The organism is Flavobacterium sp. NRK F10 (assembly GCF_024054235.1).
In the GTDB taxonomy this organism is placed as follows: Bacteria; Bacteroidota; Bacteroidia; order Flavobacteriales; family Flavobacteriaceae; genus Flavobacterium; species Flavobacterium sediminis.
The window spans coordinates 1,237,627-1,295,297 of sequence record NZ_JAMXLC010000001.1 but is presented as its reverse complement, the minus strand read 5'-3'; the positions used below and the strand labels follow the sequence as shown (position 1 = coordinate 1,295,297).

General features: G+C 36.1%; 41 protein-coding genes and 1 tRNA gene (1 of these 42 running past the window's edge). 16 read left to right on the top strand and 26 right to left on the bottom strand.

The features are described from left to right. Nucleotides 1-2,497, top strand: partial view of an InlB B-repeat-containing protein gene (locus NHF50_RS05905; RefSeq protein WP_252775360.1) — the 3' portion only. It extends 1,568 nt beyond the left edge of the window; only the last 2,497 of its 4,065 coding nucleotides appear in the window; its start codon lies beyond the left edge, outside the window; it ends in the stop codon at nucleotides 2,495-2,497. A 165-nt stretch (nucleotides 2,498-2,662) separates the two neighbouring features. Further along, nucleotides 2,663-4,054, top strand: coding sequence for a dipeptidase (locus NHF50_RS05900; protein ID WP_252775359.1), 1,392 nt, complete (start codon nucleotides 2,663-2,665; stop codon nucleotides 4,052-4,054). Nucleotides 4,055-4,079: 25 nt separating this feature from the next. Here the strand turns inward: NHF50_RS05900 and NHF50_RS05895 are convergent, their stop codons facing one another. Genes NHF50_RS05895 through NHF50_RS05885 form a run of 3 tightly spaced genes read right to left on the bottom strand, consistent with a single transcriptional unit; the run spans nucleotide 4,080 to nucleotide 7,284 of the window. After that, nucleotides 4,080-4,943, bottom strand: a complete 864-nt coding sequence (locus NHF50_RS05895; RefSeq protein WP_252775358.1) for a cupin-like domain-containing protein — start codon at nucleotides 4,941-4,943, stop codon at nucleotides 4,080-4,082. Nucleotides 4,944-4,993: 50 nt separating this feature from the next. Continuing rightward, complete coding sequence (locus NHF50_RS05890) at nucleotides 4,994-6,340, bottom strand: HTTM domain-containing protein (RefSeq protein WP_252775357.1); 1,347 nt, start codon at nucleotides 6,338-6,340, stop codon at nucleotides 4,994-4,996. 5 nt (nucleotides 6,341-6,345) lie between these two features. Further along, the gene (locus NHF50_RS05885; RefSeq protein ID WP_252775356.1) at nucleotides 6,346-7,284 is read right to left on the bottom strand and encodes a bifunctional riboflavin kinase/FAD synthetase; all 939 of its coding nucleotides are present in this window, start codon (nucleotides 7,282-7,284) and stop codon (nucleotides 6,346-6,348) included. 165 nt (nucleotides 7,285-7,449) lie between these two features. Here NHF50_RS05885 and NHF50_RS05880 point away from each other — a divergent pair, with 165 nt between their 5' ends. Both NHF50_RS05880 and NHF50_RS05875 read left to right on the top strand, forming a co-directional pair. Next, a complete protein-coding gene (locus NHF50_RS05880; protein WP_252775355.1) occupies nucleotides 7,450-10,143 on the top strand; it encodes a reprolysin-like metallopeptidase in 2,694 nt (897 codons plus the stop codon). Nucleotides 10,144-10,242: 99 nt separating this feature from the next. Continuing rightward, a complete protein-coding gene (locus NHF50_RS05875) occupies nucleotides 10,243-13,023 on the top strand; it encodes a reprolysin-like metallopeptidase (RefSeq protein WP_252775354.1) in 2,781 nt (926 codons plus the stop codon). 45 nt (nucleotides 13,024-13,068) lie between these two features. Here NHF50_RS05875 and pth read toward each other — a convergent pair whose 3' ends face one another. Further along, the gene (gene pth, locus NHF50_RS05870; protein ID WP_146193378.1) at nucleotides 13,069-13,635 is read right to left on the bottom strand and encodes an aminoacyl-tRNA hydrolase; all 567 of its coding nucleotides are present in this window, start codon (nucleotides 13,633-13,635) and stop codon (nucleotides 13,069-13,071) included. Between the two features lie 90 nt (nucleotides 13,636-13,725). Then, a tRNA-Leu gene (locus NHF50_RS05865) sits at nucleotides 13,726-13,805 on the bottom strand. Between the two features lie 153 nt (nucleotides 13,806-13,958). Here NHF50_RS05865 and NHF50_RS05860 point away from each other — a divergent pair. Both NHF50_RS05860 and NHF50_RS05855 read left to right on the top strand, forming a co-directional pair. Continuing rightward, nucleotides 13,959-14,900 (top strand): ribose-phosphate pyrophosphokinase, encoded by a 942-nt coding sequence (locus tag NHF50_RS05860; protein ID WP_109568809.1) that lies wholly within the window; start codon nucleotides 13,959-13,961, stop codon nucleotides 14,898-14,900. Nucleotides 14,901-14,929: 29 nt separating this feature from the next. Next, nucleotides 14,930-15,541 (top strand): 50S ribosomal protein L25/general stress protein Ctc, encoded by a 612-nt coding sequence (locus NHF50_RS05855; RefSeq protein WP_109568808.1) that lies wholly within the window; start codon nucleotides 14,930-14,932, stop codon nucleotides 15,539-15,541. A 55-nt stretch (nucleotides 15,542-15,596) separates the two neighbouring features. On the opposite strand, the gene NHF50_RS05850 is transcribed toward NHF50_RS05855, so the two are convergent. After that, on the bottom strand, nucleotides 15,597-16,022 hold the full coding sequence (locus tag NHF50_RS05850; RefSeq protein ID WP_252775353.1) for a hypothetical protein: 426 nt from the start codon (nucleotides 16,020-16,022) through the stop codon (nucleotides 15,597-15,599). A gap of 48 nt (nucleotides 16,023-16,070) precedes the next feature. Between NHF50_RS05850 and NHF50_RS05845 the strand changes: the two genes are divergently transcribed. Then, nucleotides 16,071-16,865, top strand: coding sequence for a DNA/RNA non-specific endonuclease (locus NHF50_RS05845; protein WP_252775352.1), 795 nt, complete (start codon nucleotides 16,071-16,073; stop codon nucleotides 16,863-16,865). A gap of 8 nt (nucleotides 16,866-16,873) precedes the next feature. On the opposite strand, the gene rodA is transcribed toward NHF50_RS05845, so the two are convergent. The 5 genes from rodA to purH form a co-directional block, all read right to left on the bottom strand. Next, nucleotides 16,874-18,133: a rod shape-determining protein RodA gene (gene rodA / locus NHF50_RS05840; RefSeq protein WP_109568806.1), complete on the bottom strand. Its 1,260-nt coding sequence runs from the start codon at nucleotides 18,131-18,133 to the stop codon at nucleotides 16,874-16,876. Then, the gene (gene mrdA, locus NHF50_RS05835) at nucleotides 18,133-20,064 is read right to left on the bottom strand and encodes a penicillin-binding protein 2 (protein ID WP_252775351.1); all 1,932 of its coding nucleotides are present in this window, start codon (nucleotides 20,062-20,064) and stop codon (nucleotides 18,133-18,135) included. The genes rodA and mrdA overlap by 1 nt, the downstream gene beginning before the upstream one ends. 505 nt (nucleotides 20,065-20,569) lie before the next feature. Continuing rightward, nucleotides 20,570-21,397: a rod shape-determining protein MreC gene (mreC, locus tag NHF50_RS05825; protein WP_109568804.1), complete on the bottom strand. Its 828-nt coding sequence runs from the start codon at nucleotides 21,395-21,397 to the stop codon at nucleotides 20,570-20,572. Between the two features lie 10 nt (nucleotides 21,398-21,407). Next, nucleotides 21,408-22,436, bottom strand: coding sequence for a rod shape-determining protein (locus tag NHF50_RS05820; protein WP_109568803.1), 1,029 nt, complete (start codon nucleotides 22,434-22,436; stop codon nucleotides 21,408-21,410). A 57-nt stretch (nucleotides 22,437-22,493) separates the two neighbouring features. Beyond that, entirely contained in the window at nucleotides 22,494-24,020 is a 1,527-nt protein-coding gene (gene purH / locus NHF50_RS05815) for a bifunctional phosphoribosylaminoimidazolecarboxamide formyltransferase/IMP cyclohydrolase (RefSeq protein WP_252775349.1), read from the bottom strand. A 129-nt stretch (nucleotides 24,021-24,149) separates the two neighbouring features. Between purH and NHF50_RS05810 the strand changes: the two genes are divergently transcribed. Further along, on the top strand, nucleotides 24,150-25,400 hold the full coding sequence (locus NHF50_RS05810; protein ID WP_109568801.1) for an ABC transporter permease: 1,251 nt from the start codon (nucleotides 24,150-24,152) through the stop codon (nucleotides 25,398-25,400). 78 nt (nucleotides 25,401-25,478) lie between these two features. On the opposite strand, the gene NHF50_RS05805 is transcribed toward NHF50_RS05810, so the two are convergent. The 11 genes from NHF50_RS05805 to NHF50_RS05755 all read right to left on the bottom strand — a co-directional run bounded on the left by NHF50_RS05805 (nucleotide 25,479) and on the right by NHF50_RS05755 (nucleotide 39,483). After that, entirely contained in the window at nucleotides 25,479-27,578 is a 2,100-nt protein-coding gene (locus NHF50_RS05805; protein ID WP_252775348.1) for a prolyl oligopeptidase family protein, read from the bottom strand. Nucleotides 27,579-27,675: 97 nt separating this feature from the next. Further along, nucleotides 27,676-28,149 (bottom strand): DUF4625 domain-containing protein, encoded by a 474-nt coding sequence (locus NHF50_RS05800; protein WP_109568800.1) that lies wholly within the window; start codon nucleotides 28,147-28,149, stop codon nucleotides 27,676-27,678. 65 nt (nucleotides 28,150-28,214) lie between these two features. Further along, the gene (locus NHF50_RS05795) at nucleotides 28,215-28,976 is read right to left on the bottom strand and encodes a DUF4625 domain-containing protein (protein WP_109568799.1); all 762 of its coding nucleotides are present in this window, start codon (nucleotides 28,974-28,976) and stop codon (nucleotides 28,215-28,217) included. A gap of 396 nt (nucleotides 28,977-29,372) precedes the next feature. Next, entirely contained in the window at nucleotides 29,373-31,742 is a 2,370-nt protein-coding gene (locus NHF50_RS05790; RefSeq protein WP_252775347.1) for a TonB-dependent receptor, read from the bottom strand. Nucleotides 31,743-31,808: 66 nt separating this feature from the next. Beyond that, entirely contained in the window at nucleotides 31,809-32,123 is a 315-nt protein-coding gene (locus tag NHF50_RS05785; RefSeq protein WP_252775346.1) for a hypothetical protein, read from the bottom strand. A 50-nt stretch (nucleotides 32,124-32,173) separates the two neighbouring features. Beyond that, on the bottom strand, nucleotides 32,174-34,375 hold the full coding sequence (locus tag NHF50_RS05780; protein WP_252775345.1) for a TonB-dependent receptor: 2,202 nt from the start codon (nucleotides 34,373-34,375) through the stop codon (nucleotides 32,174-32,176). 94 nt (nucleotides 34,376-34,469) lie between these two features. Continuing rightward, the gene (locus NHF50_RS05775) at nucleotides 34,470-34,814 is read right to left on the bottom strand and encodes a hypothetical protein (RefSeq protein WP_252775344.1); all 345 of its coding nucleotides are present in this window, start codon (nucleotides 34,812-34,814) and stop codon (nucleotides 34,470-34,472) included. Between the two features lie 18 nt (nucleotides 34,815-34,832). Beyond that, the gene (locus NHF50_RS05770) at nucleotides 34,833-35,822 is read right to left on the bottom strand and encodes an aspartate-semialdehyde dehydrogenase (protein ID WP_252775343.1); all 990 of its coding nucleotides are present in this window, start codon (nucleotides 35,820-35,822) and stop codon (nucleotides 34,833-34,835) included. A 153-nt stretch (nucleotides 35,823-35,975) separates the two neighbouring features. Continuing rightward, nucleotides 35,976-36,380, bottom strand: a complete 405-nt coding sequence (gene mscL, locus NHF50_RS05765; protein WP_252775342.1) for a large conductance mechanosensitive channel protein MscL — start codon at nucleotides 36,378-36,380, stop codon at nucleotides 35,976-35,978. A gap of 58 nt (nucleotides 36,381-36,438) precedes the next feature. Next, nucleotides 36,439-38,880 (bottom strand): bifunctional UDP-N-acetylmuramoyl-tripeptide:D-alanyl-D-alanine ligase/alanine racemase, encoded by a 2,442-nt coding sequence (locus tag NHF50_RS05760; protein WP_252775341.1) that lies wholly within the window; start codon nucleotides 38,878-38,880, stop codon nucleotides 36,439-36,441. 3 nt (nucleotides 38,881-38,883) lie between these two features. Next, nucleotides 38,884-39,483, bottom strand: coding sequence for a thymidine kinase (locus NHF50_RS05755; protein ID WP_109568792.1), 600 nt, complete (start codon nucleotides 39,481-39,483; stop codon nucleotides 38,884-38,886). 102 nt (nucleotides 39,484-39,585) lie between these two features. Here NHF50_RS05755 and NHF50_RS05750 point away from each other — a divergent pair, with 102 nt between their 5' ends. Next, a complete protein-coding gene (locus NHF50_RS05750) occupies nucleotides 39,586-40,557 on the top strand; it encodes a hypothetical protein (protein ID WP_252775340.1) in 972 nt (323 codons plus the stop codon). 93 nt (nucleotides 40,558-40,650) lie between these two features. Beyond that, nucleotides 40,651-41,322 carry a 16S rRNA (cytidine(1402)-2'-O)-methyltransferase gene (gene rsmI, locus NHF50_RS05745; protein ID WP_252775339.1) on the top strand — a complete coding sequence of 224 codons (672 nt, stop codon included), beginning with the start codon at nucleotides 40,651-40,653 and terminating at the stop codon, nucleotides 41,320-41,322. 4 nt (nucleotides 41,323-41,326) lie between these two features. Here the strand turns inward: rsmI and NHF50_RS05740 are convergent, their stop codons facing one another. Continuing rightward, nucleotides 41,327-41,899, bottom strand: a complete 573-nt coding sequence (locus NHF50_RS05740; protein ID WP_252775338.1) for a hypothetical protein — start codon at nucleotides 41,897-41,899, stop codon at nucleotides 41,327-41,329. Further along, entirely contained in the window at nucleotides 41,883-42,416 is a 534-nt protein-coding gene (locus tag NHF50_RS05735; RefSeq protein WP_252775337.1) for a hypothetical protein, read from the bottom strand. The genes NHF50_RS05740 and NHF50_RS05735 overlap by 17 nt, the downstream gene beginning before the upstream one ends. Nucleotides 42,417-42,517: 101 nt before the next feature. Between NHF50_RS05735 and NHF50_RS05730 the strand changes: the two genes are divergently transcribed. Continuing rightward, the gene (locus NHF50_RS05730; protein ID WP_252775336.1) at nucleotides 42,518-42,943 is read left to right on the top strand and encodes an OsmC family protein; all 426 of its coding nucleotides are present in this window, start codon (nucleotides 42,518-42,520) and stop codon (nucleotides 42,941-42,943) included. Nucleotides 42,944-42,990: 47 nt separating this feature from the next. Here the strand turns inward: NHF50_RS05730 and ade are convergent, their stop codons facing one another. Then, nucleotides 42,991-44,613, bottom strand: coding sequence for an adenine deaminase (gene ade / locus NHF50_RS05725; RefSeq protein WP_252775335.1), 1,623 nt, complete (start codon nucleotides 44,611-44,613; stop codon nucleotides 42,991-42,993). A gap of 149 nt (nucleotides 44,614-44,762) precedes the next feature. Between ade and recJ the strand changes: the two genes are divergently transcribed. Beyond that, complete coding sequence (recJ, locus tag NHF50_RS05720; RefSeq protein WP_252775334.1) at nucleotides 44,763-46,460, top strand: single-stranded-DNA-specific exonuclease RecJ; 1,698 nt, start codon at nucleotides 44,763-44,765, stop codon at nucleotides 46,458-46,460. Beyond that, nucleotides 46,450-47,712 (top strand): MFS transporter, encoded by a 1,263-nt coding sequence (locus NHF50_RS05715; RefSeq protein WP_252775333.1) that lies wholly within the window; start codon nucleotides 46,450-46,452, stop codon nucleotides 47,710-47,712. Before recJ ends, NHF50_RS05715 begins: the two co-directional genes overlap by 11 nt. Here the strand turns inward: NHF50_RS05715 and NHF50_RS05710 are convergent. Further along, a complete protein-coding gene (locus NHF50_RS05710; protein WP_252775332.1) occupies nucleotides 47,709-48,455 on the bottom strand; it encodes a UDP-2,3-diacylglucosamine diphosphatase in 747 nt (248 codons plus the stop codon). The two genes, NHF50_RS05715 and NHF50_RS05710, sit on opposite strands and share 4 nt — an antisense overlap. 163 nt (nucleotides 48,456-48,618) lie before the next feature. Between NHF50_RS05710 and NHF50_RS05705 the strand changes: the two genes are divergently transcribed. The 3 genes from NHF50_RS05705 (at nucleotide 48,619) to NHF50_RS05695 (ending at nucleotide 57,554) form a co-directional block, all read left to right on the top strand. Beyond that, the gene (locus tag NHF50_RS05705) at nucleotides 48,619-54,666 is read left to right on the top strand and encodes a fibronectin type III domain-containing protein (RefSeq protein WP_252775331.1); all 6,048 of its coding nucleotides are present in this window, start codon (nucleotides 48,619-48,621) and stop codon (nucleotides 54,664-54,666) included. Nucleotides 54,667-54,728: 62 nt separating this feature from the next. After that, nucleotides 54,729-55,664, top strand: a complete 936-nt coding sequence (locus NHF50_RS05700) for a type IX secretion system membrane protein PorP/SprF (protein ID WP_109568783.1) — start codon at nucleotides 54,729-54,731, stop codon at nucleotides 55,662-55,664. A gap of 18 nt (nucleotides 55,665-55,682) precedes the next feature. Further along, nucleotides 55,683-57,554: an OmpA family protein gene (locus tag NHF50_RS05695; RefSeq protein WP_252775330.1), complete on the top strand. Its 1,872-nt coding sequence runs from the start codon at nucleotides 55,683-55,685 to the stop codon at nucleotides 57,552-57,554. Nucleotides 57,555-57,671: the final 117 nt, after the last annotated feature.

The window sequence follows — 57,671 nt, the reverse complement described above, 5'->3', positions numbered from 1 at the left end:
AGACAGTCAGCCTTGCGATACAAGTGCTGCATTTACATTAATTACAAATGATAGAACTTCTTGTGAAGGAAGCACGATTACAGATTTGATAATATATGATATTCATGATGAACAAACAGGCTCTGGCGGGTTTATAACTTTGTATAATGGTACCGCAGCGACAGTTGATATGACCAATTATAGTATTTGGAGAACCAGTAACTATAATGACGGAAATGAGATAGATTATGCTGTTTTAACAGGTACAATTGCACCGGGGGCTTTAGGAATATTAAAAGTCTCTGTGGGTAGTTGCGGGCCAGCATCAACAAATGGTACTATCAATAACGGCTTTAATGAGGACGACGGAATTCAATTAAGAAATGCGGACGGAAGTGTTGTAATTGATGATGTGCATACATACGCTACAGCGCCTGGATATTACATGGTTAGAAATACAGGAGCATTAAGTGCAAGAACTTCTTTTGTTGCTGCAGATTGGAGTACTACACCTTTAGTGGCTGGCGAATGTTATCCTAGCGCAGGATTGGTTCTTCCGGATGCTAACGGGAATAGCCCTTCGGTAACTCTTAATCCGGTAGATGTTAATTCTAGCTGCTCATCTACTTCGGCAACGCTAACTGTTTCAGGAACCGAAGGAGTAGCCGGAGGTTTTGGTTTAACATATCAGTGGTATGTAAATGTGCCAGGGAACACAGGTTGGTCAGCAGTTAGTAATGGCGGTGTTTATAACGGAGCGACTTCAACGACTTTAAATATTTCATCAACAAGTGGTTTAAATGGCTATCAATATTATTGTCAAATCAGAGAAGATGCAGTTACATGTTTTACTGCTACTGATGCGGCAATCATAAAAGAAGGCGCTACTGTATGGGATGGAACAACTTGGTCAAACGGCGTGCCCGATTTAACGAAAGCAGCGACTATTAACGGAAACTATGATACAGCTGTAAACGGAAGTTTTGAATGTTGTAGTTTAGTCATAAATACAGGTTTTGCTTTGGATATTCAGGCAGCTGATTATGTTTTGATTGAAAACAATCTGGTAGTTGATGGTACTTTAACAGTACATAATGACGGTTCTTTGGTACAGATAAATGATGCAGGAGTAAATACCGGAGACATTACTTATGAAAGAACAACAACGGGCAATACATTTGACTACGTTTACTGGTCTTCACCTGTTGATGGCGCTAATGCACCATCAGGTTATGTGTATACTTGGGCTACTACAGTTGCCAACACAAACGGAGGAGAAGGAAATTGGGTTGCAGCCGGAGGATCTTCAATGGCAGCCGGAGTAGGTTATATTATGAGAGACGTATTCAGTAGAACTTTTACAGGTGTTGCTCGAAATGGTATTGTTACACCAACAATTCAAAGAGGAACGTATGAAGGGGCTGATTATGCGGGAACTAACGGAACGACAATTACTCGTTTTGACGATAACTGGAACTTAGTCGGTAATCCGTATCCGTCAGCGATCAGCGCAGAAGATTTCTTATTGGCAAACACAAATATCGAAGGAGCTGTTCGTGTTTGGACACATTCAACATCGCCTTCAACAGCTATTAATAACCCTTTTTACGGAACGTTTGTAGCCAACTATACTCCGAACGATTATATTACTTTTAACGGGACAGGTACAGTAAGTGGTCCGGCAGGATTTAACGGGTATATTGCAGGAGGGCAATCGTTCTTGGTGAATATGTTGGATGGTTCTACAACATCTGAAACAGTAACTTTCAATAATGCTTTAAGAAGTACTAGTTATGATAACAGTCAGTTTTATCGTCAGTCTAATGGTAAAATAGCAAATATAGGTATTGAAAAGCATAGAATTTGGTTGGATATTTCAAATGCAAATGCTGTTTCAGACAGAACATTAGTAGGGTATGTTGCCGGGGCAACGGAAGGAAAAGACAGAATGTTTGATGCTGTAACAGCGGTTAAAACCAGCATGAAGATTTATTCTATCATTGATGAAGATAAAATGACTATCCAGGGTAGAGTTTTACCATTTGATAATAAAGATAAAGTACAAATGGGTTATTTTGCACCTTCAAACGGAACATATAATATTTCAATTGCTGCTGTTGATGGCCTTTTTACAGGCAGTCAGGATATCTATCTTGAAGATAAAGAACTAAATGTTATTCATGATTTAAGACAAGCACCATATAGCTTCTATACTGTTGCCGGAGAGGATAACGATCGTTTTGTCCTTCGCTATACTACAGTAGCACTGACTACAGACGTTTTTACGGGTAATGAAAATGAAGTTACAATAGCATCTGCTGAAAACTTGATTATTAATTCTGCAAATAATACAATAAAACAAGTAACGATCCACAATGTACTAGGTCAGTTGTTGTTCAATAAACAAGTGAGTACTTCAACACTTCAGGTGGAAGGTATTGCAAAATCAAATCAGGCATTGATTGTTGAGGTTGTATTAGAAAATAATGAAAGAATAATTAGAAAAGTGATCTTCTAATCAAGATAATAAAACCATTAAAAAGCGACAGATTTCTGTCGCTTTTTTTATGTACTAAAAAGTTGTTTTTGAGTTTTATAAATAATAGGCTTTGTTTTTATAACAATTTTTAAGAATTTACTATTAAAACAATTTTGTATTTTTGAAAATATTCAAAATAAAAGAATGGAAAATATAAAGCAGTACGTTCAGGAAAACAAAGAACGTTTTTTAAATGAATTAGTTGATTTATTAAAAATACCTTCAGTTAGTGCAGATAGTGCTTATGCACATGATGTGATCACTACAGCTGAAGAAGTGAAAAGAAGATTAGAAGAGGCAGGTTGTGATACAGTAGAATTATGTGAAACTCCGGGCTATCCGATCGTTTACGGTGAAAAGATAATAGACAAAAATTTACCGACAGTACTGGTTTACGGGCATTATGATGTTCAGCCGCCCGATCCGGTAGAATTATGGACTTCACCTCCTTTCGAACCTGTTATAAAAGCAACGACTATCCATCCGGAAGGAGCCATTTTTGCAAGAGGAGCTTGTGATGATAAAGGGCAAATGTATATGCATGTCAAGGCTTTTGAGTATATGATGAAGAATGATTGCCTGCCTTGTAATGTTAAGTTTATGATCGAAGGAGAAGAAGAAGTAGGTTCAAAAAGTCTGGGATGGTTTGTAGAACAGAATCAGGAGAAATTAGCCAATGACGTTATTTTGATTTCCGATACAGGAATGATTTCTAATACACAACCTTCAATAACTACCGGGTTAAGAGGATTAAGTTATGTGGAAGTGGAAGTGACCGGCCCTAACAGGGATCTGCATTCCGGATTGTATGGTGGAGCAGTGGCCAATCCTATTAATGTTTTGACAAAAATGATCGCTTCTTTGCATGACGAGAATAACCATATTACCCTTCCCGGTTTTTATGATAAAGTAGAAGAGCTTTCAGCAGAGGAAAGAGCAGAAATGGCTAAAGCGCCGTTTTCTTTAGAAAGTTATAAACGAGCATTAGATATAGAAGATGTTTACGGAGAAACAGGGTATGTGACCAATGAACGTAATTCCATCCGTCCGACCTTAGATGTTAATGGTATTTGGGGTGGTTATACCGGTGAAGGAGCAAAAACGGTAATTCCGAGTAAAGCGTATGCTAAAATTTCGATGCGTTTAGTGCCCAATCAAGATTGGGAAGAGATCACTGAATTATTTACAAAACATTTCGAAAGTATAGCACCTAAAGCAGTTAAAGTAAAGGTTACACCACATCACGGTGGTCAAGGATATGTTACGCCAATAGATTCAATTGGATATCAGGCCGCTTCAAAGGCTTATGCAGATTCTTTTGGCATTGTGCCGATTCCGGTTCGTTCAGGAGGTAGTATTCCGATTGTAGCTTTGTTTGAAAAAGAGCTCAAAAGCAAAACAATTATGATGGGATTCGGTTTGGATAGCGATGCTATTCATTCGCCAAACGAACATTTTGGAGTGTTCAATTACCTTAAGGGTATTGAAACCATTCCGTTATTCTATAAATACTTTACAGAATTGAATACAAAATAAAAAAAGCGACTTTAAGTCGCTTTTTTTATATATTCTTGTGTGTATCAGCTATAGCTCTATCGTTTTTATAATCGATCCAGTCTTGTCCTTTTCTTCTACGCATAAAATTGTCGTAATGACGCATGACAAAAACATTGTAGGCGGCTTTTAAAAGATTGCTTGGCTTGCTGGGAAATGCCCTTAAACTCATAGAAAATCCAGGAGTAACATATTTCATATAATGCCAGAATCCTTCAGGCATGAATAAAACATCTCCATGATTAAGTTCACAGAGTAAACCGTTTGCTTTTTGAAGTGCCGGAAATTTATCAAAATCAGGGTTGTCAAAGTCAATATCTTCTCTTGAAATTAAGGAATGCGGAACTTTGTACATGTACGGTGTTTGTTTCGGGTCAAATAAGATACACTGTTTTTTGCCGTGAAAATGAAAATGTAAAATATTAGAATAATCAATGTCAAAGTGCATGAAAACTTTAGCATTTTCGCCACCAAAGAATAACATCGGAAGCTGTTTAACCAATCGTAGTCCTATATTTGGCCATTTAAAATCATTTTGAAGTTGGGGAACTTCTTTCATCAGATTGTACAAAAAAATACGGTAGTTAGTAGGCTCTTTTTGTAATAAATCGATGTAATCACTCATTTTCATTTTAGCATGAGCCTCGTTAAAGCCATCTTCATGAGAAACAGGTCGGTCGTCATATAAAGGGACAATTTTGTCACCGGCAACCTCTTTGATATAGTTTAAGTTCCATTTTTCAAAGGCAGGCCAGTCTTTGGTGAGCCCTTCAATTACTACCGGTTTTTGCTTTTTAAAGTAGTTATTGTAAAAATCTTCTTTAGAAATATTCTTTACACGTTCAATTGGAGTTAATTGAAACTGTCCCATAATCCATACAAAAAATTAAACCACAAAGTTATTAAAGTGTTATGATTTTTTTATTCTTTTAAGAAAACTTTATCGGGTTCATGGAGCAAAATCCATTCATTATGGGTGAAATAATTCCATTCAGCCTTAGCCATATCATACTCAGGGTCAATGAAAATAAGGTGTTTTTTTTCGTTTATAGCATTTTTACAATTGACATAAATACTGATGTCTCTGTCTGCGTATTCTGATTTAATTTTTTGGCAGAATTGCCATATAAAATCAGGTTTAGTGGCTATTTGAGTATGTTGTTTCGAAGAAAGTTTATCGTAATGGTTGTAAATGTGAGACTGATCGGTTTTGCGATCCACAATCCTGAAAGAGATATATCCGCTTCTTTTTCTGAGCATCATTCGCCAGCTTAACCGATGTCCTTCTTCTGTCCATAATACATCCCCTTCAATTAAGTGATGGCGTAAGGGTAAAAGTAGTTGAATCGTTAAAAACGGGATGAATAGAAAATAGAAAACGTTTCGGTTCTGATAGTTATAATGTTCTTGTGATGTAATATATTCTTTGTCTCTTAAGAACAGTCTTCTGATCTTTTCCGGAGGATAAAAAAATAAAGCAAAGCTTAAGGCGAAATAAGGGAAAATGCCTATTTGCAAAGTGATCGAATTGAATAAATGAAATATTAGAGAACTGATTAAAGCAATAGTTCTGGTTCGTTTAAACAAAAGTAAGGGAACAATAAGCAGATCATAAAAAATCCCTGCGTAGGCAATTAAAAGGTAGAACCATTTTTGGTTGAACAGATCGTAAATAAAGGAATCCTTACTGATACAATTAAATAATGGCGCTGTTAACAATAGATTCTTAGTAAAAGTTCCGTCGAGCCAATCAGGATAAAATTTAGCCAGAGCAGCATAGGTGTAAACAATACCGATCATAATTATAAAAAACATCCGAATCCAGTTTGGCATAGTTTGCTTTCTAATGGTACGATTTAGCTTTACGTCCAAAGATTTTTCTTGATTGGCTGGTAAAAAGATCATTACAAAACTTATCAATAGCAATAAGTAATAATGATTGTTGTAAGATGTTTTTTGCATGAAATAAACTCCGGCCCATAAGAGAGTGTAAAAAGCGATGCTTATCCTGTAGTAAAATCCTGTTATAATAAAAATGCCTAAGATGCCCATTATGGCAAAGTACAAATACATACCGTTTTCAGGTAAGGGTTGTAACCATTCAAATCCGATAAAAGGAAAGGTAAATTCCGGTTCAATAAAAACTTTTTTGACCCATCCGGTTAAAATAGCTCCGAAACTTTCCATGGCAACTAAGAACCCGAAAATTATCCGGAATACAATTAGCGGAGCAATATCAACAGATTTAAAAAAAGTTGTTTTGAACATGTTATTTATTCTTCTTTTGAGAAGTAATTTAAACTGTAAATTTTGTCTTTTTCTAATTGGGTTTGTAATAATTCTATCGAATCAAATTTTTCTTCGTCACGTATTCGTTTTAGAAAACAAACACGAATTTCCTTGTTGTAAATATCTTTGTTAAAATCAAAGAGATTCACTTCAAGACTCAGCTTTTTGTTTTCATTTACCGTCGGGTTAAAACCAATACTCATCATTCCGTTATAAGTTTCTTTCTCAATGCTGCACTGCACAACATAGACTCCTAAGTTGGGGATTAACTTGTATTTTTCCTTGATTTCAATATTTGCGGTAGGAAAATTGATTTTACGACCTAATTGTTGTCCTTTTATTACAGTTCCGTTTATAAAATAAGGATAACCTAAGTAAGAGTTAGCCAGTTCAATTTCTCCGTTTTCTAATGCTTTCCTGATTTTGGTCGAACTTACTGAATTGTTGTCAATTACTTCCGCAGGAATCTGTTCTACTTCAAAATTATATTCTTTTCCGAATGTGATCAGATCGTCAATCGTCGCTGTTCTGTTTCTGCCGAATCGGTGATCATAACCGATAATGATCTTAGCAATGTTAAGCTTTTCAACCAGAATGTTTTTAACGAATTCTTCAGCGGTAAGCCTTGAAAATTCTTGGCTGAAAGGATGAACAATTAATGTGTCTAAGCCTAATTTTTCAAGTAGTTCTCCTTTTTCTTCAATAGTGTTTAAAAGTCTTAGAGTATCATCTTGTTGTAAAACCATTCGCGGGTGCGGAAAAAAAGTAAGCACAATGCTTTCCAGGTTTTTCTTCTGGCCTTCCGAGACCACTTTTTCAATTATTGACCGATGCCCTATATGAACGCCATCAAATGTCCCAAGGGTCAAGATGGTTTTTTTTTCAGAAGCTTTGTAATGATTTATTCCTTCTATTGTTTTCAAATCCTGAAATTTTCTAACAAAAATAATACAACTGAAAATTCCATTCATGAGGAAAAGCCCTTTTTTTTGAAAAAATAAACAAAAAGTAAAATAAATGTTAAATTTTTGTAAAAGTAAAATTAATTTATATATTTGCTTGTTAACAACTATTTTAAAATAACAAAAATGAAAAAAACACTACTATTAACACTCGGAGTTTTTGCCTTTAGTGTTTTGGGATACTCCCAAACGGAAAAAGCTTGGAGTGCTGTAAAGAACCGAGATTTTCAGGTTGTTAATTCTGCTAATCGACAAAGCTTTCCTTCTGATTTTAAGTTAATTCAGCTGGATTATAATGTTTTAAAAACTGCTTTATCAAATGTTCCGGATAGAGTCGGGGGAGGAAAATCTAATATTATTATTGCTTTGCCTAATTCTAAAGGGGAATTGGAGCACTTCAGAATGTATGAAGCGTCAAATTTTGATTCTGATTTACAGGCACAGTTTCCTGATATCAGATCGTATGTTGGAGAAGGTATTGAAGATAAATATGCTCAGGTTAGATTAAGTATCGATCCTAGAGGAATTCAATCTATGGTGTTTCGAGCTGACAAAAGAAATGAATTTTTAGAACCTTATTCTACTGATGGTAAGGTGTATGTAGTTTATAATTCGTCAAGAAACAAAGGTAAATTGCCGTTTACTTGTTCTACTCCTGAACAGTCTTTGGCTACAGATTTAAGTGAGAGACTTAATGAGGTTGGTCGTTCTAGTACAGGTCAGTTATTGGATTTCAGATTGGCATTATCTTGTACGGCTGAATATGCTAATTATTTTGGAGCAACCAGCTCGCTTAATGTTTCTTTGGTTATGGCCGCATTTAACGCAACAATGACCAGAGTTAACGGAGTCTTTGAGAAAGATTTTGCAATCCACATGACTATGATTGCCAATACCAGTAGTGTAATTTATTACAACCCTGCCACTGACCCGTATTCAGATGCTTCAAGCATGGGGAACTGGAATTCGGAATTGCAAACAACATTAACATCTGTCATTGGTGAAGCAAATTATGATGTAGGACACTTGTTCGGTGCTTCAGGAGGAGGAGGAAATGCAGGATGTATCGGATGTGTTTGTGTTAACGGACAGAAAGGAAGCGGTATCACATCGCCGGCTGATGGTATTCCGGAAGGAGATAATTTTGATATAGATTATGTGGCACACGAATTAGGACATCAATTCGGAGCTAATCATACATTTTCTTTCAGTAATGAAGGAACAGGTGTAAATATGGAAGTTGGATCAGGATCAACAATTATGGGGTATGCCGGGATTACGTCTCAAGATATTCAGTCGCATTCTGATGACTTTTTCCATTCGGCAAGTATAGCTCAAGTGCAGGCTAATATGGCAACAAAAAGTTGTCCTACTTCTACTCCTATCACGCATGGAGCGCCGGTTGTAGATGCAGGAGCAAATTATACGATACCTAAAAGCACACCGTTTATTTTGGATGGTTCAGCTACAGATGCAGGAGGAGGAAGTTTGACCTATTGTTGGGAGCAATACGATAATGCAAGTCCTGCTCAAACAGGAGCTAATTCAGCAGCTTCTGAAACTAAAGCTTCAGGACCTAACTGGATGTCCTATAAACCGGTATCAACTTCAGTAAGGTATATGCCTAATTTAACATCGGTATTCAATGGATCAACAACTACCAGTGGTTCAGAGATATTAATTGAGGCTTTGAGTTCTGTTTCCAGAAACTTAAACTTTAGATTGACAGTTAGAGATAATGTGACAGGTCAGGGACAAACCGGTTTTGATGATATGGTTGTGACAGTTGATGGGAGCAAAGGACCTTTGACAGTTACTTCTCAAAATGCGACCGGAATTTCTTATGATGTGAATTCAGTTCAAACCGTAACATGGACCGTTAATAATACAAATACCATAACAGGAGGTTCAAACGTTGATATTTTGATCACATCAGATGGAGGTGCAACTTGGACTACACTGTTAGCAAATACGCCAAATGATGGTTCAGAAGCTGTAACAATGCCTGCAACGGCTTCGCCTTTCTGTAGGTTGATGGTTAAAGCGAGTAATAATATTTTCTTCAATGTTAATACTGAAGATTTTGCGGTAGGATATGTGGTAACTACAACTTGTAATACTTATACAAACAGTACACCGTTGGTAATTCCTGATGGTACTGCGGCAAATACACCGGGGGCTGTTGTTTCTAATACAATAAGTGTACCGGCTACAGGGACAATTTCAGATGTGAATGTTAGTTTAGATGTTACTCATACATGGCCAAACGATTTAGTGATTGAGATTGATCATCCGGATGGATCTACTTACGATATTGTTTGGGATAGAGCTTGTGGAGGTAATGATAATTTTAATGTCACTTTAAGTGATGGTTCGCCTACATTTACATGTGTTGCAAATATGACCGGAACTTTTTCTCCTTCAAATCCGTTATCTGTATTCAACGGGCTTGATCCTAATGGAACATGGACCTTATATACAGCAGATTTTTATAATGCAGATACAGGGCAAATTAACTCTTGGTCTATAGAAGTTTGTACGCAGACAGCAGTTTTGGCTACAAAAACTTTTGATTCAAATGATTTTGTAATTTATCCTAATCCGAACAATGGTTCGTTTAATTTACAGTTAACAGCCGTTTCGGATAATATCACTGTAAGAGTTAATGATATAAGAGGTAGATTGATATTGGATAAACAAATTCAGGCTAATGGATTGGTAAATGAATCTATTCAGTTATCAAATGCTCAATCTGGTGTTTATTTAGTTACAATTGAAGACGGAGGTAGAAAAGTAACCAAAAAAATAGTGATTGAATAAAAAACATAATATTTATATATAATGTTAAAAAACAAGGGAGATGTTAATTATCTCCCTTGTTTTTTTATATTTGTGGCTTAACCAAATTGTTAACAAGAAATGAAAAAAACATTACTATTTTCATTTTTCACCTCTTTCGTTTTTTTACAGGCTTCTTATGGTCAAACCGGTAAAGTTTGGTCGGATGTAAAAAAAGGATCATTTGAAAAAAGAAATACGATTGAGCGAGTAAGTTTTCCTACGAGCTATCTGACAAGAAGTCTTGATTTGTCAAGTATGACAAGATCACTTTTAGCTGCTCCGGAAAGAAATTCCGGGGATTATTCAACAGTTATTGTTGAAATTCCGAATGCATCAGGCAATTTAGAGAAGTTTAGAATGTATGAAGCATCAAATTTCGATTCTGATTTACAGGCACAATTCCCGGGAATCAGATCTTATGTTGGTGAAGGGATAGATGATAAATTCGCTCGTTTAAGATTAAGTTTAGACCCGAAAGGAATTCAAGGTGTAATTTTTAGAACGGGGAAAAGAAATGAATTTTTAGAACCGATCTCTAAAAACGGAGAGGTTTATGCTGTTTACAGCTCTGGTCGTGAAAAAGGGAAATTACCTTTTACATGTTCTACACAGGAACAGACTTTAGCTTCAGATTTTTCAGATAGATTTTCTGAAGTTGGGAGATCAAGTGCCAGTCAATTATTGACTTTCAGATTGGCATTGTCTTGTACTGCAGAATATGCAAATTATTTCGGAGCAACAAGTGCTTCTGATGTAGCCTTGGTTATGGCAGCATATAATGCAACTATGACTAGAGTAAATGGTGTTTTTGAAAATGATTTTGCTATTCATATGAATATCGTTTCTCAATCTACTAATGTTATTTATTATAATGCTTCAACAGATCCTTATTCAGATGCTTCTTCCGGAGCTTCCGGAGCATGGAATACGGAACTTCAGAATACGTTGAGTTCAAGTTTAACCGGTGCGTCAACTTCTATAACGGCAAATAATGCGGCTTATGACGTTGGTCACTTATTTGGGGCTTCCGGAGGTGGAGGAAATGCAGGATGTATCGGATGTGTTTGTGTTAACGATACATTGAGTCCACTTGATGAGAATAAAGGAAGTGGATTTACCTCACCGGCTGACGGAGTTCCTGCCGGAGATAATTTTGATATTGATTATGTAGCGCATGAAATGGGGCATCAATTTGGTGCAAACCACACTTTTTCTATGAGCTATGAAGGTTATGGGGCAAATATGGAAGTTGGTTCCGGATCAACAATTATGGGCTATGCAGGAATTACATCTCAAGATGTTCAGTCACATTCTGATGATTATTTTCATGCTGTTAGTATCGCTCAGGTTCAGTCTAATATGGCAACAAAAAGTTGTCCTACTTCGACAGCGATAACTCATGGTGCACCGGTTGTTAATGCCGGGGCTGATTATACAATTCCGAAAAGTACTCCTTTTATGCTGACAGGTTCTGCTACGGATATTGGAGGAGGTAACCTTACCTATTGTTGGGAACAATATGATGATTCAAGCGGTACTTTAACAGGGGCAAATTCAGCAGCGTCAGAAACAAAAACTTCTGGTCCAAACTGGAGATCTTATGATCCTGTAACTTCGCCGACAAGATATTTTCCTAATATGACTTCTGTATTGAGCGGTTCAACTACTACCGATGGAGATGCGATTTTAGTAGAAGCATTAAGTTCTGTAGCCAGAACTTTAAGCTTTAGATTAACTGTTAGGGACAATGTAGTAGGTCAGGGGCAAACAGGTTATGATAATGTGATTGTTACCGTAAGTGGTACTAAAGGGCCTTTGACAGTAACGTCTCAAAATACTACTGGAATTGTGTGGACGCCGGGAACAACGGAAACTATTACATGGACAGTTAATAATACAAATACGATCAGTGGCGGAGATAATGTGGATATTTTGTTGTCTACGGATGGGGGACAAACTTGGGGAACAACATTAGTTTCTGCAACTGCTAATGATGGTTCTGAAACGATTACTGTTCCTAACGTAACTGCTGCTAACTGTAGAGTTATGGTAAAAGCTTCGGCAAATATCTTCTTTAATGTTAATTTACAAAATATAGCTGTTGGAGATTATACTTATCAAGCTCAAAATGTTTGTGAAGATTATACTTTTAATTTAAATGCAAGTATTGCTGAATCAACAGCTAATAGCTATGCAGGGTATAATTTACCTATTACAGATTCTTTTGTAATAACGGATATTAATTATTATGCTGATGTTACTCATCCAAGTATTGGTCAAGTAAATATCTTGTTAAAACAACCATGGGAAGATACTTCTGCCGGCTTGATTACTGCATTGTGGTATAATAACACATGTACTACTGCAGATTTGGATAAATGGTTTGATACTTCTGGGGTAGCTGTAGATTGTGCTCAAACAACAACTGGAAGTGACTTTGTACCTTATTCAATAGGAAATATTAATGCTGGTGTAGGGCAAAATAGTGCCGGTACTTGGGGGGTTTACTATAAAGATGGTGTTGTTGACGGTTCAAATGGTATTCTTAATACTTTTACTATTCAGTTATGTCATGCAGAATATGTACCTGTATTAGCAACCGAGTCTTTCGAATCTAATGATTTTGTGTTGTATCCAAACCCTAACAACGGTTCGTTCAATTTACAGTTAACTGCTGTTTCAGATGAAGTTTCTGTAAATGTTTACGATATGAGAGGTAGATTGATCTTGAATAAAGAATTCCAAGCAAACGGTTTAGTTAATGAAGCGATTCAGTTAAACAATGCTCAATCTGGAATTTATTTAGTAACCATTCAAGATGGTGGCAGAAAAGTGACTAAAAAGATCGTTGTTGAATAATGATTTAAAATAGTTTATCAAAAAAGGGCGCTTTAAGCGCCCTTTTTATTTTCCGTTAAAAGTATTCATTGTATTGCTTAAACCGGCTAAAGCAAAAGATTTGATTACCTCTGAAGCTGTTTGAAGTCTTTCTTGTAGTTTTTCTTTTTCTTCTTCGTCCCATTCGCCTAAGACATAGTTAATTTGTTGCCCTTTTTTGAACGAATCACTGATGCCAAATCTGAATCTGGGGTATTCATTCGTATTCAGTAGAAGCTGAATGTTCTTCAGTCCGTTGTGACCGCCGTCGCTTCCTTTTCCTTTTAGTCTAAGAGTTCCGAAAGGAATGTTCAGGTCATCAGTAATTACTAAAATGTTTTCTTTAGAAATGTTTTCTTTGTCCATCCAGTATTTAACGGCTTTCCCGCTTAGATTCATATAAGTATTAGGCTTTAGGAGGATTAATGTTCTGCCTTTAATTTTAAATTCGGCAACATCGCCTAATTTAGCGGTACTAAAATCTATATTTTCTGTTTTTGCAAAATGATCTAAAATTTTAAACCCAATGTTGTGACGAGTGTTAACGTATTCTGAGCCAATGTTTCCTAAACCGATGATTAAAAACTTTTTCATGATATTGGAATATGTTTTTTTAAAGCTGAAATTTATAAAAGAAACTGTTTTAAACAAAAAAAGACTGTTTAAAAACAGTCTTTTGCCTTGTACCGCGGGTGGGAATCGAACCCACACTCCGTAGAACACGAGTTTGAGTCGTGCGCGTCTACCAATTCCGCCACCGCGGCTTCTTGAAATTGTGAGTGCAAATGTATAGAAAAATTCTAAATTAAAAAGTAAAAATGTTTAAAATTTACTTTCAGAGTTGAAATTTATTCCTAAATTTGCAGCCTGATTATTTCAGACACAACACTAACTAACTACTAAACAAATAATTAAAAATGTCATTCAACGAGCCAGAAGCAAAAATTTTTGCATGTTCTCAGAGTGTATATTTAGCGGAGAAAATAGCTGAGGCTTATGGAGTACCGCTAGGTAAAGTTACGTTCTCAAGATATAGTGACGGAGAGTTCCAACCTTCTTTTGAAGAATCAATCAGAGGGCTTAGAGTTTTCTTAATTTGTTCAACTTTTCCAAGCTCAGACAATTTGATGGAACTGTTGTTGATGATCGATGCCGCTAAGCGTGCTTCAGCTCGTCATATTACAGCAGTTATCCCTTATTTTGGTTGGGCCAGACAGGATAGAAAAGATAAACCAAGGGTTCCAATAGGAGCTAAATTGGTAGCAAAACTGTTAGAATCAGCCGGAGCAACCCGAATTATGACCATGGATTTACATGCAGATCAAATTCAGGGCTTTTTTGAAAAGCCGGTGGATCATTTATTTGCATCAACGATCTTTCTGCCTTATGTGAAGAGTTTGAAATTGGAAAATTTAACAATCGCTTCACCGGATATGGGAGGTTCTAAAAGGGCTTATGCCTATTCTAAATTTTTAGAATCGGATGTAGTGGTTTGTTACAAGCAGAGAAAAAAAGCAAATGTTATTGACACAATGGAGCTGATCGGGGATGTGAGAGGTAGAAATGTGATCTTGGTAGACGATATGATTGATACCGGAGGAACTTTAGCAAAAGCAGCCGATGTGATGATTGAAAAAGGAGCTTTAAGTGTTCGTGCGATCTGTACTCATGCAATACTTTCAGGAGATGCGTATGAGAAAATTGAGAAATCTAGCTTAAAGGAACTGATTGTTACAGATTCTATTCCGTTGAAGAAAGAGTCAGGTAAAATAAGAGTGGTAAGTTGTGCTTCTCTTTTTGCCGAAGTAATGCATATGGTACAGAATAATAATTCTATCAGTGGCAAATTTTTAATGTAAATTTTTTTATTAATTATATATTTTTTTAAATGAAATCAATTACGATTAAAGGATCAGAAAGAGAAAGCGTAGGTAAAAAGGCAACTAAAGCCGTACGTGATGCTGGAATGGTTCCTTGCGTTATTTACGGAGGATCAGAACCAGTTCATTTTGTTGCAGACGAAAGAGCTTTCAAAAACTTAGTTTACACTCCGAACGCACACACTGTTGTAGTTGAGTTAGAAGGTGGAAAAACAATTGACTGTATCTTACAAGATATTCAATTTCACCCAGTAAACGATAAAATTTTACATATCGACTTCTACCGTTTAAATGATGAGAAAGAAGTGGTTATGGAAGTGCCTGTAAAAGTAACAGGAAAATCTCCTGGAATTATGGCAGGGGGTACTTTACGTTTAAACTTACGTCGTTTAAAAGTAAAAGCTTTGCCTAAAAACTTACCGGATTTCGTTGAGGCTGATATTACTCCGCTTGAAATGGGTAACAGATTATACGTTACTAAATTAGCGTCTGATGATTTTAAAATCATGCACCCGGACAATACTGTTGTATGTCAAGTGAAAGTATCTCGTGCTGCTATGAAAGCTGCTCAGGAAGCTGCTAAAGCTGAAAAAGCTGCTAAAGGTGGTAAAAAGAAATAATTTTTTCAATCTTTATACAAAAAAAGGGAACCATTTGGTTCCCTTTTTTATTTGATTATTTGAGCTTTGCTCTTTTTTCTTTTGCTTTCTGAAGATCTTTATTTAGCCCTTGTATCTCCTGTTCCCTTTTAGCTATTTTTTCATGAAACTTTTCTTCATCTTCCGGAGTTAGTTTGTTTTTAGCCTTATTTTTCTCCAGTTTTTTTTGCAAATCTTTTACATCGCCAGTTTTATTTTTTATTTTCTGTTCGATCTTTTCTACTTTTTTATCTGCATCATGGATCTTTTCAAGACGTTTTGCTGCTTTTTTTTGCTCTTTTTCAGCTGCTTTTAAAGCTTTTTCAGCTTTTTTTCTGTCTTTTTCCATTTTTTTCTGCTGAGCTAAAAGTTCCTTCTGCTCTTTTATAGTTGCTTTGTCTTCCTGTGCATTACTGAGCTGAAAGCAAAATACAGCCATTAAAGTCATTAAATAAATTTTCATTGCATCCAATTTTGTTTACATTTACACAAATGTACTAAATAAAGATTAATGCGATATAGACTGATTCTATTCTATTTCTTACTTTTTTTCGGATTAAATTCTTGTAGAGAAGTGATTCCAAATGATGAGACAGTAACTGATTATGCTCTTTCTGAATCGGTTAGTCCGGATGAGCCTTTTGATTTTCTACCAACATCTACAACAAAATCAGTTTACCATCATGAAAGTTATAGTTTCTCATATAAAGAAACTTCTGAACAATCAGAATGGGTTGCATATACCTTAGAAGAAAAAGATCTGAAGAATGCGACATATAAACGCCCGTTTTTTAATCAGGATCCGATAGTGAAAACAGCTTCGGCTGATTGGAGAAATTATAAAAAATCAGGGTATAATAAAGGGCATTTGTGTCCGGCAGGTGATAGAAAGAATAGTTTTAAAGAGTACGAAGAAACATTTTATACTTCCAATGTTTCTCCTCAAAAGTATAACTTTAACGCTGGAGTTTGGAATCGTTTAGAACAAAAAGTACGTTACTGGGCTTCTAAATATAATGGCGTTTATGTTATCACGGGAGGAGTTTTGAGTGATAATTTGAAGACTATCGGTTATGAAAAAGTGGCTGTTCCTAACTATTTTTACAAGGTTCTCTTAACTAAAGATAAAAAAAGAATGATCGCTTTTTTAGTGCCACATAAAAAGTCAAATAAAGCCTTGTATGAATTTGTTGTTTCAGTTAATGATCTGGAAAAAATGACCGGCATTGACTTTTTTCCGAAATTAGAAGATAGTTTGGAAAACCAATTGGAGCAAAATTCTGATTATAAATCCTGGAGTTTTTAGTTCTATTGTTACCATTCGTTTACTTTGTTGGCATCTAATTTTACAAAGATAAAAAGCATAATTGTAAACGCCCACAAACTGGAACCACCATACGAAAAGAAAGGTAAAGGAACTCCGATTGTCGGGAACAATTTAATAAGCATAGCAATATTTACAAAGAAATGGATAAAGAGGTAAGTAGCCACACAGTAGCCGTATACACGGCTGAATTTTGTCTTTTGATGTTCTGCCAGATAAAGAATTCGTAAAAATAAAGTCATAAACAGTAAAATAACTACGGCACTACCTGCAAAGCCCCATTCTTCACCAACAGTTGTAAAAATGTAATCTGTATGTTGTTCAGGTACAAAGCCTCCTTTTGTTTGCGTGCCTTCTAAATAACCTTTTCCTGTTAATCCGCCCGAGCCTATGGCAATCATGGATTGATTCAGATTATAACCTTCTTTTTTCAGATCCACATTATCTCCGATTAAAACATCGATCCTGTCCTTTTGATGCGGTTCAAGTACATTGTTGTAGACATAGTTTACCGAGTAAACAAATCCGCTTACAACTATAAAAACAAAAGCATAGATAAATGGATTTCTGGAGATCTTTTTGTTATTAATAAAATGCAAGATGATTAAGAGCAGAACTCCGATAACGATATACAAGGGATTTATTAATAATGCCGCAAAGAATAAAATAATAGCGCTCACTCCTGAAATTATGTACCAGCTAGGCAGACCTTCTCTGTAAAGAACAAAGATCAACGATAAAAAGATCATAGCGCTTCCTGCATCCGGTTGCATCATTATCAATAAGATAGGTAATCCGATTATGCCAAAAGCAATGAGTTGGTGCTTAAACTGATTTAAATTGATTTGCGGGTAGCTCAAATATTTAGCTAATAGCAATGCAGTTGCTGTCTTGACAAATTCAGAGGGTTGAAAACCAAAACCTCCGAACTGATACCAGTTGGTTTGCCCTTTTTTGGCTACACCAAAAACAAACAGTCCGAGCAATAAAATAATGCCGATTCCGTAAAAAACAAAAGAGAGTCTTTCGAAAATTTTTGCATCCAGAAACAAGATGATTAAAATTAGTGGAATAGTAAGAAAGATAAAAAGCATTTGACGACCATAGGTTTGACTTAAGTCAAAAACGGTTGTTGGTTCCAGTGGTAATGAAGCCGAATAAATGGTCATCCATCCCATTCCTACTAATGTTATGTATAGTAAAATGGTCAGCCAGTCAATTCCTCTATTTACATTCTTTGATGAACTCATTAATGATTTTCTTCTTCTTTAGCTTCTCTGTTGTTATTGTCCGTTGCGTCGGCTATAGGCTCATCCTTTTTTGTGCCCACTGTATTTCTTCCGTAAATAATGTCTTCCAGTTTTTGGTATTCATCCTGAATGGAACCGTTTAACATGCGATCTTCCAGGTCTTTTCGGGTAATTTTACCTTTGACGTACTTTTCAACCATTAAGGTAGCAATAGGTCCGGCCCATCGGCTTCCCCAATAGCCGTTTTCAATAAAAACAGCAATAGCTATCTTAGGGTTGTCTTTGGGAGCAAAAGCAACAAAGATAGAATGATCTTGTAATTTATAAGTTACTTTTCCTACTCTTATTTTATTTTCAGCAGTACCTGTTTTACCGCAAATCTGAAGGCTGTCCACATGTAATGCGGCGGCTGTTCCTCCGGGATTGTAAACGTCAGCTAATCCTTGAATTACCGGTTCAAAATATTCCTTATCTATAGATGTAACGTGTTTTGTTGTGAATTTTTTATCTATTTCCTGGCCTTTTATTTTTCTGACGATGTGTGGCGTGTAGAAATACCCCCGGTTAGCAACTGCAGCCATCATATTGGCTAATTGGATAGGAGTGGTCAATATTTCTCCTTGACCGATGGCGTTTGAAATGATGTAAGAACTTCTAATAGGTGCTCCTTTGTAAACCCTTTTGTATAATTTAGAATCGGGAACAAGTCCTTTGGCTCCGATAGGCATGTCGGTACCTAAATATTGCCCGAGGCCAAAGCTTTTAACATGATTGGCCCAAGTGTCTACACTTTCAAAGGAATTAGGGTATTTTTCGATGATTCTTTTGTATGTGTTGCCAAAGTAACTGTTACATGATCTGTAAATTCCGTTATTTAGCTGCAAAGCGTGATAACCGCAGTGACATCCCATGAACCTGCCGAAATTAGCACCGTGGTTACAGTAAAAAGTGGTGTGTTCGTCTATAACTTGTTCCTGCAAACCGATGAGGCCTGTTAAAATTTTAAAAGGAGATCCTGGTGGATAAGACGCTAATAGTGCTCTGTCATATAAAGGTTTTGCGATGGAATCATAATATAAATTCGTATAGTTTTTGGAGCGTTGACGGCCTACTAAGAGACCGGGGTCATAGGTCGGAGCCGAAATTAATGCCAATATTTCTCCCGAACTAGGCTCAATAGCCACAATTCCACCTCGTTTGTTAACCATTAATTTGGTGCCATACTCTTGCAGATCAGCATCAATGGTTAATGTTAAATCTTTCCCTTGTTGGGCAATAGTATCAAATTTTCCTTCCTTATAAGAATCAATAATTTTATTGTGTTTGTCCCGAAGTAAATATTTTACACCTTTTACGCCTCTTAAAACCTCTTCGTATTCTTTTTCAAGACCCTGCTTTCCGATCAAGTCACCGCTATTGTAATAAGGGTTTGTTCTGGTTGTAGTCTCGTTTACCTGGGCAATAAATCCAAAAATGTTGGCACCATAAGAAACCTGATAATCTCGTAACGCTCTTTTTTGAGTATAGAAGCCTTCAAATTTTCGTTCTTTTTCCTGAAAACCGGCATATTCTCTTTTGTTTAATTGCGGAATAAAAACAGAGGGTAGTCTCGGACTGTATTTTTTTGCCTTTGTGATCTTTTTTATAAAATCTTCTTTAGTAATACTCAGTAGTTTGCAGAGTTCTAGAGTATCAATGTTTTTCATTTCTCTCGGTACGACCATAATATCATATGATGGCTGGTTGGCTACCAAAAGTTTTCCATTACGGTCATAAATATAACCTCGTTCAGGAAAATCAAATTCTTTTTTGATTGCGTTGTTCTCTGATTGCAATTTGAACGAATCGTCAATTACCTGCAGATAGAAAATTTTGGCTAACAGTAAAATGGTGGCCGCAACGATTAGTCCGGGTAAAAGAAACTTTCTCATCGCTTGTTAGGTTTAATCAGGTAAATAATCAAAAGGCAAACAATAAAGGTGAACAGGGTAGTGGTTACTGTTTTCCAAATGATGTCAATGAACAGGCTCAATCTGAAAAACTCCAGCAAAAACAATACAAAATGATGTATAAATATTGATAAAATTAAAAAAGTGATACGTTCAGAAGTGATTTTGTCAGCAATCTTTATGGTTTGATATTCATAACTTAAACCAAAGGAAAAACGAAACAGTGAAGGTCTTATATACGCAATTATTAAACAAGAAGCCGCATGAATACCTCCCGAATTACAAAACATATCTAAAAAAAGACCGAGTAAAAAAGAAGTTATTAGCAAAATGCTTCTGTTTCCGTTTACTGGATAAAGCAGAATGAATAATAAGTAAGGGTATGGGTTTAGAAAACCAAACAGGTTAATATTATTGAACAATAATACCTGAAAGATAAGTAAAACTATAAAGCGGACTATGTTTTCTAAAAAAATATTCACAAAATTTACGGGTTAGATTCAGTTTGTGACTCTAAAGTCTCTTTTTCGGTTTTTAATTTGTTTTCGATGACATAAACATAACCTAATGCCGTCATGTCGTTAAAAAGTCTTACGTTAATAATATAATAATTTGTTTTTTTATCGATATAAACTTTGTCTATCTTCCCTATGGGAATGTTCTCCGGGAAGATCTCGGAATCAGCACCGGTTACAATAGAATCTCCTTTTTTCAGAGATGCCAATCTGGGAACATCCATTAATTGAACATATCCTACATTTTTGCCATCCCAAGCCAAAGATCCGAAATGTTCTGAATTTTTGATTTTGGCATTGATTCTGGATTTGGTATTCAATACGCTTAATACGGTAGCAAAATGATTGGATGTTTTTTCAATAATGCCAACGATTCCTTTATCGTTAATCACTCCCATATCTGTTTTGATACTGTCTTTCGCACCAATATTCAGCGTCAGGTAATTCTCTCTCGTGTTGAATTGATTTTTGATAACTTTTGCTTTCCGGATAGTAAATTTATCATGTTCTCTTACTACGATATCTTTGATGTTAAGCAAAGTGTCTTTTTTGTTGAACAGCAACTCTTTCAAACGAGCATTCTCTTCCGCTAAGCTGTTATTTTTTTGCTTCAGACTCAAATATTCATTCATGGAATTTATGTTTTCATAAACACCTCCTGTGATAGCATTTGCTGAATTAATATACTCACTTCTGTGGTAAGAATGAGATTTTATAGTGAGAATTAAGCTAATGCCCAAAAGCAGCAAAAACAGCATCTTATAGCTGTTTTTTATTAGGAAATTTAATATTTGCTGCATGAACTACTTTTTATTTGATCAGTATACTTTTGAAACGGTTAATATTTTTCAGAGCAATTCCTGTTCCTCTTACAACAGCTCTTAGGGGATCTTCAGCAATGTAGACCGGTAAGTCGGTTTTTAATGAAATCCTTTTATCAAGTCCTCTTAACATAGATCCTCCTCCGGCTAAATAAATTCCGGTGTTGTAAATGTCTGCTGCTAATTCCGGCGGTGTTTGTGATAATGTTTCCATAACGGCGTCCTCAACTCTTTGGATAGATTTGTCTAATGCTTTTGCAATTTCACGATACGAAACATCAACTTGCTTTGGCTTACCTGTTAGTAAATCTCTACCCTGAACGGACATTTCTTCCGGAGGGCTGTCTAAATCTTCTGTAGCAGCACCGATTTGGATCTTAATTTTTTCAGCGGTGGTTTCTCCTACGAATAAGTTGTGTTGCGTTCTCATGTAATAAATGATGTCATTTGTGAAAACATCACCGGCAATTTTTACTGATTTATCACAAACGATACCACCCAAAGCAATTACTGCAATTTCGGTAGTACCTCCTCCGATATCCACGATCATATTTCCTTTAGGCTGCATAATGTCGACACCGATACCGATTGCAGCAGCCATAGGCTCATGAATTAAGTATACTTCTTTACCATTAACTCTTTCTGCAGATTCTTTTACTGCCCGCATTTCCACCTCTGTAATTCCTGAAGGAATACAGATAACCAAACGCAATGCAGGAGTGAATAGTTTTTTCTTTAATGCCGGAATGCTTTTAATGAATAACTGAAGCATTTTTTCTGAGGCATCAAAGTCTGCAATTACACCATCTTTCAGAGGACGTATGGTTTTGATGTTTTCATGGGTCTTCCCTTGCATCATATTGGCCTCTTTACCAACAGCAATAATTTTCCCTGTTATCCTGTCACGAGCAACAATTGACGGACTGTCAATTACAACTTTGTCGTTATGAATAATCAAGGTGTTTGCGGTTCCAAGGTCAATTGCAATGTCCTCGGTCATGAAATCAAAAAATCCCATACTAATCTCTCCAGGGTTTTAAAGTTAATATTTATCTAACTCACAAATTTAATAAAATTAATGTTTAAAATGACGAGTACCTGTAAATACCATTGCCATATTATTTTCATTGCAATAGTTGGTACTTAATTCGTCTTTTATTGAACCGCCAGGTTGAATCACAGCTGTTATTCCTGCGTGATCTGCTATTTCCACACAATCTGGGAACGGGAAGAAAGCATCGCTTGCCATTACAGCTCCTTTTAAGTCAAAATTAAAAGATTTTGCTTTATCAATAGCTTGTCTTAATGCATCAACTCTTGATGTTTGTCCGGTTCCTGAAGCATAAAGTTGTGCGTTTTTAGCTAAAACAATAGTGTTTGACTTTGTGTGTTTGCAAATCTTAGATGCAAATAACAGATCGTTAATTTCAGCCTCTGTCGGTGCTAGCTTTGTAACGACAGTTAGATGTTCTTTATTGTCTGTTACATTATCTTTTTCTTGGATCAATATTCCGTTTAAGCAAGTTCTCACTTGTTTTTCCGGAAGAGCTACGTTATGTAGTACTAAAATGATCCTGTTTTTCTTTCCTTTTAATAATTCTACAGCATCTTCATCAAATGAAGGAGCGATAATCACTTCGCAAAAAAGTGAGTGTATCTCTTCTGCGGTTGCCAAATCGATATTACCGTTTGCGATTAAAACACCTCCGAAAGCGCTGGTAGGGTCACCGGCTAGTGCATCTACATAAGCTTCTTTCATAGACGGTCGGGTAGCTATACCACAAGCATTGTTGTGTTTTAAGATAGCGAAAGTCGGTAAGTCATTTTTAAATTCTCCTATCAGGTTAACAGCTGCGTCAACATCTAATAAGTTGTTATATGATAACTCTTTTCCGTTTAATTTGGTAAACATTTCGTCAAAGTCGCCGAAAAAGAAACCTTTTTGGTGCGGATTTTCACCGTAACGAAGTGTTTGTCCGTTAGCCACACTGGCTTTGTAGTAAGTTTCGTCAGTATTGAAGTAATTGAATATAGCAGTATCGTAATTAGACGATACGTGGAATGCTTTAGTAGCCAATAATTTTCTTTGTTCTAAAGTCGTGGCTCCTTTTTCGTTTGTATAGAAATCTAGGAACAAAGCATATTCTTCAACAGAAGGAACAATAACTGTATCTTTAAAGTTTTTAGCAGCAGCTCTGATTAAAGAAATACCACCGATATCTATTTTTTCTATGATATCTGCTTCACTTGCTCCTGATGCTACTGTTTTTTCAAAAGGATATAAATCAACGATCACCAAATCGATCTGCGGAATGTTGTATTCTTCCATCTGCTGAACATCGGATGGATTATCTTGCCGGTTTAAGATACCTCCGAAAACTTTAGGGTGTAATGTTTTAACTCTTCCGCCTAAAATAGAAGGATACGAAGTAACATCTTCTACTGCTACTACTGGGATTCCAAGATCTTTGATAAAAGCTTCCGTACCTCCTGTAGAATAGATAGTTACACTGTTTTGGTGCAGGGCTTTTACAATGGGTTCTAATCCCGTTTTATCGAATACCGAAATTAAGGCAGATTGAATTGATTTTGCTGTGTTCATTGTGTTGTTTAATTTAAGCTGCAAAAGTAGTTATTGTTAGGTGTACTTTCAAAATTAATAACCTGATTTTGTTCTTTTTTTGTAACAAAGTAGTAATTATTTCTACTTATCAACAAGAATCATAAATTTATGCTTTTATATTTAAGGTTACTAAAAGAAAGTCTGGCTTTTGCACTGAATGCGCTTCGAAATAACAAACTGCGTACACTACTGTCATTGTTGGGTGTAACTGTTGGTATTTTTTCGATTATTGCCGTATTGGCAGCAGTAGATTCCATGGATAAAAAGATCAAAGAAGATCTGAGTGATATGGATCTGAATACTATTTACCTGATTCGTTTTTCTTTTGGTCCTTCTGATGTTCCTCGCTGGAAAAGGGAGCAATTTCCTGACGTAACGTATGAAGAATATGAATATTTAAGACGTTCAGTGAACGGGATTGATAAAATATCTTTTAATCTTTTTACCCGAAATGAAAATATCAAGTATGAAGATAAAACGGTTAATTCTATTCGTATAAAGCCATCTACTGATGAGTTTATTGATATTGAACCGATAAAAGTTGAGCAAGGGCGGTTCTTTAATGAATCAGAATCAAATTCCGGAGTTCCTGTAATTGTGATCGGTAGTGAAGTGGCAAGCGGATTGTTCGGAGATACGGATCCGTTGGGTAAAAAAATCCGATTGTACGGACAGAAATTTACGGTTATCGGGGTTTTAAAAAAGGAAGGACAAGGAATGTTTGGCGACAGTAATGATATAGCTGTTTTTTTTCCGGTGAATTTTTTGAGACGGATGTATGGTGATAATAGTGATATGCTAACGCCTGCTATTATTATGAAACCGGTAAAAGGTATTGATATAGATGAGTTCAAAGCAATGGTTACTCAGAAATTAAGAACTTTCAGAGGGCTAAGACCTGATGAAATGAATAATTTCTTTTTGAATATCCTTTCAGGGTTTACCGATTTTATTGACAGTATCGTTGGGCAACTGAACTTTGTAGGATGGATCATTAGTCTTTTCTCTCTACTTGTGGGAGGGTTTGGTATTGCAAATATTATGTTTGTTTCTGTAAAAGAACGAACTAATTTGATTGGGATCCAAAAAGCCTTAGGTGCTAAAAGACGCTTTATTTTGTTTCAGTTCTTGTTTGAGGCCATTATACTTTCTATTATTGGAGGAATTGTCGGGATGCTTTTAGTATGGCTTTGTGCTGTGATATTAAGTTCAGTTCTAGATTTTGAATTTGTGCTTAGTACTCAGAATATACTTTTAGGAACCGGATTAGCAGGGTTGATCGGCTTGGTTTCCGGAATTTTACCGGCTATTTCGGCTTCAAAATTAGATCCGGTAGAAGCTATAAGAACAGGAATGTAAAATTTTAAAAAAATAAAAGAAAATAAAAGCGACCAATCTTGATTGGTCGCTTTTATTTTTAGGTATGAAACAGATCTATTATTTTAAGGTTTTAATTCCCATATTGTATAAAGTAAAAGCTTGCATATCCACCTGTTCGTTGATGATAGCTTCTGTTGATTTACCCGCACCGTGACCTGCGTTAACATCTATTCGTATTAAAACCGGATTCGGCCCGTTTTGTTTTTCTTGTAATACAGCGGCAAATTTAAAGCTGTGAGCCGGCACTACACGATCATCGTGATCTCCTGTAGTGATTAAAGTTGCCGGATATTGAACTCCTTTTTTAACGTTGTGTACGGGAGAATAGGCTTTTAAGTAATGAAACATCTTTTCGCTTTGTTCTGAAGTTCCGTAGTCATAAGCCCAACCTGCTCCTGCTGTAAAAGTATGATAGCGCAACATATCTAAAACTCCGACTTGTGGTAGTGCTACTTTCATCAGGTCAGGACGTTGGGTCATGGTAGCTCCTACAAGTAGACCTCCGTTTGACCCTCCTTTTATAGCTAAAAAATCAGATGAAGTATACTTTTCATGAATCAGGTATTCCGCTGCTCCTATAAAATCATCAAAAACGTTCTGTTTTTGCATTTGTGTTCCGGCATTGTGCCATTTGGTTCCGTATTCACCACCGCCCCGTAAATTCGCTACCGCATAAATTCCTCCGTTTTCCATCCAGACAGCATTAGCAATACTGAAGCTGGGGGTTAAACTAATGTTGAATCCACCGTAACCGTATAAAATTGTCGGGTTTTTGCCATTTAATTTGAGTCCTTTTTTATACGTTATGATCATTGGCACTCTGGTACCATCTTTTGAAGTATAAAAAACTTGCTTAGATTCATATTCTTCTGATTTGAAATCAACTTTTGGTTTTTCGTATATTTCGGAGATTCCGGTTGCAGGATCATAGGCATAAATGGTTCCCGGAGTGATATAATTGGTAAAAGAGTAGTATAAGATAGTTTCTTCCTTTTTTCCGCTAAAACCTCCGATTGAACCTAGTCCCGGTAATTTAACGGCGCGGATCAGATTGCCTTCATAATCGTATTGATTGACATGAGACACGGCGTCTTTCATATATTCTGCAAAAAAATAACCGCCTCCTTTAGTAGGAGAAAGTACATTTTCGGTTTCCGGAATAAAATCTTTCCAGTTTTCTTGTTGTGGTTGTGCGAGATCAAGGGTTACAATTCTTTTGTTTGGCGCCTTGAAATCCGTTACGATGTAGAATTGAGTTCCTTTATTATCTAAAACATAATTGTTACTGTTAAAGTCGCCAACTATATTTACGATTGGACCGTTGTTTGCCAAGTCTTTTATGTACAATTCGTTTCCGTTAGTTGCATTGGCTGCTGAAATAACAAGATAGTTTCCGTCTTCGGTTACATAGCCGTCAACATATCGGCGTTTTTCATTGAGTCCGAAGATAACTTTATCTTCTTCCTGAGAATGATCTAATTGATGGAAATATAATTTATGCTGATCTGTTTTAGCAGAAAGTTCACTGCCATCCGGTTTGTCATAACTGGAATAATAGAAACCTTCATTTCTGTACCAAGAAATCCCTCCGAACTTTACGTCGATAATAGTGTCTCCGATAATTTCTTTGGTGTCCGTTTTTAAAACTATAACTTTACGCCAGTCACTTCCTCCTTCTGAAATGGAATAAGCTACTAAACTTCCGTCTTTTGTAAAACTTAAGCTGCTGAGGGAAGTTGTACCGTCTTCTGAAAAGGTGTTTGGATCCAGAAAAATCTCCTCATTTCCGTCCTCTCCTTTCCGGTATAAAACCGATTGATTTTGCAGTCCGTTATTTTTGTAATAATATGTGTGCTTTCCACGTTTAAACGGAGCTGAAATTTTTTCGTAGTTCCACAGTTGCTCCATCCGGTTTTTTAGTGCTTTACGAAACGGAATCTGATTCAAATAACCAAAAGTCACTTTGTTTTCTTCTTTAACCCAAGCTTCGGTCTCCGAACTTCTGTCGTCTTCTAACCAATGGTAAGGGTCTTCTATTTTAGTATTGAAGTAAATATCGCTATGCTTTACTTTTTTTGTTTTAGGGTACGAAATTTTTGTTTGTGCATTCATAGTTAAGGAACAAACAATAGTGGTTAAAATTATTGTTTTTTTCATCTTTTAATTGGTAATGATAACAAAAATAATCATTTGAATTGTGAAGAAATGTTAAATAAACAAAAGCTGCTTTTAAAGACAGCTTTTGTTGGTAGTGCTATTCTGTAATTTTAATATTGATTCCTTTCATAGTTGCCCAACCTTCAGCGTCAGTAAGTTGAATCATAAAGTGGTAATCTCCTGTATCAATGTCTGTAGGAACCAGTATCTGTTGTTCACTGATGAATTCTTTAGTGTTTTCAGGAATTGAATATGTTAATGTAAGGATCCATGGGTTTACAGCATCTTTTATGGCATCCAAATTACAAGCATCAACTTCGGTGTCGTGACTGTGGTGATCAAAATTGTTATGAATGTTGATACTGTAGGCTCCTAATTCCTGATTGTCTGTGAAAAGTGCTTTGAAAGGAATAGTACTCCCTTTTGAAATAGAGGAACAGCTTGTCGGAAAAGCATCGGCAATAGTTAAATTGATTTCTGGTTTTGTAGTGTCTTTTTCACTGCTGTCATCATTACTACAACTTTGTATTGTTAAGCTGATTATTAGTGTGAAAAAAAATAGTTTTTTCATGGTCTCTGTTTTTTAATTATAAATACTACTTCCTGTTAACAGGAAGTAGTATTTTATTAGTATGATTATTCTATGGTTAAAGTATATTCAACGGTTGAAGTATTTCCTAAATTATCGGTAACTGTAAAGTGAAAATGATATTCCCCTGTTGGTTGGCCAGACGGGATACTTATATGCTCGTGGAAATTAGCGTTAGTTTGTCCGGCATAATTTGTATAGGTTTCTTCAATTCCCGGGACAGAGTTGTCCTCCTCATTATGTATTTCTATTTCAATTGTAGCAATAGGATTGGTTGAAACTATTGTTCCTTCTACATGAAGGTCATTACCTGCGCTTACAGAAGAATTTCCAACAGTTCCGTTGCCTAATTCGTCAATTGTAATTTGGAACAGGTTGTCAGTATTGGCTAAGATTTCTACTTCCGCCTCTACCGTTTTAGTATTTCCTTGTTCGTCAATTACTGTAAAATGTAAATGATAATCTCCGGCGGGTTGACTGGCAGGAATTTCAATGTGTTTGTGAAATTCAGCATTGATCATTCCTGAATAATCTGTGAATGTTTCTGAAATTTCTTCGATTGAGCTGTCTGTTTCGCTGTGTATTTCAACGGTTACTAAGGCTATTTTAGCAGGAGCTACAATAGTTGCTTCAATATGTAGGTCATCTCCAGCTGTTGCATGTCCGCTGTTCTCTAAACCTATCTCGGTAAACTCAACAGCAATAGTGTTGTCGGTTGAATTGGGATCATCATCATTACTACAAGAAGCTAAAAATGAAAATGAGATTAGGGTTATAAAAAGGGCAAATTTTGTGATATGTTTTTTCATGTTTTTTAATTTTTAAAAGTATTTTAATTCTAATTTGTCTGTTTTTTTGAGCATTAAAAAGGGAGGAGCTCTACCTTTTTTATATGTTAAAGAGATGGGAATTAAATGGTTTTTAAATGGAAATTTTATCTTGTAATTTAGAATGATGACTAATATTTCTTTGAACAAAGGAGTCCCGTTGATAAAAGAACAAAAGTGAAACTTACATATAGGGCAATCGTAAGAAGTTTTAGTGACAGTAGATTGTGACTTAGGTGTAGTGATCGTTTTGCTTTCATGTGAAATAAGAAAATAATGGATCGGTTCAAATAGCAGAGAGCCAATGAATATGAAAGTCAGAATTAAAATGCTGATCCGAGAGATTATATTTCTATTTTGTTTATTTCGCATGTTGGGCTAAAAAGGTATTTTAACGAATAAGACAAAGTTTCTTCCGGGTTCGGGTACTCCGATCAGGCGGTAAAAACTGGTGTGGTTAAAATATTTTTTATTGAATACATTCTGGATTTGAAAACGAATGTTTACTTTCTGAGTGCCCCAAACAATATCGCTACCTAACCCTAGATTGATTACGTGATAATCAGGAGTTTTGTTTTCCGGTGGCACAATATTGTTTTGTTCAGTAACATATTTGAGATCAACAGAAGCAAAAGTGTTTTGTATATTTTGTCCAAAATCTTTAGAGTAAGTAAAATGAAGCAGTACTGATGGTGGAGGAGAGAAAGGCAAGGTGTATCCTTTTTTGACTCCTGAAAGCTGTTCGGAATATACGTATTCACCAACAATTCCTGCGGTATAATTATCGTTAAAGTTATAATCTATTTTCAGTTCACCTCCGTAACGTAAAACCCTACTTTCCGTATATTCATAAATTTGATTTCCGGCGCCATACGCATAATCATATTCAGGTGTCGGGTTCAGATATATATAATTAGAAAAGTAGTTTAGGAAAGGATTAATATCAACATAAATTTTATTTTTTTGCCAGGTTGCGCCTAAATCCAACTGATAAGATTCCTCGGGAGACAGATCAGGATTGCCCAACTCATAGCTGAATTGATGGTAATTTACACCATTTGAGGCTAGTTCTTTTGCTATGGGCATACGGAAACTTTTACCAATGTTAGCTCTCATTAATAGATAGTCTGAATTGTAATTGATGCCAAAAGACCAACTGATGTTTCCAAAATTCTTGTTAACAGTATTGGCACGTTGTAAATATTCGTTATTTCCATTAACAGGAGTTGTAAACCAGTCGTAGTAACTTTTAGTTTTTATGGTTCCGTAATCGTAGCGAATTCCGGTATGTAGTATTGTTTTTTTAGTTATTTTAAATTTATCATACACAAAAAGACCGGCATTCGTTTGTGTATAAGCCGGAATAATAAATCCCCAACCGCCAATAGAATTGTTTTGATGTTCGGTATTTATTCCGGAAGAAATAGCATGTTTGTTAATTGTGAAGCTGATTTTTCCGTTAAATGAGTAAACATTCTTATTGAAACCTCTCTCCAAAGTTTCTTTTATGGCTAATGTTTCAGGATAGTTTGAAGGCATATAACCATGGCTGATGTAGTCGCTGTATTCTTCTCTGAAATTATTCTGAAAACCTAGATCAAATTCTAGTTTGAAAGTGTTACCATTCAATTTAGTACGGTTAATTACTTTGAAATGGTTGATGTTTTGCGACGGATTTTGGATATCTCTGTCAGAAGCATCATGAAGTTCGGTGTCCACATTTCTAGGTTCTAAACCATGAGCATTGGCAAAAAGACCTGTTTTAGTCTTTAAGTTACTAATGTAAAAAACAGAACTAAATTTGTCCTTTAAAATTCCGGTTGAGAAATGAAGGTTAAGTTCATTTCCGGCGGTATTACGCAGTCTGTTTTTGTACAAAGGCGCTCTGTATGAGTAAATAGAGATGTGATCTGTCGGAACTTTATAATCGGCATAGTCATTATAGGTGATCCGGGTATCAAAAAAAAGACTTTCCTTTCTTTTGAAAACATTGAGCGAAGAACCGAAAAGTTCATTATTTGTTTTGCCTGTTAATGTCAATGAGCCTCCAAAGGTGTTTTTTTTCGGGATTTTATTTTTCTCAATGACTATAATGCCTCCGATCGCATCTGAACCGTATTGTAACGAGGCCGGACCTTTTATGATTTGAACCTGATCTACAGCGTACTGATCGATTTCTAATCCGTGATCGGAACCCCATTGTTGCCCTTCATGCTTAACACCGTTTTCAGTTACCACGACACGGTTGAATCCAAGTCCTCTTATAATTGGTTTTGATTGTCCGGAACCAATGGAAATGGTGTTGATTCCGCCAATTTTTTCAAGGGATTGCATTAAACTTCCATTGATATTCTTTTCAATGAAACCCTGATTTATGATTTCAACGTGTTGTGCTGATTCTTTCTTGATCTTTTGTTCTAATCCGTCACTTTTAACAACAACCTCATTGATGAATGAAACAGAGGTTTTCATCTTAAAATCTAAAACCAAATTTTGAGTAACAACTACAGTAGTATCAATGGTTTCATAACCGATATAGGAAATTAACAGTCTGTTTTTTCCTTTTGGTATGCCAAAAACAGAAAACTTACCATCTTGGTGGCTAATCGCATTTTTATTTTGAATATGTATATGACATTCTGCTAAAGGATTGTTGTTTTCGTCTGAAATTTTTCCGCTTATTGTATATTGTGAAATAGCAGAATAGCTGGAAAACAGCAGTAATAAATGAAGATAAAAATATCGCATTTTGTTCTGTTCATAGTTATAAAATAGGTTCCTTCACCAAATAAAAATCTGATGAGGTTTTTTAAATTAATTGAAATGAACAGGAACAGGAGGCCCTCTATGAGCAAATAAACTTCCGCAAAAGAAGCAGGTCGCTTCCTTAATGCTAAAAGAATAAGGACTTATTTTAAAAGGAGAAAAAAATGTATATGTAAAAATTTCCGGAGAAAGGAAGCTGGCGAATTTAAAGTCACAAATAATACAATCTTCTTTTTCGGAAATAGTTTGTTTAAAACTTTTCTTTTGCTCTTTGTTGTTCTGACAGCAATCTGAAATCTCTGAATGGTGATGCGAAAAGGCATGCAGTGACTGATAGCTAACAGCGAAAATCACCGAAAGCATCAGAATAAAATTTAGTATGGCAAGCCTTTTCTTCACAGATTTGCAGTTAGCTAAAAATTAAAATTGATCCCTAAAACAATGTTTCTTCCCATGTTTGGGATACCATCACTTTTTAAACGAGAGAGATGCGCAACATAAGTTTTATCTAATAGGTTTTTAGCATTCAATGAAAGATCAAATTTCATTTTTTGTAGTTTAACAGTTCCCCCTAAGCCTAAATTGACTAAAGTATAATCATTAGTTTTGGTTTCGAATGAGCTGATATTATTTTGATCAAAAGTATAATTTACCTGAAGGTTGGCAAAAGCTTTTTGGAACCATTTCCCCAATTCAAATTCTCCTCGTAATGTGTTTTTCCATTGATTAGCAGGAATTAAAGGTAAATATTCACCTCCTTTTTGTTTTCCGATGACCATCTCATAACTACTGGTGAAATGCAACCAGTCAATAGGGTGCGGGTGAAGGTGAATCCCGGTTTCACCACCATATAATGTTGCATTATTTTGCAGGTATTCGTATACGTAATTAGCATCTAACATATTTCCGGTCGGTGAAATAAAGATATAGTTGTTAATGTGATTATAGAATCCGTTGATGAAATATTCAAAGTGTTCACTTTTGTACTCAAGGTTCAGGTCGGCTTGAAAATTTTGCTCGTTTTTTAAGTTTTGATTACCAATTTCATAACGATTACTTCCTTCATGTACACCGTTTGATGTCAATTCCGATAAATTCGGTGCCCTGAAACCGGAAGCTAAATTAATGCGGCTGATGATTTTGTCAGTAAGATTGGTTTTATAGCCCAATGCAAAATTAAAGCTGTTGAATTTTTTATCGATGGCTCCAAAATAGCCTTCTTCACCTATAGTTCCGTGTTCGGAAGTGATTACATTTCTATTGTCAAAACGAATTCCGGCTTGTAAAACATTAGTGTTCCATTCGTAGTTTGATGTAATAAAAGTACCAAAGTCGTCAACGGTAGCATCCGGGATTAACATTTCTTCGCCAAAATTGCTATTGGTTTGATGCATTCCTTGAACGCCTACAATTGTTTCCAGATTTTTCCATTTAGGTAGATAATATTTGATATTGTAATTACCTGTTTTTAATTTCATGTGCAAGGCAATGACATCAACGTCTTCTAATTCTTTCCTGTTGTTGAATGTGTAACCTAGATCGGCCTCTAATTTTGAATTTTTGAAATATACTTTTTGGTTCAAACTCAAAATGTGATTGTCGATATCCTGTTTCGGATATAGGGGATTGCGAAATCCTGTGTTTTCAATGCCCTCTTCGGGTAAACCCAAATTTAATTGGTTATAATTGTAGCGAATATCAGTTGAGAAACGGGAATTCGCATAACCAATTCCATATTTTAAATCCTTTTCAATAGAACGTGTATTTGTAATTCTGTCACCCGAAGAAATTTTGTAATCTGCTTGCGAATTGTAATTGGCGCGTAACAAAAATTTCCAGTTATTAGGTGATGATTTGATACCGAATGAAGTATTAGTTCCTTGTGTGTTGGAAGCGAATTGTTGGAATACATTCCCTCTGGTAGTATTGTTCGGGGCATATTTTTCAGGGTTAAAATATAAGACACCTCCTATGGCATCTGAACCATATAATAATGATGCCGGACCTTTGATGACTTCGACACTTTCAATACCTGAGGCGCTTAGTCCTAAACCGTGTTCTTCGCCGAATTGCTGGTTTTCTAAACGCACTCCTTGTGCATAGGTTAAAACCCTGTTTGAACTTAAACCTCTGATTACCGGTTTACCTATAGATGTTCCTGTAGAGATTTGGCTTACTCCCGGAATATTAGTTACACCATCCATTAACGAAATAGCTCCGCTCTTTTTGATCTCCTCCATACTTTCGTGTGATACTTTCATCACATTTTGTGATTGGATCTTATTAAAAGCAGTAGAGACAATTACTTCGTCTAAATGTTGTTCTTTTTCTTTTAGCGTAAGATCGTATTCCTGAACGTCAAGTGAGTTGATTTTGAGGGTTTGCTGTTCATAACCGAATAAGTAAACAACAATGGTAATATTCCCTTGTGGAACTGATTTTAATTGATAATTTCCGTTTTCATCTGTTTCCGTGTAACCGTTATTCTCTATTAAGTGAAGTGTTACAAATTGTAGAGGCATTCCTGCTTCATTAGTGATCTTTCCGGATATTTTTTGTTGGGAAAATGTCCAAGTACTCACCATTAGTAAGGCAAGCATATATAAATGTTTCATGTTTTTTTGTTTAAAAAGGATAAGATAAATAGCTGTCTATCTGACAAGACAGACAGGTAATGACTGCTAATAAAAGATACCGGCAGTTTTAATTTTAAACAAAAGAAACAGGAGGTCCCCTATGCGTAAATAAACTTCCGCAAAAGAAACTCGTAGCTTCCTTAATGCTGAAAGAATAAGGGCTTATTTTAAAAGTTGAAAAAACAGTATATGTGAAAATTTCAGGAGAAAGAAAACTGGTGAATTTAAAATCACAAACCGGACAGTTTTCTTTCTCTGAAATTACTTTTTTAAATTTTGTGTGAGTGGAATCACTGTGTTCAGAACAATGGGAAACCACTTCGTTATGATGTGAAAAAGCATGCAAAGATTGATAGCTTACGGCAAATAGAACCGAAAGCATCAAAATCATATTAAGTATGGCTAGCTTTTTCTTCACAATTGCAAAGATAAAGAATTAAACTAAACCGTTTGCAATTAAATATTCTCCAATCTGAATTGTATTGGTCGCAGCCCCTTTTCTTAGATTATCAGCAACAATCCACATATTAACAGTATTGGGTTGGCTTTCGTCTCTTCTGATACGACCTACAAATACTTCGTTTTTACCTTGAGCATAAATTGGCATCGGATAGCTAAAAGTCTTTAAATTATCCTGAACCTCAATTCCCGGAGTGCTATCAAGAATTTCTCTGATTTCATTTACATCAAAATCATTTTCAAATTCAATGTTAACAGCTTCACTGTGTCCGCCTACTACAGGAATTCGGATAGCAGTTGCTGTTACAGCGATTGTTTTATCATTTAATATTTTTTGAGTTTCACGAACCAGTTTCATTTCTTCCTTAGTGTAGCCGTTATCTTCAAAAACATCACATTGCGGAATGGCATTTCTGTGAATAGGGTAATTGTATGCCATATCACCCTGAACGCCATTGTATTCGTTTTCTAACTGTTGAACAGCTTTAACACCGGTTCCGGTGATGGATTGGTAAGTAGAAACAACAATTCTTTTAATCTTGTATTTATTATGTAGCGGAGCCAGTGCCATGACCATTTGGATAGTTGAACAGTTAGGATTGGCTATGATTTTATCTTCTTTAGTTAACTCATTCGCATTGATCTCAGGAACAACCAGTTTTTTAGTAGTATCCATACGCCAAGCAGATGAATTGTCGATAACGGTAGTTCCGACAGCAGCAAATTTTGGAGCCCAATCTAATGAAGTTTGTCCGCCTGCTGAAAATAAAGCAATTTCCGGCTTCATGTCTATAGCGGTTTGCATGCCTACAACTTTGTATGATTTGCCATTCCACTCAATTTCTTTACCCACCGATTTTTCAGAAGCCACAGGGATAAGTTCCGTAACCGGAAAATTTCTTTCTTTTAAGACCTGAAGCATAACCTCGCCTACCATTCCGGTAGCGCCAACAACTGCTACTTTCATTATTGTTTTTTTATTTTTTGCAAAGGTATAGATATTTGAATCTAAAAAAATTATTTTATAATAATATCACAAAATTTTATATTTATAACAAATAATATAAAAAATCCACACTCGACAAGTGTGGATTAATAGTATATGTAATGTAGCGTTAGTTTACTGTTTTTTCAATAAATCTCTTATTTCAGCTAACAATTCTTCCTGGCTTGGTCCTTTCGGCGCTGCAGGTGCCGGTGCTTCTTTTTTCTTCATAGCGTTTACACCTTTAACGATCATAAACATTACAAAAGCAACGATGATGAAATCTATAAGGTTGGTCAGGAATTCACCCCATAGAACAGAAACTTCGCCTTCTACAACTCCTTCAGCATTTGCAACTCCTTCTATAATAGTCCACTTTAGATCTTTGAAATTTGATTTAAAAATTAAACCGACTAAAGGCGAAACTATTCCTCCGGTAAAAGAAGAAACGACTTTGTTAAAAGCAGCCCCCATTACAAAACCTACCCCGATGTCGACTAGGTTTCCTTTCATAGCAAATTCCTTGAATTCTTTAAGCATAAAATTATTTTTAGTTGTTTTAATTGGTTTTTATAAGAACGAATATAGCGAAAATCTTTTAATTTTTATAAAAAACGCGTTTTACTCTTTGTGAAATACCCGTAAGGATTTCATAAGGGATGGTGTTGAGAAATTCCGCTAGTTCTGTGACTTTTGGTCTTTCACCGAAAATGATAACTTCGTCTCCCTCTTTGCAATTTACCCGGGTAACATCAACCATAAGTGTATCCATACAAATATTTCCGATTATATCTGCTCTTTGTCCGTTAATAGTAACGTAACTTTTTTGGTTACCTAAAGATCTTCGGATACCATCAGCATAGCCGATGGGGATAGAGGCTACAGTAGTTGGCTTGTTAGCTATAAATTTTCGGCTGTATCCTACAGATTCTCCTTTCTCAACAATCCGTATTTGTGAAATGATACTTTTTAAAGTACTTACATTCTGCAATTGCTGATTCTCGTAGTCAGAATTGCCTATGCCGTATAGGCCGATGCCTAAACGAACCATTTCCATTTGCATTTCGGGATAATTAAAGATCCCCGAAGTGTTCAGTATGTGCCGAATCGGTTTGATATGAAGTGCCTCTGTCAGCTTTTTTGAATTTTCCTGATAGCATTCAAACTGTTTATAAGTAAACGCGTCAAATTGCTTGTCATCACTGGCGGCTAAGTGCGAGAAAATACTTTTAACGGCTACAAAATTATTGTTTTTTAAAACAGCGATCAGTTCGTCTAACTGAGCCGCTTCGAAACCTAAGCGGTGCATTCCGGTATCCAGTTTGATATGGATGGGATATTGCGAAATATTTTTCTCCTGAGCAATTTTTAAAAAACTGTGTAAGCCGTTTATAGAATAAATTTCCGGTTCCAGATCGTAAGCGATCATGGTGTTAAAACTATAATTTTCAGGGTTTAACACAATTATGGGGGTGCTAATTCCGGCTTTTCTTAATTCTACACCTTCATCGGCAAAGGCGACCCCTAGATAATCAACTTTCAGATGTTCCAATAGCTTAGCGATTTCAAAACCTCCATTGCCATAGCCAAAAGCTTTGAGCATGACCATTACTTTGGTCTCCGGTTTTAATTTTGATCTGTAAAAGTTTAGATTGTAAGTTATAGCATCTAAATTGATTTCCATAACCGTTTCATGTTTTTTCTCTTCCAGTAGTACAACAATCTCATCAAAATTAAAACTTCTGGCACCTTTGACTAAAACCGTTTCGTTTTGGAATGATTGGGTGTTGAATTGTTTTAAAAAATCAGCAGTGGAAGAAAAAGAGATTACATGAGGCAATTTACTTAAATAATTAGAAATAGTTTCGCCAATGGTAATGATGCGGTCAATATGGTTGTTTTGTAAAGTAGAAAAAACCTTTTGGTATAAAACTTCAGTGGGTAAGCCACTTTGAAAAATATCCGATACAATGATCGTTTTCTTTTGATGTAATTTTTGTTGTTCTAAGAAATCCAGTGCTATCTTTAGCGATTGGTAATCTGAGGAATAAGAATCATCAATAATGATACAGTTATTAATTCCTTTTTTTGCCTGTAGCCGGATTTCGATCGGATATAAATTCTGAATACGTTCTGTGATTACAGAAATCGAAGTGTTCAAATACAATAAAACACCGATGCAATTCATGGCATTTTGAATTGAGAACTCATCTGTAAAAGGAAGCGTAACTTCAAAAGTTTGATCTTGGTAAACCAAAGTTAAACGAGTTGCTGTATTTTCAGCCCATTTTTGGGATACAAAAAGCGTAGCGTTTTTATCGGTAAAACTCCAAGTGAGTTTAGGTTGTGAGATATAGTGTTCGATCAATGGGTTTTTCTCCAGAACAACTAGAGAACAATGATTGAAAAGTTTTGTTTTTTCGGCTATTTTTTCTTCTTGTGAGAGGAAACCTTCATCATGCGCCGAACCGATAGAGGTAAAAACCCCAATATTTGGTTGTATGATGTTTTCCAGTTTTTCCATTTCGCCTTTTTGCGAAATCCCGGCTTCAAAAATACCTAAATCGTGTTGTTCATTAATACCAAAGATCGACAATGGAACCCCTACCTGCGAATTGTAACTTTTAGGACTTCGTACGACACTGTAATCCGGACTCAGTAAAAAGTTGAGCCATTCTTTTACGATGGTTTTTCCGTTACTTCCGGTAATCCCTATTATCGGAAAAGAAAACAGACTGCGATAGTAACCTGCCATTTGTTGTAGGGCAAATAGTGTGTTTTCAACCACTAAAAAGTTAGCTTTGTTTTCTAATCCGTCAGGAATATACTGCACAACAAAATTGCGAACTCCTTTATTGATTAATTGTTGAATGTATTGGTGACCGTCATGGTGCGAACCTGTTAAAGCAAAAAATAAAGTGCCATTTCCATTTTGCAATGAACGACTGTCTATAGAGATATTTTCAGGTTTGAAATCTTCAAAACTGCCTGAAACTTTTGCGTTAAGCGCTGAAATAATGCTTGTGAGAGAAAAAGTCACCGTTTACTTATTGTCGTTTTCTTTGTTTTTCTTCATCGCTCTGAAAAAAGCGGCACGGCTAAGCGGTTCGTATTCTTCCGTCTCGCCGAGTAATACCAATTTATCGTCTTGCGATTTTCTAAAGCTGTAATTCGCTAAATTTCCCGTTCGGGTACAAACGGCATGTACTTTAGTAACATATTCGGCTGTAGCCATCAAAGAAGGCATAGGTCCAAACGGGTTGCCCTTAAAGTCCATATCAAGTCCGGCTACAATAACGCGAATGCCTTGATTAGCAAGGTCGTTACAAACCGCTACGATCTCATCATCAAAGAATTGCGCTTCATCAATTCCGACCACATCACACCCTTGAGCTAAAATGCGGATGTTCTCAGCAACCGGAACCGGAGTAGAGCGAATTTCATTTGCATCATGAGACACCACCATCTCTTCATGATAGCGGGTATCAACAGCGGGTTTAAAAATTTCTACTTTTTGTTTGGCAAATTGAGCACGTTTCAGTCTACGGATCAATTCTTCGGTTTTACCCGAAAACATTGAGCCGCAGATCACTTCGATCCAGCCAAATTGTTCAGATTGGTTTACAGTATTTTCGAGAAACATTTTGTATCTTTCGGGAAATTAATATTAAATTCTGCTACATTTGTAGTCACAACAAATTTATTAAAAAAGCATCCATATTTTCAATTTCTATTCCATAAAGTTATGAAGAAAAAGTTAGAAGGAGAGTTAATCAGTATAGCTCATAGGGTTTTAAAATTAAAAAATCGTTCTGAGACTAAACAATTACAGGAAGAGGCCAAAAAATTATATGAACAGTTAACGATTTTGAGGTTTTATGAAGAAAACTTTGAAATTGTAAAAGAGGAAATAGCACCTGAAGTATTAGAGGAAAAGTTAGAAACCATTTCTCAGCAAACTGTTGTGGCTGAGCAATCGGATGTAGTAGCACAAGAAGAACAAGTAGAAGTACAAGAACCAACAGTGGAGGAGGAGCCTGCTTTTGAACCTGAGGTTGCAGCAGAGCTGGCGGAGGAAGAGCCAACACAACAAGAAGAAATAGAAGCCGTTGAAGTTGTAGAAGAAGAGACCGTTTCGGAAATAGCATCTGAACCACAAGTAGCTTTGTTTGATGATGTTTTTGCAGCGGATTTCAAGGAATTGGATTTTGTTAAGGTAGAAGACGTTCCGCAGGAAGTAGAGCAGGTTGCCGACCTAACTTTTAAAGCAGCGCCGGAAACAGATGAATCTCAAGAACAATTAACTGCAGAAGACAAACAAGAAGAACCTGTTGCAGTTATCGAAGAAACAGAGATAGAGCCCCAAGCTGAGCCGGTTGTAGAACTAAGAGTTGACAAAACTAACGTTCAGGAGATCGTAATAGAGGAAGTGCCTGAGGTCGTTTTTGAAGAACCTAAAGCAATGTCCTTGAATGACCGATTGAACAAAGGCGGAATCAATATCGGGTTGAATGACCGCATTGCTTTTGAGAAAAAACTTTTTGATGGTAGTACTGACGATTTTAACCGTGTATTGTCACAATTAAACACATTTGACTCTTTTGATGAAGCCAGAGGCTTTATTGATAGTTTTGTGAAACCTGATTATAACAATTGGGAAGGTAAAGAAGAATACGAAGTTCGTTTCTTAGAATTCGTAGAAAAGAAATATTTATAATTTTTGGGGTGTTTCCTTTCAGGGCGCGCTTTCACTACTCGCTTCCCGCCTCACAGGGCGGGAGAGCTCAAACAAACGTTCAATCGCTAACACATGGGAAAACTATACCTTGTCCCCACACCTATAGGTAATTTAGAAGACATGACCTTCAGAGCTATCAAAGTGCTCAGAGAAGTAGACTGTATTTTAGCAGAAGACACACGCACAAGTGGAAAACTTCTAAAGCATTTTGAAATTGCAACATCCATGCAAAGTCACCACATGCACAACGAACACAAAACCGTTGAAAATCTGGTAAAGCGCATACAAGGGGGCGAAACAATTGCTTTAATCAGCGATGCCGGAACACCGGCGATTTCTGATCCGGGTTTTTTGTTAACCAGAGCTTGTGTAGAGAGCGGAGTTGAGGTAGAATGTCTTCCGGGAGCTACGGCTTTTGTGCCGGCTTTAGTGAATAGTGGTTTGCCTAACGATAAATTTGTGTTCGAGGGTTTTTTACCCGATAAAAAAGGACGCCAAACCCGTTTTTTGGCTTTAGCTGAAGAAACCCGAACTATGATTTTTTATGTTTCACCACATAAATTGAACAAAACATTAGCGGAATTTGTACAATACTTTGGTGCCGACAGACCAGTTTCGGTTTCCAGAGAAATTTCAAAACTACACGAAGAAACCGTTCGCGGTACTGCTGAAGAGGTCTTAAAACATTTTGAAGCTAAACCTGCAAAAGGCGAAATAGTAACGGTTGTTGGCGGGAAGAAATAGTTGTTTAATCAATTGAAATTAGATAATAATTGTATGATTTGAACTTTTCATTAGTTTTAAATTCTTCCATTATACCTTTTATGTCATTTATAATGCTTGTCCCTAATTTTGTCGAAAAAATAAATAATAGTATTTTATTACCTTCTAATTTAATCAGTTCGTTTTTTGAATTGATGTAGTTAATATCTAAAATTTTGGTAGGGACAAGTTTTTCTCCAATTAAGTCAGGATTGTTTTTTATAAGATTAGTAACTCTTGAATAGCAGGAGTTATTTTCTTGAATAAAATCATTGTCAATTTTTAATTTTCGATTAACAACAATTCCATAAATATAGGCTACTTTTTCTTCGATTATATAATTTATAAAATCATTTTTTTGTAAGCTGTCTACAAAAACAATATTTTCAGTGTCTAAATTATATTTTTCTTTAATTTTTATTAAATAATCTTCTTTTGTAGTGTAATCAATAGATTTGTTTACGCCATTTGATAAATTATACAATGGCTTACAAGAGAAAGAGATTACTCCTAATAAAGCAATTAGGAGTAATAAAATGATTTTATTTAACTGGAACATCAATTATTATTTCGTCATTAGTGAAAGTTGAAGGATAATCTCCTATTATTAGAGTAACGTCCCCGAATTCTAACTCTTCATCAACATTAAAAGTTTCAAAGTCATTTATTGTATTACCATTTTTATTAATTAATTCAATTGGAAAGTGGAAACTTATTGATTCATTTTCTCTGTCAATTATTGCGGCTACCGTTGTAGTTGTTTCAGAAATACTTGAATAAATTTTACCTTTTGGATTTGAAACACAGTTTACAACCCATTCACCTCCTTTTGTGCAAAACCAAAACCCACTTTCACAATTTTTTTTAGGTCTATGAAAATGAAATGAATCAAATTCATAGCTTAAAACGGCAACCATTCCGTCTGGGCAAGGTCCACCAGCAGGTAATTTACTAGTAATTGTTGGATCGTTAATCAAATTTTGAGAACTACTTAGTTCCTCAGAATTATTTTCACAAGAAAATAATAGAACTAAAGTAATTGCAAATAATCCAAATAATAATTTTTTTGTTTTCATTAATGAAATTTTTAAGTTTATTGTGTAAAAGAAAAAAATAAAAATAAGAAAAACAATTTTTTGTATTTTTTTTCTTATTTTTATTTAAAAATGTTTTTTTTATGACAACACATACAGTGACTACAACTTGGAAACACAACATGCAGTTTGAATCCACAAATCCCAGCGGAGAAACTTTATTGATCAATGCCGCACCGGAACACGGCGGAGGCGGAGAAGGATTGCGTCCTAAAGCTTTGATGCTTTCTGCTTTGGCAGGATGCTCAGGTTTAGATGTCGCTTCTTTAATGGAAAAAATGAAGTTAGAAGTTGACGATTTCAAAATTGAAACCGTTGCCAGCTTAACAGAAGAACACCCGAAAGTATATGATGCTGTTACCGTAGAATACCATTTTTATGGCAGCAATTTAAACGAAGCTAAATTACAGCGTGCAGTCGATTTATCGGTTGAAAAATACTGTGGTGTTATGGAAATGTTCCGTCAATTTGCGAAAATTGATATTAAGGTTTTGTTTCATAAATCGTAATCATTGTCGTTTCTCACTACGGTCGAAATGACAAGTCTGGTATTAATTTACTCCACTTCTAAATCCACAAAAGAAAACGCATTTCCGCTAAACAATCCTTTATCAGAAAGTTTTAAATCAGGAATGACCAATAAAGCCATAAATGAAAGCGTCATAAATGGCGCTTTTAACGAGCTTCCCAATGTTTTTGCCATTTGGTCAATTTCCTGATATAATTTTCCGGTTTCCCAACCGTCTTTATCACTGATAATTCCGGCAACAGGTAAAGGTAAAACTTTCTGTTCCGAACCGTTTACAGCGCAAACACCACCTTTGTTTTCAATTAAAAGATTAACCGCTTTACAAATTTCTTCGTCAGAAGTTCCTACTGCTACAATATTGTGGCAATCGTGTGCTACCGAACTTGCAATGGCGCCTTCTTTTAGCCCGAAATTCTTAATAAAAGCGATAGCCGGTCTTGCGTCCTGATAACGGTTAACAACCGTCATCTTTAAAATATCATCAGTAGTGTTGGAAATCAAATTCCCATCTTGTGTTAGAGAAGTATGATGGATTTCATTGGTAATCAATTGTCCTTCTAAAGCTTCAATAACTCTGATTTTATTTGCTGAACTCAATACTTCAAAATCGCTTATATTTTTAAGAGAAGTGTTGAAATTATTTGGTGTTTCAAAAGAAATTTCCGTAATAAACGATTTGCCGTTTTCAGCGATTAGTTCACCGTTTAAATAGGTTTGAAGTACTTCAAATTGAGCCAAATCTTTTACGACAATAAAATCTGCCGGATCATTTTCTTGTAATAATCCTACGTTCATGTTGTAATGCTTCACCGGATTGATACAAGCGACTTGTAATGTTTTAAAAACGTCTATTCCTTTGGTAACAGCTCTGGCACAAAGAGCATTAATATGACTTACAATTAAATCGTCAGGGTGTTTGTCGTCCGAACAAAACATCATATTTTCATAATGTTCAGGAAGCAAATCGATTAATGCTTCAAAGTTTTTAGCGGCACTTCCTTCGCGAATGATGACTTTCATGCCTAAGGATAATTTTTCGGCAGCTTCGTCATACGTAAAACATTCGTGATCGGTAGTTATTCCTGCTGAAATATATTTTTTTACAGCATCACCTCGTAAACCGGGTGCGTGACCGTCAACAGGTTTGTCGAAATGCTTTGCCCAAGCAATCTTTTTCATAACTTCTTCGTCTTCATGAAGTACTCCGGGGTAATTCATCATTTCAGCTAAATAATGAATATCAGGGGAGGCTAAAAGTTCTTTAATGCCTTCTGAATCAATTACAGCACCAGCGGTTTCAAAAGAAGTAGCCGGTACACACGACGGAGCTCCGAAATGAAATTTCAGCGGAACTTTTTTACTGTTCTCGATCATGAAAAAAACACCTTCAGCGCCTAATACATTAGCAATTTCATGCGGATCGGAAATAGTGCCTACGGTTCCGTGTAAAACGGCAATTTTAGCAAATTCTGACGGAACTAACATAGAGCTTTCAATATGAATGTGTGCATCAATAAATCCGGGCATGATGTAATGTTTCACATTGTGTTCTTTTTCTATGACGGATTTAATTTTTCCGTTTTCTACGGTGATTTCACCGGGAAAGATTCTCTTATTGAAAATGTCAACAATTTGTCCTTGAATTTGCATTTTAATGGGTTTTAAACAGATCTTTTTCAAAATTAAATAAAAAATAAGACCAACGCTAAAAACAATAATTTTAATTCGACATTTCTGTTTACATTTGTATTTCGTACATGCCAAAATCAATTATTCAAATCATTAAAATGTAATTTAATATGCGTTGGAATTTTAAATCAAAGCCACAAAAAGAAAAAGTACAAGCCTTACAACAAGCGTTGCAAGTAGATGAAATTATTGCTACTTTATTGGTTCAAAGGGGAATTGAAACCTTTGAGCAAGCCAAAGAATTTTTCCGCCCGACTTTAGAAGATTTGCACGATCCGTACTTGATGAAGGATATGGATAAAGCGGTGAATCGGATTGAAAGTGCTATTGTAAACGGAGAAAATATTTTAGTTTTCGGAGATTATGATGTCGATGGTACTACTGCTGTTTCTCTGGTTTCTTCTTATTTAAAAACGATTACACCTAATATTGCAACTTATATTCCCGATCGATATACTGAAGGTTACGGTGTCTCTTTTCAGGGAATTGACTTTGCTGATGATAATGATTTCTCCTTAATTATTGCATTAGATTGTGGGATCAAGTCTGTTGAGCATGTACAATATGCAAAAGACAAAGGTATTGATTTTGTAATCTGCGATCACCACCGTCCGGGAGAAATTTTACCGGAAGCCATTGCGGTTTTGGATCCGAAACGAAAAGATTGTTCGTATCCTTATGATGAATTGTGTGGTTGCGGAGTTGGGTTTAAATTGATTCAGGCCTTAGGAATAAATCGAGATCAAACAATAGATGATTTAGTTTCATATCTGGATTTAGTAGCAACAGCCATTGCGGCCGATATCCTTCCGATAACCGGAGAAAACAGAGTTCTGGCTAAATTTGGTTTGGAAGTTATTAATAAGGATCCGAGACCCGGGATCAAGGCTTTGATTCAAAATCTGAAGAAAAAGCAATTAACCATTTCTGATGTGGTGTTTTACATAGCGCCACGAATTAATGCAGCAGGACGAATTAAACACGGAGATTATGCTGTTCGATTACTAACAGAGTTTAATTTGGAGCAAGCCGTTGAGTTCGCTTCTGAAATTGAGTTGTTCAATGCTGATAGAAAAGATCTGGACAAACAAATTACGCAGGAAGCTTTGCTTCAAATCGAAAAAAACGAGGAGGGCGAAAATTTCAGTACGGTAGTGTATCAGGAAGATTGGCATAAAGGTGTAATAGGAATAGTAGCCTCGAGATTGGTGGAGAATTATTATCGTCCGACTATAGTTTTTACAAAGAGTGGAACTAAATTAGCGGCATCTGCACGTTCCGTGCAGGGGTTTGATGTATATAATGCGCTGGAGGCTTGTTCCGAATATCTGGAACAATTCGGCGGGCACATGTATGCTGCCGGAATGACGCTTTTAGAAGAGAATTATAAAAAGTTTAAGGAAGCTTTTGAAAAAGAAGTTAAAGCTACAATTCAGCCTGAGATGTTGACACCTGAGGTTTCAATTGATGCTGAAATAGAATTAAATGAAATAACGCCTAAACTTGTTCGGATTTTAAAACAATTTGAACCTTTCGGACCGCAGAATATGACACCGGTTTTTGTAGCATACAATGTTATAGATTCAGGTTATGCAAAAACTATCGGAGCTGAAGATGAGCATTTGAAATTATATCTGAAACAGGGAGATTCTACAGGCTTTGGAGCAGTGGGCTTCGGTTTGGGGAATAAATTAGATAATGTAAGCAATAGAAAATCATTTGACATGGTTTTTTCTATAGAAGAAAACGAATGGAAAGATGTCGTTTCCATTCAATTACAAATAAGAGATATACAGAATGAAGCCTAAAAAAGATCCGTTTTCATCCTTGCGGATAAAAGAATTCCGTTGGTTTATTTTAATGCGTTTAGCCTTGGTTTTGGCTTGTTCTATGCAATTTGTTTTAGTGGAATGGGAAGTTTACAGTATAACTAAAGATCCTTTTTCATTAGGATTGATCGGTTTAATGGAGGTGATTCCGGCTGTGAGTATGGCTTTGTTTGCAGGACATATAGTAGATCAAAATGAAAAACGAGGCTTGTTATTGAAATGTTTGGCGGCTTTGGTATCTATTAGTTCTATGTTGTGTTTATTAGTGTATTCTGAATTTACAGAACATCTGGATGAAAAAATAGTATTGTGGACCATTTACGGGTTAGTGTTTTTAGGAGGAATTGTAAGAGCTTTTATTATTCCGTCTGTTTTTAGTTTACTAGGTTTGATAGTTCCTAAGAAAGAATATCCGAATGCAGCGACCTGGAGTAGTTCAACGTGGCAAATATCAGCAGTTTTTGGTCCTGCAATTGCAGGTTTTGCTATTGGTTGGATCGGGGTTTTTTGGTCATTGGTTTTTGTAGTATTTAGTATTTTAATAGCAATCGGAGCTTTGTTTCAGGTGGAAAGAAAGCCTATTTTGAATCAGAAACTGGGCGAACCGATGTTGAAAAGTTTAAAAGAAGGATTGGATTTTGTGTTCACGCACAAAACAGTTCTTAACGCTATGGCACTCGACATGTTTGCTGTTTTGTTTGGCGGTGCTGTAGCACTACTTCCGGTTTTTGCACAAGATATATTAAAGGTAGGTTCGCAAGGATTCGGAATTTTAAGAGCTGCACCTGCAGTGGGAAGTTTGCTGACTATGTTGATCGCCACATCTTTACCGTTACACCGACAAGCAGGGAAAAAATTATTGACGGCTGTTTTTGGTTTCGGGATCTGTATTATTGTTTTCGGATTGTCAACTAATTTTTGGCTGTCGGTTTTTGCCTTGTTTTTAAGCGGAGTGACAGACGGAATTTCAGTGGTTATTCGTCAAACAATCCTGCAGATATATACTCCGGATCACATGCGCGGCAGGGTTTCGTCTGTGAACTCTATTTTTGTCGGATCATCTAATGAATTAGGTGCTTTTGAAAGTGGGTTTACTTCAAAATTAATGGGAGGAGTTGTGAATGCTGTTGTTTTCGGCGGAATTATGACTTTAGTGGTTGTTACAGGTACGGCAGTTGTTTCACCCAAATTCAGAGAGTTAGATATAGAGAAGGATATGGAAAATCTCTAATATTTTTTCAGTTCAAACTTTTCGCCGTCAAAAACGCCATAGGTAAAATAACTGATCCAGTCTCCTAAATTGATATATTGTGAGTTTTTGCCAACATTAATCACTAATGGTAGGTGGCGGTGACCAAAAACAAAATAATCGTAATGTCTGGTTTCTAATTTTCTCTTAGTATATTGAACTAGCCATTCGTTTTCTTCTCCTAAGAACTTTACGTCTTCTTCTCCGGATATCAATTTGTTCTTCACAGAAAGATATTGTGCTAATCGTACTCCCAAATCAGGGTGTAACCAGCGAAACAGCCATTTTGAGAAAGGGTTGGTAAAAACTTTTTTCATGCGTTTGTAACCAAGATCACCAGGGCCCTTTCCGTCACCATGACCGATTAAAAACGTTTTACCGTTAAAAGTAAATTCTTGATTGTCGTGGTATACGGGAATATTGAGCTCTTTTTCAAAGTAATCAAACATCCAAAGGTCGTGATTGCCTACAAAGAAATAAATAGGTATTCCGGAATCCCGGATCTCAGCCAGTTTACCTAATACTCTTATAAAGCCTTTAGGAACAACTGTTTTGTATTCAAACCAAAAATCAAATAAGTCGCCTAAAAGGAAAATAGCTTCGGCTTCTTCTTTTACTTCATCCAACCATTTTACAAATTTTTGTTCGCGTGGAAAACTTCTCTCAGGTGTAGGGGCTCCGAAGTGCTGGTCAGAAGCGAAAAATACTTTTTTATTTTTATTCAACTTTTATTGATTTTTATTAGAGACTTTGCAAAAATAACTAAATAATAAATTGGTTATATAACAAAATTTTAGGTAAATGTTAATTTTTAGAAAGAATATTTATTAGTAGTTTTAAATTGTTAAATTTGGCAAATTAATCAAACCATAACAAAAAATTAACATAATGAAAAAACTTTTACTTTTTTTCATGTCATTAAGTTTCTTGTTTTCTTCAGGTCAGGTCTTGTTTGAAGGATTTGAAGGAACAAGTACGCCTGCTGCAGGAGACTGGAGTTTAGGATCAGGTACTTGGAAGATTTTTGACAATGGAATTGGATTGGCTCAAACTTGGCAGCCGACAACATCTGCTGTGTATGCCGGGTCAAGAGCTGCTTTTCTTAACAAAGAGAATGTTACAGACGGGACAACTGCATTAGACTGGTTGGTAACTCCGCAGGTAGCAGTGCCGGCAGACGGGCAATTGCGTTTCTTTACAAGAAAAACCCAAGCCGCTAACTATGGTAGTATTTATACTATCAGGGTCTCTACTGCGACCCAAACAACAGCTACTGATTTTACGATTGTTCAGACATGGACAGAAAGTGATTTGGTGGCTAACTTTAGCGTTTACGAACAGAAAGTAGTTGACCTAGCAGCTTATATAGGTCAAAATGTCTACATCGCTTTCGTTATGGAGACGGACAACGGAGATAGATGGTTGGTGGATAATGTTTATGTTGATTCTAAATGTGATCCGGTAACCGCTTTAACCGCGGGTTCCATTTCTGATACTTCTGCAGACCTTAGCTGGACTTCAGGAGCTCCTATTTATGAAATAGAATACGGTATTACCGGATTTGCTCCGGGTACAGGTACGGTTATTACAAATATTACCGGTAATAATTATCTACTAACGGGTCTCGTAGCAGGAACAACTTATGATTATTATGTAAGAGCAGACTGTGGGGGAGAAAATTATAGTGATTGGACGACTGATCCATATACTTTTACAACGGCATTATGTCCGATAGCAGATCAGTGTGTATTTAATTTTATTATGACTGATTCAGGAGGAAACGGTTGGCAAGGAAATACTATGACCATTTCTCAAAACGGTGTTGATGTAGCAACTATCGGTTCTACATTTACTTCCGGTGGAGGGCCGGTTACAGTAGGGGTACCGTTATGCCAGGGTCAGCCTTATCAACTTTTCTGGAATAGTGGCGGAACAAGTCCAACTCAGGTGGGCATTGAGATCCAGAATCCTTCTACGGGAACTACAGAGTTTACACATGCTCCGAGTACTAATCTACAGAATTCTATCTTGTTCCAGAGTATAGCAGCATGTACACCACCTACTTGTCCTCAGCCGACAAATATTACAATATCAGGTGTTAATTCAGATTCCGGGTTAATTACATGGACAGATAATACTTCTGGTAATGCATCAGAATGGAATATTGTTATTCAACCGGCAGGTACAGGTTATCCGGATGCAACTACAACGATAACAGCAACTGTAAATAGTACTTCTTACAATTTCTCAGGATTGAATTCAGATACAGAATATGAAGTTTATATCAATGCAATCTGTGATGCAACAACAACTCCTGATCCGAGTTTTTGGTCAGGACCTCAAAACTTTGCGACAACTAAGGATTATTGTGGAGGAGATTCATTTACTGATTCAGGAGGAATCGGAGGGAATTATTCAAATAATGAGAATGTAATAACGACTATTTGTCCTGATAATCCGGGAGATATAGTTACGGTTATATTTAACTCTTTTCAAACAGAATCTTGTTGTGATCACCTATTAGTTTATGACGGGGATAATACTTCAGCTCCTTTATTAGGAGATTATGTAGGAACAAACATTCCGCCGATTCTTGTTTCAACGGCAGCTTCAGGTTGTTTGACATTTCAGTTTACATCTGATACTAGTATAGTTTCATCGGGTTGGGATGCAACAGTTATCTGTGGTCCGCCACCAGCGTGTGCGCAACCAACGGATTTATCAGTTACAAATATTACATCTGATTCAGCGACATTGTCATGGACAGATAATAATACTCCTGCAATTAGCAGTTGGCAAATTGTGGTACAACCGGTAGGTTCAGGATATCCAACCAGTTCATCAACTACTATTCCTGTTACTTCTTCAACGTATACGGTTCAGAATTTAGATCCAAATACTTCTTATGAATATTATGTGTTGGCAGATTGTGGCGCAACAGACGGAGTAAGTTATTGGACAGGGCCGTTAGCGTTTAATACGCTTTTCCCGGGATGTAATGGCTCAGATCCCGCAGGGAATGAGTGTGTTACTGCAGTTCCGGTATGTACTTTAGATGGTTATTGTGGTAATACTTCGGGAACGTATACAGTTAATACTTGGCCTGAATTGTCAAGTGCATTCTGTGGGTCAATTGAAAATAATTCATTTTTGACTTTCCAAGCTACGTCTACTTCAATTACATTAGATGTAAACGTAGGAAACTGTACAAACGGTAGTGGTATTCAGTTTATGGTCTTTACTGCTACTCAATGTGGAAGTGGACCTGTTACCGAAATTGAGTGTTTCTTTTCTATGAATCCAGGGGTTAATACTTTGAATATAACTGGTTTAACACCTGGCGTGACTTATTATTTAATGATTGACGGTTTTGCCGGTGCAATATGTGACTATTCTGTATCTGTAGCTGCTGGTTCAGGTGGTTCAACAGCAACAAATGTTAATATTGTAGAAGATGATACTACAATATGTATGGGTGAATCTATCACATTAAATGCAACCGGAGGAAATGGTGTGTTTAACTGGTCAACAGATTGGTCACCTGCTCCTGAGCTTGATACAACAACAGGAAATATTGTAGTGTTTACTCCTACAGCTCCTGGTGTATATACAATTACAACAGAAACAGACGATACTAATACAATTTGTGCTACTTCTGACTTTGTCGTAATTACAGTTTTAGATGATACAGATCCGTCGTTCTCAAATCCGGGACCTATCTGTCAAGGATCTCCTAATGTAACGTTACCGACATCAGACTCAAATGGTATTACAGGTACATGGACACAAGGAGGAACGGCTGTTACAGAAATAGATGCAACTACGGCTGGTATCTACGACTATATATTTACTCCGGATGCAAGTTTCCAGTGTGCTGATCCGTTTACGATGCAAGTACAAGTTTTAGCAACATGTACATTTAATGCTTATTCAACAGCTGTTTATTTAGATAATTGTGAGACTACTGATCCGGGAGAATATTTTAATACCACCGGTTCAGATTCATTTGATGGAGGAGCTTTGAATACGTTCTCTAACAATGACTTAGGTACTTATGTTCAGAATTCAGGTAACTTAGTATTAAAAGGTGGAGCATTAAAGTCATTCAAAACAGCTACATCAAATGTTTGTGGTGGTAATATGTATTACCGTGTATATGAAGCTTCTGCTACGCCTGGAACTTTTACAACTATTCCGTTTGCTTATGTAGAAGATTGTGGTGCCGGAAATACTTTTACTTCAGGAGCCGTTTGTAATCCGGGAGATCAGATGTGGGCTGAGCTTTCTCAAGCGATTGATCTAACAACTAATGCACCGGGAGACTATTATTTAGAAGTTTATTATGATTTAGTAGGGGATAACAATGACCCTACTCAATGTGATGATACTATTTTAGTTGATAATGCAGGTAATAATTTCGTTGCTTCGTTCTCAATTCAAAATACACCTAGTTTTACACAACAAAATGAGGAATGTAATAGTTCAAATGCTGTAATCACTATTGCAGGATTTAATCCTGGCGATGTTTATGCAGTAACTTATCAGGATGATACAGCAGTTGTAGGTCCTGTTAATTATACAGCTACATCTAACGGGGATATTATTATTACGGGATTAGATGCCGGTACATATTCAGATTTCAGTTTCGTTATTAACGGATGTACTATTTCTGATCCGACACCTATTGTTATTACAAATTTTGCACCTGTAGTAACACAAGTGACATCAAATGATCCGATTTGTTATGGTGAAGACGCAGTGTTCACTGTTGTAGCAACACCTAACTTTAATATAAGATATACAATTAATGGCGGAGCGCCACAGACTATAGGAGTTGATAACACCGGAATAACAACAATTACTATTCCTGCTCCTGCTGTTGGTACGGTAGATTTAGCATTAACTAATATTTTCAATACAGTATGTGATGTAACAGTTTTTGATACTTCTTCTGTAACGGTTAATCCATTACCGACTGCTAGTATATCGGCTGCTTCTCCTTACACATGTTTAGGAACTGATGCGATATTCAATATAACCGGTACGGCAGATGCTGAAGTTAATTATTCAGTAAACGGTGGAGCAACACAAATGTTGACTCTTGATGCAACAGGAAATTATGTTCTTAACATAACTTCAACAACTAATTTAGAAGTTGTGTTGTTAGATGTAACAAATCCAACGACTAACTGTACAAATACAATCGCAGGACAGGTTGCAACAGTTGCAATAGTTTCTGTGCCTGATGTTGTATTAGATGAAGTAGTTCAGCCGACATGTGATGTTCAAGAAGGAACAATTACTATAGCAGAACCATTAATTTCTCAATTGAATTATCCAGGAAACTTATTTATTTCTGAAGTGACTGATGCTTCTAATAACGGATCGTCACAGGTGAAATTAAATTATATTGAAATTTATAACGGAACAGGGGCACCTGTAGATTTAAGTAACTATAAAGTTAAAGTAGATGCTAACGTGGATTGTGAGATAACATTAAGCGGAATGTTAGCAAATGATGATCTAATAGTTGTGAAATATGGTACGGCTACTCCGATTGCCGGTGTTGCTTATGATTTTGAATTTACAGGATGTACGGGTGATATCAATAACAATGATATGGTACTGTTAACAGATTTAAATGACGTTGTAATTGATGTTTGGGGACAATTAACATACTTTACACCAGGAAATCAGGTAGGATATAACTATAAGAGAAATACTTTAGGGACAACCCTTCCTTCACCGATCTGGGATCCGGCTGATTGGACGGTTACAGACTGGACATCTTATGCTACAGACGACTATTCAGATGTTGGTATCTATACTTTATTTGTAGCGAGTTATGAATATATCTTAAGTGATGGTAATAACTCTACGACGATAACTGTTCCTGATCCGAATGATTTATCACAGTTGCCAACATTTACTAATGTGACTCCTGGTACATATACTGTGACAGCTTATGATACAGCGGTTGGATGTTATTCAGCTAGTTTAAGCGTTACAATAGATCCGGCTCCGGCGGCTGTTCAAGCAACATTTGATCCGGTAACATTGTGTTTAGGCGATATTAACAATATAGCACTACCGACTACTTCATTAGAAGGTTATACAGGTCAGTGGACTTATGGGGGAACAGCTGTAACAAATATTGATACATCAGTAGCAGGAACATTTACGTATGACTTTACTCCGGATGCTGGTCAATGTGCAACAGCCGGTACTTTAGCAGTTACTATAACAGATGCAGCTCCTGCAACATTTAACCCTGTAACATTATGTTTGGATGATGTAAATGCAGCTAATATAGCGCTACCTGCTACTTCATTAGAAGGTTATACAGGTCAGTGGACTTACGGTGGAACAGCAGTAACGAATATTGATACATCTGTAGCGGGAACATTTACATATGACTTTACTCCGGATGGAGGTCAATGTGCTGCTCAAGGAACATTAGACGTTACAATTAGCGATAAATTAAATGTGTCTTTTGAAAGCGTTGAGATTTGTGCTAACGCTGCTTTAGAATTCCCAGTAGAATCTTACGAAGGATATTCTTTAACAGGTACATGGAATCCGTCTGAAATAGCTACAAGTATAGGAACTTATACTTATACCTTTACTCCGGATGATGTTTGTTATGCTCAAGGTACTTTTGTAGTTGATGTTATTGCTTGTGAAATTCCGAAAGGAATCTCTCCTAATGGTGATGGCTTAAATGATGAATGGGATTTAACATCTTTCAATGTAACTAAAGTAGAAATCTTTAACCGTTACGGATTGAAAGTTTATTCTAAATCGGGTTATACAGATGAGTGGCATGGACAATCAGACAATGGTAATGATTTACCTTCTGCTACTTACTATTATGTGGTTGAGTTCAATGACATGCCGACAAGAACCGGTTGGGTTTATATCAATAGAGAAGAGTAAAATTAGTAGAGTAAGCTTCCTCTTTAAAAAAAGAGGAAGCTACCTTAAAAAAGCATTTAATAATGAAAAAACTTTTATTAGTTATAATTACGTTGCTGGGAATCTCAAATGAGATGCTAGCTCAGCAAGACCCCCACTATACTCAATACATGTATAACATGAGTGTAATGAATCCTGCCTATGCCGGTTCTAAGGAGAATTTAGCCTTAGGGTTATTGTATAGAAAGCAGTGGGTAGATATTGAGGACGCTCCGACTACAGCTACTTTTTTTGGACATAGTCCCGTTGGTAAGAATGTAGGTTTAGGGCTTTCGGTTATTTCAGATAAGATAGGTCCGGTTGAAGAAAATAATATTTACGGAGATTTCTCATATACATTAAACTTAGGCGGAGAGCATAAATTAGCTTTTGGGATCAAAACTGGTTTAACTTTGCATAAAGTCGGGCTATATTCTGATATCGGAAATGGTCATGTTCCGGATGCGAATGACCCTGCTTTTCAAGAGAATGTGAGTAATACCTATTTTAATATTGGTTCGGGACTTTTTTACTATACCAATAAATACTATGTTGGTTTCTCAGTTCCTAATATGTTAAAATCAAAACATTTGGATTTATCTGTGAATGGTGATCAATACCAGTTCGGTTCTGAAACGTCTCACTATTTCTTAACGGGGGGATATGTATTTGATCTTTCTCAAACGGTAAAATTCAAACCGTTTTTCATGTTGAAGTCAGCATTTAATGTTTCTCCTTCATTAGATCTATCAGCTAACTTTTTGTTTAATCAGAAGTTTGAAATTGGTGGAACTTACCGATTAGATGACAGTTTCGGAGCGATGGCCAGTTATGCAATTACTCAAAATTTAAAAATTGGTTATGCATATGACCATATTATTTCTGATTTGAAAGTAACAACGCCTTCATCTCATGAGATTATATTATTGTTTGATTTGAACTTCCCTAAGAAAGTTTCAAGTTCACCAAGATTTTTCTAACCTAAAAGCGATAACGACATGAAGAAAATTTTTATTACACTTAGTTTTGTGATCGCTTGTGAGATGTTAAGCGCACAAACAAAAGAGACAAAAGCAGCTGATAAGCTTTTTGATCGATATGAATATACCGAAGCTGCTAATGAATACCTGAAACTTGCGGATAAAGGAAACGGGGATTCTTACATCAATAAACAATTAGCAGAATGTTATTATAATGTTTTCAACTCTAAAGAGGCAGTAAAGTGGTATGCTAAAGTGGTTGAAGAACCTCAGGATGCAGAAACATATTTTAAATATGCTCAAATGTTGAAGGCAGAAGGTAAATATGCAGAAGCGGATAAGCAAATGGATAAATTTGCTTCTTTAGCGCCAAAAGACCAAAGAGCTATTGCCTATAAAGGAAATCCGAATTATTTAACAGCACTAAAGGAACAGGCTAAATTGTTTGAGATTGAACCATCAGATATCAGTAGTGATAAATCTGATTTCGGAGCTGTTTTGACTGCTGATAACACCATTTATTTTACCAGCGCCAGAAATACAGCTAGAAAAACTCACGGCTGGAATGATGAGCCTTATTTGGATATTTATAAAGCGACTTATAATTCAAACGGAACAATAAGTGAAGCAACTGAATTAGATGGTGTAAATACGAAATGGCACGACGGACCGTTGGCAATTACAAATGATGGTAATACTATTTATTTTGCCAGTGAGAGTTTCAATGAAGGTCAGTTTGAAAAAGAAAAAGCTAGCTACCAAACATTGAAAAAAGGTAAGATTTACTTATACAAAGCAACTAAAGAGGGAGATACATGGGGAAATAAGAAATTGCTTCCTTTTAATGATACTACTTATTCTGTTAGAAACCCAAGTATAAGTAAAGACGGAAAAACTTTATACTTTTCTTCCGATATGCCGGGAGGTATAGGCGGAGAAGATATTTGGAAAGTTTCTGTTAACGGTGATGAATACGGTGAACCGGTTAATTTAGGTTCGCTTGTAAATACAGAAGCAAATGAGAGTTTCCCTTTCATTGCTGATGATAATGTTTTATATTTCGCTTCTGACGGAAAACAAGGTTTCGGAGGTTTGGATGTTTACAAGGTTGATTTAAACAAGAGTGATAAAGCCGTTAATTTAGGTGCTCCTGTAAATGGAGAAAAAGATGATTTTTCATTTGCTTATAACAAAGACAAAAAAGTAGCTTTATTTTCTAGTAATAGAGCAGGAGTAGATAATATTTATATTGCAACACCGATTTGTGGAGTTAACGGATTAGTAATAGCTAAAAATGCAAAAACAGGAGAAGTTATCGAAGGCGTAAATGTTATTGCTTTGGATGACAAAAATGCTACTGTTGCAACAAAATCAACAGCTATGAATGGAAAAACAGCTTTCAATTTACTTTGTGATAAGTCGTATTCATTCCAAGCAAGTAAGTCAGGATTTGAGCCTGCTGTAACTACGTTAAACCCATCTGAAGGTGGTGATCAGATAGTTGAAATATTATTAGAGCCAGTTAAACCAATTATTACTGAAACAGAAGTTATTTTACAACCAATCTTCTTTGAGTTCAATAAGAGCAATATTACTGCGCAAGGAGCTGAAGAGTTGGATAAGTTAGTTGAAGTAATGAACGAGCATCCGGATATGGTTATCTTTGTAAAATCACATACGGATAGCAGAGGTAGTGATCGATACAATATGAACTTGTCTGACAGAAGAGCTAAAGCTACTGTACAATATGTAATTTCAAAAGGAATTGCTAAAGATAGAATTTCAGGTCAAGGATTTGGTGAATCAGAGCCAAAAATTGAATGTAAAAAATGTACGGATGAGGAATATGCTCAAAACAGACGTTCTGAATTCATGATTGTGAAAAAATAAGACATTTCTCTTATAACTAAAAAGTCCCGCATTGTGCACTGCCCCCAAAAAGTTAGACACTATTTGGGGGTATTTTTATGGAAAGAAAAGTCAAGTATAATTATGCATTTAAGCTTG

What these genes read in the sequence shown, in the direction of transcription:
- NHF50_RS05750 (WP_252775340.1), top strand. Translation starts at nt 39,586, where the DNA reads ATGAAGAAAAAGTTAGAAGGAGAGTTAATCAGTATAGCTCATAGGGTT.
- rsmI (WP_252775339.1), top strand. Translation starts at nt 40,651, where the DNA reads ATGGGAAAACTATACCTTGTCCCCACACCTATAGGTAATTTAGAAGAC.
- NHF50_RS05785 (WP_252775346.1), bottom strand. Translation starts at nt 32,123, where the DNA reads ATGCTTTCGGTGATTTTCGCTGTTAGCTATCAGTCACTGCATGCCTTT.
- NHF50_RS05850 (WP_252775353.1), bottom strand. Translation starts at nt 16,022, where the DNA reads ATGAAAATTTATTTAATGACTTTAATGGCTGTATTTTGCTTTCAGCTC.
- ade (WP_252775335.1), bottom strand. Translation starts at nt 44,613, where the DNA reads ATGCAAATTCAAGGACAAATTGTTGACATTTTCAATAAGAGAATCTTT.
- purH (WP_252775349.1), bottom strand. Translation starts at nt 24,020, where the DNA reads ATGAACACAGCAAAATCAATTCAATCTGCCTTAATTTCGGTATTCGAT.
- pth (WP_146193378.1), bottom strand. Translation starts at nt 13,635, where the DNA reads ATGAAAAAGTTTTTAATCATCGGTTTAGGAAACATTGGCTCAGAATAC.
- NHF50_RS05715 (WP_252775333.1), top strand. Translation starts at nt 46,450, where the DNA reads ATGAAGCCTAAAAAAGATCCGTTTTCATCCTTGCGGATAAAAGAATTC.
- NHF50_RS05900 (WP_252775359.1), top strand. Translation starts at nt 2,663, where the DNA reads ATGGAAAATATAAAGCAGTACGTTCAGGAAAACAAAGAACGTTTTTTA.
- NHF50_RS05805 (WP_252775348.1), bottom strand. Translation starts at nt 27,578, where the DNA reads ATGAAAAAAACAATAATTTTAACCACTATTGTTTGTTCCTTAACTATG.
- mscL (WP_252775342.1), bottom strand. Translation starts at nt 36,380, where the DNA reads ATGCTTAAAGAATTCAAGGAATTTGCTATGAAAGGAAACCTAGTCGAC.
- NHF50_RS05820 (WP_109568803.1), bottom strand. Translation starts at nt 22,436, where the DNA reads ATGGGATTTTTTGATTTCATGACCGAGGACATTGCAATTGACCTTGGA.
- NHF50_RS05730 (WP_252775336.1), top strand. Translation starts at nt 42,518, where the DNA reads ATGACAACACATACAGTGACTACAACTTGGAAACACAACATGCAGTTT.
- NHF50_RS05880 (WP_252775355.1), top strand. Translation starts at nt 7,450, where the DNA reads ATGAAAAAAACACTACTATTAACACTCGGAGTTTTTGCCTTTAGTGTT.
- NHF50_RS05875 (WP_252775354.1), top strand. Translation starts at nt 10,243, where the DNA reads ATGAAAAAAACATTACTATTTTCATTTTTCACCTCTTTCGTTTTTTTA.
- mrdA (WP_252775351.1), bottom strand. Translation starts at nt 20,064, where the DNA reads ATGAGAAAGTTTCTTTTACCCGGACTAATCGTTGCGGCCACCATTTTA.
- NHF50_RS05855 (WP_109568808.1), top strand. Translation starts at nt 14,930, where the DNA reads ATGAAATCAATTACGATTAAAGGATCAGAAAGAGAAAGCGTAGGTAAA.
- NHF50_RS05755 (WP_109568792.1), bottom strand. Translation starts at nt 39,483, where the DNA reads ATGTTTCTCGAAAATACTGTAAACCAATCTGAACAATTTGGCTGGATC.
- NHF50_RS05845 (WP_252775352.1), top strand. Translation starts at nt 16,071, where the DNA reads ATGCGATATAGACTGATTCTATTCTATTTCTTACTTTTTTTCGGATTA.
- NHF50_RS05700 (WP_109568783.1), top strand. Translation starts at nt 54,729, where the DNA reads ATGAAAAAACTTTTATTAGTTATAATTACGTTGCTGGGAATCTCAAAT.
- NHF50_RS05705 (WP_252775331.1), top strand. Translation starts at nt 48,619, where the DNA reads ATGAAAAAACTTTTACTTTTTTTCATGTCATTAAGTTTCTTGTTTTCT.
- NHF50_RS05695 (WP_252775330.1), top strand. Translation starts at nt 55,683, where the DNA reads ATGAAGAAAATTTTTATTACACTTAGTTTTGTGATCGCTTGTGAGATG.
- recJ (WP_252775334.1), top strand. Translation starts at nt 44,763, where the DNA reads ATGCGTTGGAATTTTAAATCAAAGCCACAAAAAGAAAAAGTACAAGCC.
- rodA (WP_109568806.1), bottom strand. Translation starts at nt 18,133, where the DNA reads ATGAGTTCATCAAAGAATGTAAATAGAGGAATTGACTGGCTGACCATT.
- mreC (WP_109568804.1), bottom strand. Translation starts at nt 21,397, where the DNA reads ATGCAGCAAATATTAAATTTCCTAATAAAAAACAGCTATAAGATGCTG.
- NHF50_RS05890 (WP_252775357.1), bottom strand. Translation starts at nt 6,340, where the DNA reads ATGTTCAAAACAACTTTTTTTAAATCTGTTGATATTGCTCCGCTAATT.
- NHF50_RS05800 (WP_109568800.1), bottom strand. Translation starts at nt 28,149, where the DNA reads ATGAAAAAACTATTTTTTTTCACACTAATAATCAGCTTAACAATACAA.
- NHF50_RS05735 (WP_252775337.1), bottom strand. Translation starts at nt 42,416, where the DNA reads ATGAAAACAAAAAAATTATTATTTGGATTATTTGCAATTACTTTAGTT.
- NHF50_RS05790 (WP_252775347.1), bottom strand. Translation starts at nt 31,742, where the DNA reads ATGCGATATTTTTATCTTCATTTATTACTGCTGTTTTCCAGCTATTCT.
- NHF50_RS05860 (WP_109568809.1), top strand. Translation starts at nt 13,959, where the DNA reads ATGTCATTCAACGAGCCAGAAGCAAAAATTTTTGCATGTTCTCAGAGT.
- NHF50_RS05780 (WP_252775345.1), bottom strand. Translation starts at nt 34,375, where the DNA reads ATGAAACATTTATATATGCTTGCCTTACTAATGGTGAGTACTTGGACA.
- NHF50_RS05895 (WP_252775358.1), bottom strand. Translation starts at nt 4,943, where the DNA reads ATGGGACAGTTTCAATTAACTCCAATTGAACGTGTAAAGAATATTTCT.
- NHF50_RS05795 (WP_109568799.1), bottom strand. Translation starts at nt 28,976, where the DNA reads ATGAAAAAACATATCACAAAATTTGCCCTTTTTATAACCCTAATCTCA.
- NHF50_RS05810 (WP_109568801.1), top strand. Translation starts at nt 24,150, where the DNA reads ATGCTTTTATATTTAAGGTTACTAAAAGAAAGTCTGGCTTTTGCACTG.
- NHF50_RS05770 (WP_252775343.1), bottom strand. Translation starts at nt 35,822, where the DNA reads ATGAAAGTAGCAGTTGTTGGCGCTACCGGAATGGTAGGCGAGGTTATG.
- NHF50_RS05740 (WP_252775338.1), bottom strand. Translation starts at nt 41,899, where the DNA reads ATGTTCCAGTTAAATAAAATCATTTTATTACTCCTAATTGCTTTATTA.